Genomic DNA, 54,896 nt, shown 5'->3' with positions numbered 1-54,896 from the left:
CTTTTCGTGCTTAGCATTTTATGTCCTTTGTTTTAGTTTATTAGAATGATAGCTAAAAACAAATTTTTTATCTGTAACATTATCACTTAATTTTAATCCATAAAAAAACATAAAGCGTATAAAGATAATTTGCCTTTAAAAACAAATTTAAAGAGTGCTATCAAGCAGGTAAATTTTGCCTCTTTTTTGAGATATCGCTCCGCTTTTTTCCATCTCTTTTAATATCCTTGAAACGGCTTCACGCGCACTTCCAAGGTGATTTGCAAGCTCTTCGTGAGTGATGGTTATTTCGCCGTTTTTAGAATTTTCCATTAAAAAATTTTTAACCCTACTTACAAGAGGCGCAAAGAGAGCTTGCTCCATAACGCTTATGGCAGCGGCAAACCTGGCAGAAATCAGACTAAGAGCATGATTTAGCACGCTTGCATAGCTGCTTTTAATATCCTTAAAAATTTGAATCGGTATAAGTATCGCCTCGACGTCTTCTTGTATGCTAAGCATTATCTCGGTATCAAAAGAACTCATGGTGCAAGATGAACAAATAACGCAATTATCGCCGCTTTCAAGCTTAAATATCGTTATCTCCTTGAGATTTTGAGAGGTTATAAACGCCCTTAAAACACCGCTTTTTACTATGATGTAACCGCAGTTTTCATCTTTGCTATATATTAAAGCTCCCTTTTTAAGCCTCTTTGCAACTGCGCTTTCATAAATTTTCTTAGCGTCTGTTGGAGAAATTTCAAACCTGTTTATAAATTCATCATCTAAAATTTTTTTATCTTCTTTGCTTAGCATAACAATCCTTTGTGACAACGTCACTGAGAAATATAGCCATTATAGGTAATATTGCATAAAAATAAATTAAAAGGATTTTTATGAGCGAATTTCAAAATAAAAATGGTGCAATGAGTAAGATAAAGAACTTTCCGATTATGTTTTTTGCCGTTATTATGGGGCTTGGAGGGCTAAGTCTTGCTTACGAGAAGCTAAATTTGGTCTTTAGTCTATCAAATTTCGTATTTGAAATTTTAAGATCTATAACAAGTTTGGTTTTTATCCTTATCACCACTATTTATCTGATTAAATTTATAAAATTTAACGAGCAGGTTAGAGAGGAATTTGCCCATCCCATCAAGATAAATTTCTTTGCGGCATTTAGCATTTCGCTATTTTTGCTATCTGCGATGTGGCGTGAATTTGATCTTGTGCATCAAATTTTATTTTATTTTGCGCTTGCGATTCAAAGCTTTTTGACGCTTTACGTGGTTTCGTTCTGGATAAATAAAAACATGCTAATATCTCACTCAAATCCCGCTTGGTTCATCCCGATAGTCGGCAACCTCGTAGTAGTTATCGCAAGCAAAGAGTCTAGCTTGTTTTTGTGGTATTACTTTAGCGTGGGAATGTTTTTTTGGGTGGTTTTATTTACTATCGTTTTTTATCGCATTATCTTTCACGATCAGCTCGCGCAGAAATTTATCCCTACCCTTTTTATACTCATAGCTCCGCCTGCAGTAGGATTTTTAGGCTACTTGAAACTTACCGGCAATTTTGATACGACGGCTCAAATTTTATTAAACCTAACTCTATTTTTCGTGCTTCTTATACTTTTTATGTTTCGCAATTTTACAAAGCTAAATTTCTTCCTATCGTGGTGGGCATTTACCTTTCCTACCGCGGCTTCTAGCATGGCATTTTTAAGAGCATACGAACTAAGCGGCGAGCTGTTTTTTGCGATTTTAAGCGTGATTTTATTTATCTTGCTTGTATTTTTCATATGTTTAGTAAGCTATTTTACGATAAGAGCGATTATTAAAAATGAAATTTGCGTGATCGAACAGCCCTAGATGCTGAGCATCCAAACGCCCACCATACACATCAAAGAAGCGGTTGCTATCTCAAGTGCGCGCAAGTGGTTTATAAGTAATTTTTTAAGCATGCTTCCGCCAAGAGCGTAGATGTTTAGGCAGATAAACTCGATGAGAACCAGCAGAAACAAAAGCAAATAAGCCTCTATACCAAAAGGGTCGTTCGGGTTTAAAAAGGGCGGTAAAATCGCAGCTAAAAATATCCATGCTTTCGGGTTTGATATGCTTACTATGAGTCCTTTAATAAATAGCTCTTTGTGGTTTTTATCATTTTTCACGCTTTTAACGCTTAGTTTGCCGCGACTAAAAAAGAGCATAACGCCAAGATAGATGATATAAAGCGCACTACAAAATTTTAAAATTCTAAATGCCACTTCAAATTTAAGAAGCAAAGCTCCTGCACCAAATATACAAATAGAGGCTATAAATCCTACCGAAAAGAGCTGTCCAAGTAGCATAGCAAAAGAGCGCTTATAGCCTATGCTCATGCTAAGCCCCAAGATAAAGGTCATATTTATGCCCGGCATTAAGCTTATAGGAAAAAATGTGGCGACAAAAAGAAGATAGTTCAAGCAAAATGCCTTAATTTAAAAAATTAATTTTGAATTTTAAAAGAAAAAGGATAAATTTAAGATAAAAATTTAATAGGCGACACTGAATTTGCCGCCTATTAAAACTTAATGAGTAAGGAAAAATTCTTGAATTTTCGCTTTATCGTTAGTTGTCGCAAGACCAAGCATAAGTAGCACGCGAGCCTTTTGAACGTTTAGATTATCGCTTGTTACGAATCCGTATTTAGTGTCATCAACTTCGCCGTTCATGGTAGTCTCACCTGTACCTACACGAGAGTCTCTAACCACGACTACGCCGCCTTTTACCGCTTCACCTAGAGCCTCAAGAGCACTTGGGAATGGATTTCCGTTGCCCATACCGGCATTAATTATACCTTTTGCACCCATTTTAACTGCGGTATTTATAAAATCAGGATTGTCGTTTGAGTGGCTATAAATGATATCTACACGCGGAAGTTCTTTTATCTTAGCGATATCAAAGGCACTATTTACGGTATGCTTTCTAGCAGGGGTCATGTAGTATTTTACGTTGCCATAAAAGACGGTTCCAATTCTACCCGTATTTGGCGACTTAAAGGTATCAACGCTTGTCGTATTCATCTTAGTAACCTCTCTAGCAGCGTGAATTTCATCATTCATCACTACAACCACGCCTTTGCCTACGCTATCTTTGCTCATAGCTACATTTACGGCGTTAAACAAATTCAAAGGACCGTCTGCGCTTAGCGATGTCGAGTTTCTCATAGCGCCAACCATAACTATAGGCTTATCGCTCTTAACGACTAAATTTAAAAAGTACGCGGTCTCTTCCATGGTATCGGTTCCGTGTGTGATAACCACGCCGTCTGCTTTACCGCTTGATAGCAGCTCGTTTACTCTATTTGCAAGCTTTAGCCAAACCTCATTATTCATCTCTTGAGAGCCGATATTTGAAATTTGCTCTCCTTTGATCGTTGCGATCTTGTTGATATCAGGCACGGCGGCTATTAGTTTATCAACCGTTACGGTTCCTGAAGTATAGCTTGTATCAAGAGCTCCCGATCCGCTTCCCGCGATCGTTCCGCCTGTTGCTAAAATATAAATCGTAGGCTTTGCTAAAGCCATCGTAGCACTAAAAATCATCACGATAAACACCTTTAACGAAAAACGCATATTAAATCTCCTTTGAAGTTTAAGTTTCAAACCGACAAGATCTTGTATTTTGAAATTTCAGCTTGAATTATACACTTTAAACTATATAAAGTCAATTAATATTATTTTTTTATTATTTTTTAATTTTTCTACCAAATTCTCAAAAGAAACATATAAAGAGCCGTTGAAAAAACTATGCTTAAAAGCGCATTTTTAAATTTAAGATGAATTAATATAGCGCAAACAGCAGAAACGATCTCGCGTCCACCAAAAGGAAATTCCTTAAAATTGGTATCCTTAAGGGCGTAAAAGACCAAAATAACCATTATAAAAAGCCCCATATGTCGCTCAACGCTTAAAAGCCACTTGCTTGGCTTGTCTTTTTTAAATATCCAAAACGGCGTAACTCTGGTTAAAAACGTCGCAACCGTAGCGGTTAGCACAACCAACAACATAACAAACGAGCTTGAGTTTAAATTTATGCCTGAAGTTAAGATATCGCTCATTTTATCCTATCTGCTACGACAATAACCGTAAATCCAATAAAAAGCGATAACAAAAGCATATATGACGGCGGGAAAAACGCGGTTGCAAACACGCCCAGTCCAAGCGAAAAGAAAAGAAGCTTGTAGTTTTTATCATCCTTAAACATCTCGATAGCAAGGACGATAAAAAGCGCCGTTAGACAAAATTCAATCCCGCTATAATCAATCCTAATACCCTTGCCGACTAAAATTCCAAGCAGAGTGCCGACCGCCCAGTAAGTTTGAGTAAGCAAATTTATAAGCGTGTATGCCTTGTCTTTTTCATCTTGCGAATTTGTCTTAAGCGTCTTAAATATCGCAAAACTTTCATCGGTTAAGGCAAAGATGTTGTAGTATTTAAATTTAAGCCCCTTAAAGTCCTTTAAAAGGGCGAGCGAATAAAAAGTATGACGCAAATTTATAACATAACTTGCGATAAAAATTTCAACCAAACCCGTGCCGGCACTAAGCATCGATAGCAAGGCAAATTGCCCTGCTCCAGCATATACTATCAAGCTTAAAGCCATGGTCATAAGAGGAGCTACGCCTATATTTTCCGCAAGCAAGCCAAAGGCTATACCAAGCGGGATGAAGCCTAGCATAACGGGGATTGTGATCTTAAAAATAGTATAAAAGCTCAATATTCGCCTTGCGATTTAAAATTTAAGGCGAATATTACTCAAATTTTATTAAATTTTATAGTCCTTTTGAACTCTCGCCAAAATATATCGCATCAAACACCCAAATTCCAAGGATAAGCGCGATTATCAAGATAAGATATATCATGGCTTATCTCTTAAGATTATTTACGATTTGAAGCATATCATCGCTTGTCGTTATCGCCTTTGAATTGGCTTCATACGCACGCTGACCGGTGATAAGATCGGTCATCTCTTCAACCAACTGAACGTTACTCATCTCGACAAATCCTTGCTTGATCTGACCAAATGCGTCAAGTCCTGCCGTTCCTACTACCACATCGCCGCTTGAGCCTGTAGGAAGGTAGTTGTTATCGCCCATCGCGTGAAGCCCGCTTGGGTTTATAAAATTTGCAAGCTCTATCTGACCGATCTGTGTCATCTCGACATTGCCAGGCTGCAAGACCGAAACCGTGCCGTCCGTGCCTACCGAGATATGAGTAGCATCGGCAGGTATGCTCATCTGCGGGATCAAAGGATATCCGTCTGAATTTACTATCGTGCCTTCGCTATCAAGCTTAAAGGCTCCATTTCTGGTATAAGCCGTGGTGCCGTCAGGAAGTTGCACTTGAAAAAATCCATGCCCAGCAATAACCATATCAAGGTTATTGCTTGTTTCTTTAAAATGTCCTTGCGAGAAAATTTTAGTTATCGCCGTAGGGCGCACGCCAAGACCGACCTCTATGCCTGTAGGGCTTTTTGTCGTAGAGCTGGTCGAAGTGCCCGCATACTCCATTACCTGATACATAAGATCGGCAAATTCGGCTCTGTTTTTCTTATATCCCATCGTATTTACGTTTGAGATATTGTGTGAGGTTACGTCTATTTGGGTCTGCTGCGCTATCATGCCGGTTGCAGCTGAGTAAATCGATCTCATCATGGCTTATCCTTTTTGTTTTTGTCTTTTTTGTTTATAAATTTTAAAATTTTTAGCAAAATACGTTCCAAAAACTGATTAGAACGTAAATTTACTAGTTTAAATTTACGCCATAAATTTAGTAGCGTAAATTTATCTTAAACCTTAGTTGAAGCCAGCTTGCTGATAGCGTCTTGGTTAAGATCGTCCATATGGCTTCTCATCACTTTTTGATACATATCAACCAATCGGTTCGTCTCGATAAGCCCTACCATCTCGGTTACGGCATTTACGTTTGAAATTTGAGTATAGCCCTGAGCAACGGCATCAACATCATCGCCAAGATCTCTTAACTCCTTTAAATTCGGCAAAACATATAGATTATCACCCTCTTTTGTAAGATTTCTTATCTCTTTTGGTTGAGCCAGATAAAATCTTGCGATCTGCTCATCATTTGCGTAGATATTTCCGTTTTTATCCACACTTAACCTCTCGTCTTGCGGAATTTGTATCCCACCTGCTCCGCCTTCAAAATAGTTATTTGGAAGCACTTTAAAGCCCTCTTTTGTAACCAAAAATCCCTCATCATCAAGGCTAAAAGAGCCATTTTTAGTAAGTCTAACTTCTCCGGTTTTGGTTTCAACCAAGAAAAAAATATCCTCACGCTTTATGGCAAAGTCAAGCGTATTGCCCGTAAATTTCATCCCGCTATTACTAAAATCAACATACTGTTCTGAAATTTGAGGCACTCTATCAATAGTTCTATTTAAAAATTTAGCAGCCTGCTTTGTGTGATTTTCAAGCGGCAAAACATCTCTAAATTCCTGAAAAATTCTCTCAAAATCACCCACAACCACATCGTCACGCTTAAAGCCGATTGTGTTTATGTTTGCAAGGTTATTTGAGATGACATCAAGGCGGTTAAACTGCGTAACCATCGCGCCGGTAGCTTGATAATATCCGTTTTGCATTATAAAATTTCCTAAATTTTAATATCTCAAAAAAGATTAAGCAAGTTGTGTTCCAAACTATATTTTGGCAAAGATTAAGAAAATCTCGGTATAATACATACTTTTTACTTCAAACAACTACGGACGGCAAAGGAAGCTAATGAGCAGCGCAAAAAAAGAGACTTTATCCCTCGTTGAAGAGTTATTTAAAGAGAATTCCAAGGGCTACGTAACATACGAAAAACTTATCAAATTTTTTGAAAAGGCGCCTACAAGCGCGATCGCAAAAAAAGTAGAAGCCCTAGCTAAAACACACAAAATCAAACTAATAACAGCGGCTGAAATAGCTAAGATGAAAAACATCGAGGACGCTAAAAAGCGCAAAGAGGAGCGTGAAAAGCTTCAAGATGAAATCTTGGAAGACGAATTTGACCTTGCCAGCGAGAATGATCTGCTTGAGTGGTCACGCTCAGATAGTCCCGTGCGTATGTATCTACGCGAAATGGGGCAAATTTCGCTACTTACAAAAGACGAAGAGGTAGAAATAAGCAAAAAGATCGAGCTTGGCGAGGATATCATCATCGATGCCTTTTGCTCCGTGCCGTATCTGATTGATTTCATACTTGATTACAAAGAGCCGCTCATAAACCGTGAAAGAAGAGTCAAGGAACTATTTAAGAGCTTTGATGATGAAGATAACGGCGAAAACGAAGAAGAGGAGGAATTTGACGAAGAGGCGGAATTTGAAGAGGAAACCTCAAAAAAACCTTCTAAAAAAGAGGACAAAAGAGCCGAAAAGGTTATAGAGAGCTTCAAAGCGCTTGAAAAGGCTAAAAAAGACTGGATGAAAATGGCTAACAAACAAAGCGATGTCGAGCAAGAAGATGAACTTTTAGCAAAGCTAACATTAGCCTTTAAAAAGAAAATTCTAAAAGACAAGCTAATGGATCTAGGACCCACAAGCAAACTTATAAGCGAGATCGTAAAGTCGATGGAAACAGCCCTAAAGAGTGATGATGAGTTTGATAGGGAGCTTAAAAGACTTGAGTATAAACTTCCTATGTTTAGCGACGAACTTAAGAAAAATCACAAAAGCATCCTAAAAGATATCATAAAGCTTAGCAAGGAAGACATCATAGCTCGTGTGCCTGAAGCTACGATGGTTTCAACTTATGTAGAGATTAAAAAGCTATTTCAAACAAAAGAGGCTAGTAAGCAGGGATTTGACCTTGATCCTGTGCAGCTAAAAGAAATTTTAGAGCAGATCAAACGCGGTAAGAAAATTTCAGACGAGGCAAAAACAAGAATGGCCAAGTCAAACCTGCGTCTTGTGGTAAGTATCGCCAAGCGCTATACAAATCGCGGTTTGCCGTTTTTGGACCTCATCCAAGAAGGAAATATCGGTCTTATGAAAGCGGTTGATAAATTTGAGTATAAAAAAGGTTATAAATTTTCAACCTACGCCACATGGTGGATACGCCAAGCTATAAGCCGCGCGATAGCCGATCAAGCACGTACTATACGCATACCTATCCATATGATCGAGACTATAAACAGGATAAACAAGATAAACCGTAAATATCTTCAAGAAGAAGGCAAAGAGCCTGACGTAAGTGTGATCGCCAAAGAGGTTGGGCTAAGCGTAGATAAGGTTAAGCAGGTTATCAAGATCACAAAAGAGCCAATCAGCCTTGAAGCACCAATCGGTAACGAAGAAGACGGTAAATTTGGCGATTTTGTGGAGGATAGAAGCTCGCTAAGTCCTATGGATCATATACTTAAAAACGACCTTAAAGAGCAGATAGATGAGGTTCTTGATCAGCTTAACGAGCGCGAAAAAGCGGTTATCAGAATGAGATTTGGTTTGCTTGAAGATGAAAGCGATCGCACTCTTGAAGAGATCGGCAAAGAGCTAAACGTAACTCGCGAGCGTGTCCGTCAGATAGAAAGCTCGGCAATCAAAAAGCTAAAACATCCAAAAGTAGGACGCAAACTTAAAAACTACATTGAGGGCTAGTTGATACTAGCCTCTCACACTTTATATCTATACAAATTTCACATCAAAATTCGCCACTTTAGCTATCAATAAACTTAAACCAAATCTCATCTGTATACAAATTTCATTCTTGCGCTTTTATCTCAAACTTTCTTAAAATTTTAGCTTTTATATCAAATTTATTCATTATGATTTATAATATATAGTTTTATATTTTTAGTTTTAATTCCTTAAATTTAAAGCTTTATAAAATATATTTAAATAATTTAAAGGAGAAAATATGAGCAAATTTTTAAAGTTTGCATTAAGTCTTGCGCTTTGCGCTTCATCTTTATTTGCAGATCGCATCATCACCGATCAGCTTGGCAGAGATGTGACTCTTCCTGATGAGGTTAAGCGCATAATCGTGCTTCAGCACCAAAGTCTAAACGTGCTTAATCAAATAAACGCCATGGATAAAGTTGTAGGAGTGCTTGAAACTTGGGAAAAGACGCTTGGCAAGAACTATGCTCGCCTTGCTCCAAGCCTTAAAGATATGCCGACCCCGGGCGACTTAAAAGTCATAAACTACGAATCAGTTCTTAAACTAAAACCTGATGTCGTTATCGTAACAAACTACATCCCAAGCGAATATATCGCAAAAATGGAAGAGCTTAAGATACCAGTTGTTGGCATCAGCTTTTCAAAAAGAGAGGATAAAGAAAAAGATAAGCTAAATCCTACTCTTGAAGACGAAGCCAAAGCTTACACAGAAGGCTACTATGAAGGCGTTGAGATACTTGGCAAAGTGGCAAACCGCGAAAAAGAAGCGGCCAAGCTCATTAAATTTGTAAAAGATCAGCAAGCCTTCCTAAAAAGCAAAATGGATAGCTTAAAGATAGATAAAAAAGTTAGAATTTACATGGCAAATCCCGATCTTACCACCTACGGAAGCGGCAAATACACGGGAGTGCTGTTTGCAAGAGCGGGCGGAGAAAACGTAGCCGCAAAAGATATCAAAGGATATAAGCAAATTGCAGCTGAAAATTTAATCGCTTATAATCCCGACATGATATTTGTCCAAGAGCGCTATCCGCAAGTCCCAAACGAGCTTAAGTCAAACCCTCAGCTTGCAAACGTAGCGGCTATCAAGATGGATAAAATTTACATGATGCCTGAATTTGCCAAAGCTTGGGGCTATCCTACGGCAGAAGCTTTGGCGCTTGGCGAGGAGTGGCTGGCTATAAGGCTATATCCTGAGCATTTTAAAGGCGTGGATTTTGATAAGAAAGTTGAGGAGTTTTATCAAAAATTCTACCGCACATCATACTCTAAATGAGACTTTCCACTCTCATCGCCATTTGGATTATAACCTGCCTCGTCTCGCTTGGAATGGGGCACTATCACATCGATTTTAGAGAAGTTTTAAGCATTTTAATAAGTAGTAGCGATAATGAAACGGCTAAAAGCGTTATTTGGGGTATTAGAGTGCCTAGAATTTTGCTCTCAAGCCTTTGCGGCGGAGTTTTAGCGCTTGCCGGACTTAGCTTGCAAGCCGTTTTTAAAAACCCGCTCGTAGGCCCTCATATCGTAGGAGTTAGCACCGCAGCGGCATTTGGCGGAGCGCTTTGTATACTTATAGGTTTTGGCTCGTTTTACATCGTAGGCTTTGCCTTTTTCTTTGGAATTTTAGCTCTTTTAGCGCTATTTTTCCTAGCTAAATTTGTCTCTAAAGCAGACATCTTCTCACTCATCTTAGCAGGTATCGTCATAAACGGCGTATTTGCCGCACTTACAAGCTTAGTGCAGTATCTTGCCGATAACGAAGAGGTATTACCAAACATCATCTACTGGCTACTTGGAAGCTTCGTAAGCGCAAACTACGATAAGCTCACGCTTTTAGCCGTTATCAGCCTGCCTTGCGCGACACTTTTGATCATGCTTAGATACAGGTTTAACCTGCTTAACCTAAACGATGATGATCTTAAAGTTTTAGGCGTAAATATCACGCTTCTTCGCTCGTTTATACTGATTCTTTGCACTCTTCTTATCGCCGTGCAGGTAAGTGTAAGCGGAAATATCGGCTGGATCGGACTTGTCGTGCCTCACATCGCAAGGCTCATATGCGGAAGCGACCACACTCGCTCGATGCCCGCTTGCTTCGTTATAGGAGCTATATTTATGCTGTTTGTAGATGACTTAGCCAGAAGCATAAGCAGCGCGGAAGTGCCTCTTAGCATACTTTCAGCACTCATCGGAAGTCCCGTTTTTGCGATACTCTTAAAAAGGAGCGCGTCAAATGCAAAATCTGCTTGAGATAAAAGATGCGGGATTTTACTACGAGGAGCAAAAATTTCTCTTTCGCAGGCTAAATTTTGCCCTTGCTAAAGGCGAAACTCTAGCGATACTTGGACTAAACGGGCAAGGCAAAAGCACGCTTATGTTTTGCATGATGGGAGTTTTAAAGCTCAAAGAGGGCGAGGTAAAAACGCAGGCTAAATTTGCTTTTTTACCGCAAAATTTCAGTGTTGCGTTTGACTATAGCGTGCTTGATATAGTTTTGATGGGGCGGATTCGTGAAATTTTGCTTTTTTCAAAGCCGAGCAAAGAGGATGTTAAAATTTGCGAAGATGCGCTTCATAGCTTAGAAATTTTACATCTTAAAAATAAAAGTTTTAACTCCCTTTCAGGCGGACAAAAGCAGCTTGTCCTCTTTGCTAGAGCGATTGCCAGCAGAAGCGAAGTGATGTTTTTAGACGAGCCTGCAAGCGCACTTGATCTAAAAAACCAAGATAGGGTTTTAACGCTGATTCGTAATTTAAAAGAGCAAAGCAATGCAAGTATCGTCTTTACCACTCATCAGCCAAACCACGCTCTAGCCGTAGCTGACAGCACTCTCATCCTTAAAAACGACCTTAGCTACGTCTTTGGCAAAAGCAGTGAGGTGCTAAATAAAGAGAATTTAAGCTCGCTTTATGATGTGGATATAAGAGGTGTTAAATTTGATATAGAGAGCAAGCAAATACCAAGTATAACGCAAATTTTTAGCACACAGAAGTAAAATTTAAGTATAATTACGCCAAGTTGTATCAATTTAGGAGAGTTTAATGTATGATAATGAAATTTTAGTTGAGCAAGATGAGAGGCTAGCAAAGGCTAAAAAAGACGGGCTTATATCAAGCGCTATTATGTTTGCTAGCTTAGCAGTGCCGTTTTTAATCGGATTTTTCATCAAAATCGAATATCCAAGTTCAAGACTCGCCTTGAATGTGATACTACTTATCGTCTCTATCGCCGGTGTTGTGTATATGTGGAACGCCCTAAAAGCTATTCAAGAAATATCTCAAAACGAGGTATTTGAGATATTTAAAAAGAGTATTATGGCGACATTTATCATTGTGGGTTTAGCCGCCCTAATGCTCTTTGCCAAAAACAACGAAACGATTTTTAGCGTCTTAGGATTGATGGCGCTGCTAGTATTTATATATGTCGGGGTAGCGTGGTTTAGGATAAATTTAAGACTAGCCAAAATAACGCAAAACGGACTTTTTAAAACATACATTTTCGTATCTATTATTTGTTTTGTAGCGGTGCTGTTTTTAAGAGCTTTACCAAGTTTTGGTCTATCGCTTTCACTACAAACACTAATATTGCTTTATATGGCATCAGAGATAATAACTATAATCCCGCTACTGGTGCAAATTTTTGCGTGGCGAAAAGTAGAAAAAGTAATCAGAGATATTTAGCTATCTCTGATTATCAAAATTTAGCTTGAAGCGTTAAACTAACCTTTCATCTTGGAAAAATTATCATTTTTCAAATTCGCTTCCATCAGCCTTATCTCCTCTTCGCCGCTTCTTACAATATCAGAGTCGCATTCAAAATTCTTCGCGTCTATCTTCTTTGGATATTCGACATTTGCCAAAATATGCCTAAATATATTTATCCGCGCGTGCTTTTTGCTATCAGATGATACTATCGTCCAAGGACAAGCGGGAGTATTTGAAGCAAGCAGCATGGAGTATTTGGCGATGGTGTATTGATCCCAGAGTTCTTGGCTTTTAGCATCTACCGGAGAAATTTTAAACTGCTTAAGCGGATCGGTAAGGCGCTCTTTGAAGCGTTTTTTCTGCTCCTCTTTTGAAACCGACAGGTAAAATTTAAAGAAAATTATGCCTGAGTTTTTTATCATCTCTTCAAATTTTGGCACCTCACGCAAGAATTCTTTATGCTCTTCTTGTGTGCAAAATCCCATCACAGGCTCAACTCCGGCTCTATTGTACCACGAGCGGTCAAATATCACGATCTCTCCGGCACTTGGAAGGTGCGCCACATACCGCTGAAAGTACCACTGTGAGCGCTCTACGTCGCTTGGCTTTTCAAGTGCTACTATGCGACATCCGCGCGGGTTTAGATGCTCGGTTAGGCGCTTTATGCTTCCGCCCTTTCCTGCCGCGTCACGCCCCTCAACGATAATAAGCACTCTTAAACCCTGCTCTTTTACATGGTTTTGAAATTTCAAAAGCTCTATCTGAAGCTTTCTAAGCTCGTGTTCGTAATCAAATTTAGCCTTTTTATCGTCTTTTTTGTTTTTTGACATAAAATTTCCTTAAATAAATTTCATATCTTAAATGCTACTTTTTAGATTCTTAAATTTAAATTAAGCACGTCATATTCCTGCATATTTAACACTGGCTTTATATTATTCTTGTAAAATACGACTAGAAATTTTTAAGGACAAATATGTTTAAAAAAGCGATTTTTTCTATATTTTTACTTATCGTATCAGCATTTGGCGATCCGCTTTCGGTAGCCGAAGCTTTTGGGTTAAGTGCGAAAACCGACAGCCAAAATGTCGAATTTAGGTTTGATCTGGCAAAAGATATATACGTATATAAGGACACATTAAAAGTAATCAGCAAAGGCAAGACACTAAACGATCAGCTAAATTTGCCAAATTTTATAAACGACGGCAGTTTTGACGTATATCCTGAAAAATTTAGCTTATTTGTGCCTATAAATTTGCTTAAAGAGATAAATCAAAGCGACAGCTTTAATATCACGCTTGAGTATCAAGGTTGCGCCAAAAACGGCATTTGCTACCAACCACAAGTAAATAATTACAACGTATCAAGCGGCTTAAGCGGATACAAGATAGCGTTAATTCCAAAAGATGGCGATACGACCGTAGCCTCTAGCCTGCCTGGCGAAAGTGAGCTATCCGAGCAAGATAGTATCGCTAAAAATTTAAGCGACAAAGGGTTTGTTTTATCGCTTATTACGTTTTTTGGTTATGGAATTTTACTTTCGCTTACCCCTTGTATATTTCCTATGATACCGATACTTTCAAGCATTATCGTATCCAAATCAGGAGACAAACTAAACGCTAAACGCGGATTTTGGCTTTCGTTCATCTATGTCTTTGCCATGGCTTTAGCCTACGCGGTAGCGGGTATAGTAGCAAGTATCTTTGGTGCGGGACTTAGCGGCATGCTGCAAACTCCTGCGGTGCTTATCGGCTTTAGCTTGGTTTTTGTCGCACTTGCTCTATCGATGTTTGGACTTTACGAGCTTCAAATGCCTTTAAAAATCCAAAATTTACTCAACAAAAAAGCAGAAAACAAAGACGGAGTTATAGGAATTTTCATCATGGGATTTTTATCCGCTCTCATTGCAAGTCCATGCGTCGCAGCACCTCTTGCGGGCGTGCTTCTTTATATAGCGCAAAGCGGAAATGTGCTCTTTGGCGGATCGGCTCTATTTATCATGGGGCTTGGCATGGGTGTACCGCTTCTAATCATCGGTGCAAGCTCGGGCAAACTGCTTCCAAGACCGGGAATTTGGATGGATAACATTAAAAGACTCTTTGGCTTTATCATGATATTTATGGCGATATGGCTTAGCTCGCGAGTACTTGGCTCTAAGATAGAATTCTTGCTTTATGGTATCACGGGAGTGTTTATGAGCGTATATTTTGGAGCATTTGACAGCACAAACGAAAACAGCAGCTCCGGTAAAAAAGCTCTTAAATCGATATCTTTAATCCTATTTATTTATTCGTTCATACTTATCATAGGCTCTTTTACGGGAGCAAAGTCGCTTGCAAATCCCCTTGCAAATTTCGGCACATCGGGGGCTATAAATAACAAAGAGGCAAAATTTATCAGCGTATCAAACGTAAATGAGCTTGAAAATGCTATAAAAAGCTCAAGCAAGCCGGTTATGATTGATTTTTACGCTACTTGGTGCGTAAGCTGCAACGAGCTTGACGAGATAACATTTAAGGAGCAAGCGGTATTAAGCAGGCTTGAAAATTTAACTTTAATACGAGTAGATGTTACTAAAGGAAGCAAGGAAGACAACGAACTCATGAATAAATTCGGGCTTATAGGTCCGCCTGCGCTGATATTTTACAAAGGCGAAGAAGAACTAAAAAGTGCAAGACTTATAGGTTTTTATGAACCTCAGAAATTCATAGCTCATCTTGATAAATTTAAATTATAGCCTCTGGTCGTTGTTGCGTGTCGTAACACAAATTTTAAGCAAATTTAGCCTATACTTCTAATCCAAGCTGGTAAATTTGCTTGCTCATTTTTTAAAGTAGTAGCTCCACCATGCCCAGGGAAAAGTTCAAAGTCACCGCTCATGCCAAGGCATTTCTCAAGGCTTTTTTTCATATCGTTTTCATTTGAATATGGAAAATCATAACGCCCTATCGAGCGATAAAATAAAAAATCCCCACTAAATATCACGTCATCAACTCTTACCATCGAACATCCAGGAGTATGGCCCGGAAAATGCAGATAAGATATATTAAATTCTCCGATTTTAAAGCTCACGTCTTCAAATTTAACGCCGCCTACCGTTATGGCATCGCTCATAGTCTCGTATCCTTCACCAAAAATATCGCTTTGAAGCATGAAGTTATCGTCCTTATGAATATACACGTCAATATTAAATAATTTTTTTAAGCTAACGTTTGAAAAAATATGATCTGAGTGTCCGTGAGTATTAAGTATGGCGATAGGATTTTTTACATTTTCGGTTACAAATTTAAAGGCGTTTTCGCCCGGGTCAATGATGAGCTCAAAGCCGTTTTTAGAAACTATATAGCAATTTGTCTGGTATGAGCCGCAAGATTTAAATAATACTTTCATCTAAAATTTCTTTAATGTAAAATAAATATAATTTTTATTGTATATTTTTTAAGCTTAAAAGATTTTTTTATAAAAAAATAAGTATAATGCTAAAGAATAAATTAAATACTTGGTAATAAATATATGAAAGATTATAATCAGATCAGCTCTAAGTTACAAATTTTCTTATCTGACTACCTTGCAAAAAGCAAAGCGGAGAATTTTGTCATCGGTATTAGCGGAGGTATCGATTCAGCAGTTGTAGCAACGCTTTGTAAGATGGTTAAGCCTAAAAATACTTACGCTCTTATAATGCCTACTAAATTTTCAAACGAAGATAATTTAAAAGACGCCTTAACGCTTTGCAAAAAGCTTGACATCGGACATAAGATCATAAATATCCAGCCCATTTTAGATAGCTTTAGCGGTAGCATAGGCGAAAAACTATCGAATTTAAGAAGCGGAAATTTAGCCGCCAGGGTTAGGATGAGCTTGCTTTATGACTATTCGGCAAGCATAAACGCTTTAGTAGTAGGCACAACAAACAAAAGCGAACTAATGCTTGGATATAGCACTATCCATGGAGATTTAGCATGCGCTTTAAATCCTATCGGAGAGCTTTTTAAAACCGAAATTTTTGAATTCGCAAGATTTTTAGGAGTAAATGAGGCTATCATAACAAAACCGCCTTCGGCAGACTTTTATGAGGGTCAAACGGACGAAGGGGATATGGGATATGAATACGAAAAAATCGATAAGGTTTTAATAGATATAGAAAAAAAAGAGAGCAAAAAAAAGCTGTTAGGCAAATTTGACAACGCACTTGTAAATATGATACTTGCAAGAATATCAAGAAACAAATTTAAGCTTAGCATGCCACCGATTGCCAAGATAAACTAAATTAAGGAGTTGAAATTATGGAGGAAATTACATTTTACAAGCCATCTATCGACGAAAAAGAGATAGAGCTTATAAAAGAAGCCCTTAAGGACAACGGAGCTTCTATGATTAGCAGGTTTGAAGCGGAGCTTAAGAAGTATTTTGGCGTAAAACATGCGGTAACGACAAACAACGGAACGGCGGCACACCATCTTGCGCTTTGCTCTATAGATCTAAAACGCGGAGATAAGCTTATATGTTCGGTAAATTCAACTCCAAGCGTAGCGCAATCAATCAGGCATTTTGACGCCGAGCCGATATTTGTAGATGTAAACGAAGATGATTTTAACATGAATCCAAATTCGCTAAGAGATGTCCTTAAATTAAATAATCACAAAAAGCTAAAGGGCATATTTGTAAATCACGTAGCGGGTCAAGCTACCGATATGGATGAAATTTACGATATAGCTAACGAATACGGCATAAAGGTATTTGATGACGCAGGCAAAGGTATAGGGCTTACCTATAAAGACAAGAAAATAGGCTCTACGGATGACTCCTCTCTTGCTTGCTTTAGTATCCACTCTCAGCTTACAAATCCGATCGCAACTGCCGGATTTATGGTAACAAACGACGATAATATCGCAGAAAGAGCTAAGCTACTTAGAAATCACGCCATCATAAACGGCATTGATAAAGACGGAAATTTAAGCTATATATACGATGTGGTTGATATCGGCGTTAAATACGATCTTACGGCACTTTGCGCAGCTTATGCGATGGGTCAATTCGGTAAAAACGATAAATTTATCAAAAGACGCCAAGAGATAGCTAAAATTTACGATGAGCAGCTAAAAGACTGCCCGCACATCACGACTCCGATTAAAAAACGAGATCATACCTACGTACAATACATCATAAAAGTCGACAAAAATCGCGATAGCTTTGCCAAAGAGCTACTTGAAAACGGTATTCACACTTCGCTTCATCATATACCGATGCATCTTTTAAGCTATTACAAAAACAAATACGCACTTAAAGTAAATGCTTATCCAAATGCACTTAAAGTCTATCAGCAAGTACTTTCATTGCCGATTTATGCGGCTTTAAAAGATGAAGAGGTTTATAAAATTTGCGAAACGATAAAAGAGATAGCTAAACATCGTGTTTAAGAGGTTTGTGCATAGTTTTGCGCAGCGATATTTTTATAGTCCTGATTTAGCCTGCAAGCTTCTTGCGATACTGCTTTTGCCTCTTAGCGCTATTTATTTTATAGTTATTTGGGTCAAATTTAAGCTTGCTTCTAAAAAAAATTTTGATATCCCGATAATCAGTATCGGGAATTTAACCCTTGGCGGAAGCGGAAAAACCCCCCTTTGTATAGCTATAGCAAACGAATTTGAGGGCGGTTTTATCATCCTTAGAGGATATAAGCGCGCCTCAAAAGGGCTTAAAAAAATTTGCATAAACGGCGAAATTTTAACCGATGTCAAAACAAGCGGTGATGAGGCGATGGAGTATGCAAAAAGCGTTAAAAACGCAAATGTCATTGTAAGCGAAAACCGCGATGAAGCCATAAATTTAGCTCGCAGTCTTAAAGCCAGATACGTCTTGCTTGATGACGGCTTTTCTAAATTTCACATCAAAAAACTTAACATCCTCGTTAAGCCCTCACACGAGCCCTATTTTGATTTCGTCATACCAAGCGGTGCTTATAGATATCCTAAGAGCTTTTATAAATTTGCAGACCGTATCGTGCAAGAAGGAGTTGATTTCACTCGAGAAAGCGAGATCATTAACCCAAGCGACAGGATGGTTTTAGTTACCGCCATAGCAAATCCGGCAAGACTTAGCCCGTTTTATGAAAAGTGCGTGGGACGAGAATTTTTTGAAGATCATCATAGCTTTACCAAAGGCGAGCTTGAAGAGATTTTAAGGCGTTATAAAGCCACTTCGCTACTAGTTACCAAAAAAGATTTCGTAAAGATAGAGGAATTTGGCTTGCCGATATCTCTAATAACTCTTAAGACAACTCTTTCAAGCGATTTTAAAGAGCTTATCAAAGCTACTCTCTAGGCAAAATTTGCTATAATCGCCCAAAAAGGATCAAATTTGCAAAAACATATCAAAACAGCCGAAATTATCGTATCCGCACTCCCGTATATACAAAAATTTAGAGATAAAATTTTCGTCATCAAATACGGTGGTGCGGCGCAAATAGACGAAAAGCTAAAAAACGACTTTGCACGCGATGTGGTGCTGTTAAATTTAGTAGGCATAAAAGTGGTTATTGTCCACGGCGGAGGCAAAAAGATAAATTCCATGCTTGAAAAACTTGATATAAAAAGCGAATTTGTAGACGGACTAAGAGTGACAGATGAAGCGACGATGGAAGTCGTTGAGATGGTGCTAAGCGGGCTAATAAACAAAGAGATAACAGCCCTTTTAAACAAGCACGGCGCAAAAGCCATAGGCATAAGCGGCAAGGATGCTAATATGCTAAATGCGGTCAAGTCAGATAGCGGCAAATACGGCTTTGTGGGCGATATTACCGATGTAGATGAAAATATCGTGCTAAATTTGCTTAAAGAGGGCTTTGTGCCCGTTATCGCGCCTATCGCAACCGATAAAAACGCAAACAGCTACAACATCAACGCCGATCTTTGCGCAAGCGCGATAGCCTGCAAGCTAAAAGCCGAAAAGATAATGTTTTTAACAGATACGGCAGGGATCTTAGACGGAGAAAAAAATCTCATAAGCAAGCTTGATGAAGCAAGCATAAAAGAGTTTAAAAACTCAGGAGTAATAAGCGGAGGCATGATACCAAAAGTCGATGCCGCACTTGCTTGCGTAAAAAGCGGAGTTAAAAACTCACACATCATAGACGGCAGGCTGCCTCACTCCATACTTCTTGAGCTATTTACCGATGATGGAATAGGAACTATGATAAGATGAAATTTGTGATAACTTCCTGCGATAAAAAAGGCGCAAAAAAACTTTCAAAAAAACTCATAAAGCGTAAATTCGCAGCTTGTGTAAGCGTGATAAAGGCTAAAAGCACTTATGTGTGGGACGGCGAAATTTGCTGCGAAAAAGAGAGAATTTTACTCATAAAAACGGCTAAAAAATTTAAAAAAATAAGCAAATTTATAAAATCCAACCACAGCTACGAGCTTCCTGAAATCGCACTTATAAAAGCTGACGGTGCACTTAAAAAATACGCAAAATGGGTTAGAAAATCAACAAAAGGCAAAAAATGAAACTTCACCAAACAAGAGCCAATGAAAATGAAAATTTAAACGCGGTTGAATTTAGCCACGCGCTTCTTGCGCCTAGTTCAAACTACGGAGGGCTTTATGCTCCGCTTAACCTGCCTAAGCTGGATGATGAATTTTTCGCGCAAGCGCAGGAGTTAAATTATGAGCAAATCGCGCTTGAGATCATTAAAAAATTTGAATTTAACGTTAAAAACGATGTCTTTGAAAAAGCCTTAAAAAGATATCTGAAATTTGACAAGCCAAACGAGCCCGTTCAGATAAGAAAAATCGGCGAAAATTTATACATAAACGAGCTTTATCACGGACCTACTAGAGCTTTTAAGGATATGGCGCTTCAGCCGTTTGGAGTTATTTTAAGTGAGCTTGCTAAAAACAAGGGCGAAAACTACCTCATAATGTGCGCCACAAGCGGGGATACGGGTCCTGCTACGCTTGAAACATTTAGCGATGCGCCAAATATAAAAGTAGTCTGCCTCTACCCAAAAGACGGCACAAGCGAGGTTCAGCGCCTTCAAATGATAAACGCAAGCGCTAAAAATTTAAAAGTTATCGGCATAGAAGGTAACTTCGACGATGCCCAAAGAGCGCTTAAAACGCTTTTGGCTAGCGAAAATTTCAAAATAGCCCTAAAAGAACTTGGAGTATCTCTAAGCGCTGCAAATTCGGTAAATTTCGGGCGAATTTTATTTCAGATCATATATCACGTCTACGCTTACGTATATCTGCTAAAAACAGGTGTTTTAAACGCGCAAGATAGTTTTGACATCATCGTACCAAGCGGAAATTTCGGCAATGCGCTTGGAGCATACTACGCTAAAAAAATGGGTGCAAAAATAGACAAAATCAAAATCGTCTCAAATTCAAATAATATCTTAACCGAATTTTTTACCACCGGCGTTTATGATCTTAGAGGCAAAACCCTTGTAAAAACCATAAGTCCGGCTATGGATATATTGATCTCATCAAACGTAGAGAGATTGCTTTTTGATAAATTTGGAGCAGTTAGAACAAAAGAGCTTATGCAAAATTTAGCTCAAAACAGCTTTTATAGGCTAAATTCAGGTGAACTAGAAGAGCTTAAAAAAGATTTTGAAGCTGATTTTTGCAGCGATGAAGAGTGCGAAGAGATAATTAAAGAGCAAGCAAGCAAAGACGTCATAATCGATCCTCACACAGCTACTTGCTTTAAGATGAGTTCAAATTTAACGCGTCCAACCGTGATCACCTCTACCGCTCACTGGGTTAAATTTGCGCCAAGTATGTTTAAGGCGTGTAAAAATGAAGATCTAAAAGATGAAAGATCAGGACTTGAAGCCTTAGCAAAAGAATTTAGCGATATCGTTCCTGAGTCTATAAAGTCGCTATTTAGCTCACAAGCCGTTCATACCGACATAGCGCATGAAGATGAGATAGAGGATAAAATTCTAAACTGGATAAGGCAATGATAGTAATACCCGCTCGCCTTGCTTCAACAAGGTTTCATAATAAAATTTTACAGCCCATCAACGACTTGCCGATGTTTATCGCAACCGCAAAAAGAGTGCAAAACGTGGATGAAATTTTAATCGCGGTTGATGATGAAGAGGTGCTTAAAATAGCTAAAAAACACGGATTTAAGGCAGTCATGACAAGCAAGGATCATCAAAGCGGAACCGACCGTATAAATGAGGCGGTTACAGTTTTAAACCTCAACAAAGACGAAATTATCATAAACGTTCAAGCCGATGAGCCTTTTATAGAGCCTGAAAATATAGCTAAATTTAAAGATTTCTGCGAAAAAAACCGAGAAAAAGCGTTTATGTTTTCATGCTACAAAACGATAGACGATAAAAATGCCGACGATAAAAATCTAGTTAAAGTCGTAACTGACAAAGACGGCTTTGCACTGTATTTTTCTCGCTCAAGAATTCCTTTTAACAGAAGCGAATGCAACGCTTATAAAGCGCATCTTGGCATCTACGGATATAGCGTAAAAGCGCTTAATGAATTTTGCGCATTTAAACCCTCTTTCCTTGAAGATACTGAAAAATTAGAGCAATTAAGAGCGCTTGAAAACGGTAAAAAAATAGCCATGCTTGAAGTAAGTAGCCAAAGCATAGGTATTGACTGCGAAGAGGACCTACAAAGAGCCTTGAATAAATTTTCAAACAAATAGCCTTGCGTTGATTTAAATTAACGATTTGCGCGATGAAATTTGCTAAATTTACGCCAAAGGAAGCAAAATGACGCAAGAAAAATTTATAGAGCAAGTTAGCACAATGGCAAAGTTTTTAAGCATAAATTGCAAGGATAATCATCCAAGCGCTTTTAAAAACGATATAAATTTAAATCTTGCATACAAAGGCGAAAACCTCAACTTTAATGTTTCTACATCGCTTTGCAATGAGTGCGAGGAGTTATTTTACTACGCTCACGAACGCCTTAGCGAGTGTCCGCACGAAATAAAGCCAAGCTGTAGAAAGTGTCCGCATCCTTGCTACGAAAAAAGCAGATGGAAGCAGATGGCAAAGATAATGAGATATAGCGGCATGAAGCTTGGGCTTACTAAAATTAAAAAGATGTTTGGATTCTCAAATAACAACTAGGCTAGAGTTACATATAAAATAATTTGATCTTTTTAAGAACGCTAAAAATTCACGCTCTTTTACTGCTCTTTAGCCTTCTCCTCCGCCCTTCTTATAGCGCTTTGCTTTTGCAGATTGTCTTTGTAAATTTTAAAGATATGATCTTCTAAAACAACTATCTGAAAAGTTCCTTCAAAAACTTTTATATCTTTAGTTCTTCCAACTACTCTTACTTCACGTTTCTTGCTCTCGCCAAAGTGAGCGTGAGCATCAAATTCTATCATCTCGTTAAGTCTGGTCGGGGCATAGAAGTGAATTTTAGCTCCTATCATCACGCTGTGAGTTTCATTTACGGAAGCAAGTGCCGCATAACTAGCCGCAGAGAATACAAATCCGCCATGTATAAGCCCTTCACTGTCCGCCACCATTTCGCTACTAGCGAAAAAATTCGTCTTAGCGTGATTTGGCTCAAGCGCCGTAACTGTTCCGCTTAAATTTAGCTTGATATTTGGAGATGTTTTAAGCTCGTTGCGAAACGGATTTTCATCCTCGGGCAGTATTACGCTTTCTTGCACACTGTCATCAAATATATTTTCACTCATACTTTTCCTTAAATTCCAAGTTTTAGATAGACTCTTTTTGGCGCAGGATACCCTTCGATAGTCAAATTCGGATCGTTTTCATCTAAGAAATTTTCCAAACTCTGACCCAAAATCCAATCCGTCTTTCTCTGCTCACTAAAATCCGTATCTTTTGTAGCTAAAATTTCAATATCCTTAAATTTAGCTCTTTCGCACCAACCCGTTAGCGCATCTATAGTCGGCACAAAATATATGTTTGGTATCTTTGAATATGTCTTTTTAGGGCTCAGCGCAAATTCGCCGCGCATATCTATATACATCGTATCCAAAAACACCTCGCCGCCTTTATTTAACGAGCCTTTTAGCTCTTTTAGCATCTTTACCGGATCGCTTCTATGATAAAGCACTCCCAAGCAAAAAAGCGTGTCAAATTTATGCTCATAATACGGCAAATGCTCAACCCCAAGCAGCTCATAATCAATACTCGAGCGCACAAAACGATTGATAAATTTAAACTGCATAAACGTATTTATGCTAGGGTCAAAACCAATCAATTTTTTCGGCTTAAAAGGCAGCATCTTAAATAGATAATAGCCGTTATTGCACCCTATGTCGCCTACGATTTTACCCTCTAAATTCATATGTGGCTTTAAGATGTTAAATTTCACAAAGCTTCGCCACTCAGAGTCGATAAAGATATCATCTATCTTAAACGGACCCTTGCGCCACGAGCGCAAATTTAGCGCCATATCCAAGATATCTTCACGCTCGCTTTCATTTAAATTTGAGCGAATTTCTACACAATCGCCGAAATTTAGTTCGCTTTCACGCTCTTTCATATCACAAATTCGCTTCCAAATTTCAGCGTTTATTTTGCTATGAAGCTCTTTTAGGCGTAAATTTCTGATTTCGTTTAAGTTCATTTTGGCCAATCGACTATATTTTTCGGGCAATCCTTGCGGTAAGTGCCCGTAGCGTCATAATACTCTTTACAATCATTATAATAATTCGTAGAAACTCCACGCTCATTTACGAACAAGCACCCGCCAAGCAAAATTCCAACCGATATCAAAAGCAAAATTTGTCTCATAAGGCTCATTTATTAAAACTTATTTAAAAAATTTAACGTATTTTTTCTTCATATATTCAATTACTTCGATGACTTCATCAACACCCTCGGCTTCACTTGTTTCAAGAGCGTCTTCAATGCACTCTATATAAGTTTCAGCTGCATCTTGCAAGCACTCTTTTTTCACGCCCGCGTAATAAAGCATACCCTCAAGCATGACCGAAAGTTCGTAACTTAACTCATCTATACTTAGCTCTTCTTCTCTCATTTTTGCTCCTTTTGCATAGTTTTTTTAGTTATAAGATCAACCATCTGCGCCTTGATATTTTCATAATTAAAGCTATCTTTAAACGCAGCAAACAGCCCGCCGCTAGCGTTTACGTGTCCACCGCCATTTACCAGATGCTTAGCCATCGCGCTTACATCAACCTTGCCGTTAGCTCTGAAACTTAGCGTTTTTTTATTCGTAACATCGATGAAAAAATCAATATCATCATTTGCAACCAAAAAATCATTGCCTATCACGGAAGTATTTCCGATATTATAGGTTAAAATTCCTCTAAATTCGTTGTAGCTAATCGTAAATTTTTCTTTGTTTTCGCTTAGTAGCTTCACAACATAGCTTGATATAAGGTTACTTAGCGTGTCGTCTTTGTCTGCTCTAAAAAACTCTTTTTTAAACCCAAACACAGCCTCATCAAGTCCGATATAGTCGTTTTTGTCATTAAAAAACTCTCTCGCTCTTGAGATAAGGTAGCTTATATACTCAAAGCTCGCTTGCTCAAACATCACTTTATTTATCTCTTTTGCATTTGCAACAAGACCCAAGCAGACCTTGCCCATCTCAAAATTTTCATCATCCTTAAGCCATATATCAACGGCATTTACTACATCGCTAAATTTCTTAAGGCTCTCGTCAACTCCGTAAATTCCTGCAAAAAAATCATGCGTTATCTTAGTAGCACACCTTGAGCTATCGAGGAAATACCAGCCAAATTTGCTCGCACACTCCGCTCCGCTTTGGTGATGATCAAGCAAGATCAGCTTGGCGTTTTTACCGTCAAGCGCTTTTTCGAATTCTTCGCATTGAGTAACGGTTAAATTTAAATCCGTTATCAAAACAATCGCTTTTTCGTCATTCAAATTATCCAAAATTTCACTAAATTTCTCATCGATCTCACGCCCGTAGTTTGAGTTATAAAATTTCACATCTTTAAAATAGTGCGCCGTGATAGTCTGCGCGCCGTATCCATCAAGATCGGTGTGAGAGAGGTGGTGTATCGTCATCTTTTTCCTTTATAAATTTTCAATCTCAATCGTGCCAAGCGTTTCAAAAGGCGTATTTGGCGTAACCTCGGCGAAGCTAAGCACCACGATATCTATGCCAAAATTCGTGCAGATATCGGCTATAAATTTTCTAAGACTTGGCTCAACGCAAAGCACCATAGCTCCGTGCTCCGAAAGCGCACGTCTAGTCCTTGCGTCTCTGAGGGCTTGAACGATAGCCGAAGTTTGAGCGACATTTATCATCAAATGATAAGCTCCATCTTTATACTGCACGGCGTCTATTAACTTTTGCTGTGCAGAAGCTTCGATGATATAAAAATTTAGCCTTCCGCTCTCATCTACATACATCGAAGTTATCGCGCGAGCCAAATTTGAGCGCACATGTTCGATGATCATATCAATGTTTTTGCTAACTTCGACTATATCGCTAAGAGATTCAAGTATGCTAAGCATATCTTTTATAGGAATTGAGTCTTTTAAAAGAGCTTTTAAAACCTTTTGTATAAGCCCGATAGGCGCTATTCTAAGCGTATCTTCAACGATAACAGGATACTCTTTTTTAAGCTTGTCAAGCAGGTTTTGCACCTCTTGGCGAGTTAAAAGCTCGGCTGAATTTTGCTTGATAAGCTCGCTCATATGCGTTGATATCACGCTTGCAGGATCAACTATCGTATATCCGCTTAAGATAGCGTCTTCCTTCACGCTTGAATCAATCCACAGCGCATCAAGCCCAAATGCAGGCTCTTTAGTAGCGATTCCTTCGATAGTATCGCTAACCAGTCCGCTATCCATGGCTAGAAATTTATCCGCGTAAATTTCACCCTGGCCTATTACGATACCCTTTAGCTTAAAGCGATACTCGTTTGGCGGGAGCTGAAGATTATCTCTTATACGAATTTTTGGCATTAAAAAGCCAAGCTGGGTAGCGATATTACGCCGCATAGCACGAATTCTCTCGATCAGATCGTTATCGGCTAGTTTTAGCAATCCATAACCAAGATCAAGCTCTAAAATTTCAAGCTTTAATATATCATTTATCTTTGCTTCCTCTTCGCGCGCTATCTCCTCATCGCTCTTTTTAGGAATTTTTTGAGTAGCGGCTTGCTGAGCGTTTTGCTCTTGCGTGGCCTGTGTTTTTGAAGCAGGCAAGATAGAAATTTTACCCTCTTGCGTCTGCTTCATAACGTATCCGATACCCAAAAAAAGCAGTCCCATAAAGCCAAGCGAAAGCGTAGGAAGTCCCGGAACCAAAGCAAACATAAACAGTATAAAGCCAACAATCAGCAAGGTTTTGTATTCGCCCAAAAGTTGAGTTAGCACTCCCTCTGCGAAATTTTCTTCATCTTTACTAGCTCTGGTTATGATGATAGCGGTTGCGGTTGATGTGATGAGTCCCGGAATTTGACTTACAAGCCCGTCTCCTATGGTAAGTATAGTGTATGTTTGAGCCGCGCTTGCCATGTCCATATCATGTTGAAAAGCGCCGATTAAAAAGCCGCCGATGATATTTATAAGAGTGATGATAATGCCCGCTACGGCGTCGCCCTTTATAAATTTAGACGAACCGTCCATCGCTCCGTAGAAATTCGCTTCGGCGATTATGGATTCGCGCCTCTCGCGCGCTGTTTTTTCATCTATGAGTCCTGCGTTAAGATCGGCATCTATAGCCATCTGCTTGCCGGGCATCGCATCAAGAGTAAAACGAGCCTGCACTTCCGAAACGCGAGTAGAGCCCTTAGTAACGACCATAAAATTTATAAGCACTAAAATAGTAAAAACGATAATACCGATTACGTAGTTGCCGCCTACGACAAACTGCCCAAAGCTTGAAATGATCTCGCTAACCGCGTCAGGACCGTTGTGTCCTTCGCTTAATATCATTCTTGTCGTTGCGATATTTAAAGAAAGCCGAAAGAGCGTAACGATAAGAATTAGCGTCGGAAAGGTGCTAAGGTCGGTAGGTTTTGGTATGTAAACCGAGATTAAAATTATCAAAACCGAGATAGATAGCGAAAGCGCAAGGAAAAAATCAAGCACCGCACTTGGAAGCGGAACTATGATAATAGCTAAAATCGCCATTATCACGCCTACTATCGCTAGACCCTTAAGCCTTAATATAGGCTCGATAAACGGTGCAACCAGAGTTAGGATATTACGTTTTTTTTGAGCCAAGGCTACTTCTTAATGATGTGTGACAGTTTTATCGTGTCTAAGAAATCATCGATTTGAATTTGAAGAGTGTTAAACGTCGACCAAATTTTACACATAGCGCCTTGATTGCTAGGGCAATCCTCAAGCGACGAAGAGCATTCAAATACTGCCGTTTTGCGCTTTTCCGCGCTTTCAAATATACGCTTAATGCTTATATTTTCAGGAGCATTGGCCAGCAAAAAGCCTCCGTTTGCGCCTTTAAAAGATATCAAAATTTTCTCTCTGGCAAGCCCTTGTAAAATTTTTGCTAAAAAACTTTTTGAAATTCCAAGCTCGTTTGACATCGTATCGACATCCACGGGAGAGTCCTTTTGAGAGATGTATATAAGCGAGAGCAAAGCGTATTCGCTGGCTTTTGTAAAAAGCACAAATTCTCCTTTTTTGGTTGTATTTTATAAAAAACTATCTGCAAATTTGATTAAATAGTAATTTTTGAGATATTTTAGCAAATTTTTAAATTTTATGATATAATCGGCTTTTTTAATTTCACCAATCAGGAGGTCATTATGGCTTTGGATTCGGCTAAAAAAGCAGAAATAGTTGCGAAATTCGCTAGAAAAGAAAACGACACAGGTTCGCCTGAGGTTCAAATAGCTCTCCTAAGTGCGAGAATTGCTGAGCTTACAGAGCACTTGAAAGTATTTAAGAAGGATTTTTCTTCAAGACTTGGTCTTTTAAAACTAGTCGGTCGCAGAAAACGTCTTTTAAAATATCTTAAAAACAAAGACTATACAGCGTATTCAAAACTTATATCTGAGCTTAATTTAAGAGATAAATAATCAATAAGCCTCTTTTGAGGCTTTCTTCTTCAAAAACAAAACCTATATATTTTATTTTGATCTAAAAACAAGATTCTTTAAATTTATATTTTTATTTACCCTGCTTTTAAATTTATTAAAACTTACAACTATCTTTTTATGTGACCACTCATAGATGTTTTTAATTTTTGATCCTCTGTTTGCATAAATTGCTGCAAAAACCTCTTCAAGATGCGCTCTTTCTTTTTGTGTTAATCTATCCATCTAAATTTCCTATCAATTTTCTTATTTTTTTAACTACATACACGACATCTTCATCATCAAGCTCACAAAGAAGCTGACACACTGCAATAGCGGCTTGAGGCTTTGAAATTCCAAGCTTCCAGTCCTGATAAGTTCTCATTGATACTCCAAGGCGTTTTGCCATTTGGGCTTGTGAAATTTTCTTACCCATATTTTTTGATTCGACAGCATTGTGCAACAAATTAAAAATATCGCTTATCTCTACCATTGTGTGATTATACAGTTTATATTATTAAATATACATAAATTATTATAATATAATGAAAATAATTTATATAAAATCTATTTTATATTATATTTTATATTTTATTTATATTATTTTATACATTATTTCGTATAAATTTATTTAAATATATACAAATTTGATAAATCTAATATCCAAAAGACAATACTTTCCTTGTTAATTAAAATATGAGTATATAAGGCTAAAGTTATCTAAATAAAATCTTTTAATTTATATACTTGACAATATCTAACTCAATATTGTATAATTCTTCTAGCAATTAAAATAAAAGAGTGCTAATATGATAAAAACCGGCAAGAGAGATTTGATACTGCAATCTATCATAAAAGCTTATTTGAATGACAATTCACCAATTGGTTCAAGCGAGCTTTGCTCTCGTATGTCAGTAGCGATTCCAGCTTCGACTATCAGGGTTTATTTTAAAAAACTATCAGATGAAGGAGCCATCACACAGCTTCATATAAGTGGAGGAAGGATACCTACTGCCTCAACTATGAACGCATATTGGCAAACCCATCTTAGCTTTGACAAAGAGCTTGAAATTTCAGATGAGTATTTTTTGAAAGAACTCGCCAGAGATTTTGAGATTTATTGTATGATTTATGGTAATAAGTATCAAATTTTAGAAGAAATTTTGAACTTAAACGATAGATTTTTAGTTTTAAATTTTAGTAGTGACGAGATTGCTCTTAAATTTGATCGTAGAGTCGAGAAATTTTTAAGCAATCTTTTAGGAATTAGCTTGGATAGACTTGAGGAGATAGCGTCTCAAGTAGGATTAAACGAGCTTAAAAACAGAATCAAAGAGTTAAAGAGAACGAAAATTTATTTTCAGGAAAATGAAAAAATAGCATTTAGCATGTTTAAAGACGAGAGATTTAAAATGATATTAGATCCCGGCTTTGAGCGGTTAATGGGCTCAAATTTAGCGTTTTCTCCGCTTTTTGACGACGGGTATATCGGTATAAAGCAAGACGTGAAATATCTTGGCGATGAGGCTAAGATGATTTGTGCGGGAAGCGTTTATACGGATTATGAGAAATTTTTTAACTATATAAAGGATGCGGCATGAGTGAAGAGATAAAAGCACAAGATCTAATACCTGATGAAGGTAGCGATGAGAGCATTAGCTTTGGCGATGATAATCTAAAAAATCTTGAGCTTCAAAAGCAAATTGATGAGCTAACGGATAAGTATTACAGAGCCAATGCTGATTTTGAAAATATCAAAAAACGATTTGAAAAAGAAAAAGTTGATCTAGTAAATTATGCTAACGAAAAATTTGCAAGAGATCTTTTGCCGGTGATTGACGCTCTGGAAATGGCGGCGAATTTCAACCCTGAAGGCGATGAATTTGCAGCCAAAATCAAAGAGGGCATCAATATCACTATAGACCAGTTTAAAAAATGCTTTGAAAAGCACGGCGTAACGGCTATTAGCACGGATGGTGAATTTGATCCGAATGTGCACAATGCCATGATGAGGGTTGAAAGCGATGCTCACGAAAGCGGTGCGATCGTGCAAGTGATACAAAAAGGCTACCTTATAAACGGTAGAATTTTGCGTCCCGCAATGGTTTCTGTGGCTAAGTGATTTGGCTTAGTGTTAAAGATTAATGCTTAGTTGAAAAACGCGTTAAATTTAAGCTAAAGTTGCGCTAAATTTTAAAAATAGCGAAAATATAAAATAAAATTGAAATAAAAATCTAAAATAAAGGAAAAACAATGGGAAAAGTTATAGGAATAGACCTTGGTACGACAAACTCTTGCGTAAGTGTCTATGAAAGAGGCGAAAGCAAGGTTATACAAAACAAAGAGGGCAAAAACACAACTCCTTCTGTTGTGGCTTTTACAGATAAAGGAGAGGTTTTAGTAGGCGACAGCGCAAAACGTCAAGCGGTAACAAATCCGGAAAAGACCATCTACTCTATAAAAAGAATTATGGGTCTTATGAGTAACGAAGATGCCGCAAAAGAGGCTAAAATTCGCTTGCCATACCACGTGGTGGATAGAAACGGCGCTTGCGCTATCGAGATAGCCGGCAAGGTATATACTCCGCAAGAAATTTCGGCTAAAGTCTTAATGAAGCTAAAAGAAGATGCCGAAGCATATCTTGGAGAGAGCGTTGTAGATGCTGTTATAACAGTACCTGCTTACTTTAACGACAGTCAAAGAAAAGCAACAAAAGAAGCAGGCACGATAGCGGGACTAAACGTGCTTCGTATCATAAACGAGCCTACGGCAGCCGCTCTTGCATACGGGCTTGACAAAAAAGAGGCTGAAAAAATAGTAGTTTATGACCTTGGTGGCGGTACTTTTGACGTAACGGTTCTTGAAACAGGCGATAACGTAGTAGAGGTTCTCTCAACAGGAGGTAATGCGTTCTTGGGAGGCGATGACTTTGATAATCGCTTGATAGATTGGTTGGCTGACGAGTTCAAAAAAGAAAACGGAATTGATCTAAAAGGCGATGTAATGGCACTTCAAAGACTAAAAGAAGCTGCCGAAAATGCCAAAAAAGAGCTTAGCTCCGCTCAAGAAACAGAGATAAATTTACCATTTATCACGGCTGACGCGACAGGTCCTAAGCACCTTGTTAAAAAGCTTACAAGAGCAAAATTTGAAAGCATGATCGATGATCTTGTAGGAGAAACGATTAACAAGATTAACGAGGTTGTAAAAGAGGCGGGATTAAACAAATCCGAAGTAAAAGAGATCGTTATGGTTGGTGGTTCTACACGCGTGCCGCTAGTTCAAGAAGAGGTTAAAAAGGCTTTCGGCAAAGAGCTAAATAAATCCGTAAACCCTGATGAAGTGGTTGCCATAGGTGCGGCGATACAAGGTGCGGTTATCAAAGGCGACGTAAAAGACGTATTGCTTCTTGACGTTACTCCGCTAAGCCTTGGTATCGAAACACTTGGCGGCGTGATGACAAAGATCATAGAAAAAGGTACAACTATACCTGTCAAGAAAAACCAAGTGTTCTCAACAGCCGAAGATAATCAAAGTGCAGTTACCATACACGTGCTTCAAGGTGAGAGAGAATTTGGAAGAGATAATAAATCTCTTGGGCAATTCAACCTTGAAGGCATCCCGCCTGCTCCTCGCGGAGTGCCTCAAATAGAGGTTGAATTCGACATTGACGCAAACGGAATTTTAACTGTTTCAGCTAAAGATAAGGCGACAGGTAAAGCTCAAAACATCACGATTTCGGGTTCAAGTGGACTAAGTGATGACGAGATAAACAAGATGGTAAAAGACGCAGAGCTTCATAAGGAAGATGATAAAAAACGCAAAGAGGCGGTTGAAGCAAGAAATCAAGCCGATTCACTAGCTCACCAAACAGAAAAGAGCCTAAACGAGCTTGGAGATAAAATTTCAAGTGAAGATAGAGCAAATATCGAAAGCGCTTTGAATTCGTTAAAAGAGACTCTAAAAGATGAAAACTCAAGTAAAGAGCAGATAGACGCTAAGGTAAAGGCACTTAGCGAAGCAAGCCACAAACTAGCAGAAGCGATGTATAAGAAAGACAACGCTCAAGCCGGCGAGCAAAGCGGCGGAGCAAACAAGAAAAAGGATGACGACGTAATTGACGCTGAAGTCGAATAATATAGAAATTTAAGGGGTGGCTTCGCCCCTTAAATTTTATCTCAGCTCATACAAACCACAAATTCTTTCAAATAAGTTTTACTATATCTACTATGACCCACAGCTGCAACGGCTTGATTTCCAAGATCGCTATAAGCTTTTTCTTAAGCCTGTTGCAAATTGCGCTTACTCTCGCCATATAAAACTCATCAGAGCTTCTAACTTGCAAAAACTTGTACAAAGTGTTTTACGCGTGGCATACTATGCAAAACCGATACGCTTTTATAATCAGAATTTTATAGATGAAATGAAGCAGAAATTTAAAAAATGAAGAGCTTAAACTCTCCATTTAATTTTACCCAAGTAGCCTTGCGACTTGATTTTGCAAATTTGAAGTATTGTGAATTTGAGCAAATATAGAAGCGTTAAGCTTGATAGTGTTTGAATTCAAAGAACCGATGTTTTTTGCTAAATCATCATTTAATAAATTAGCTTCGCTTGCTCTTAGCGCGGTATTTTTAGCTAAACTTGCGTTTATGCTTGAAAAAATTCCGTTTTGAGTAGAGCCTATCTCGGAGCGAAGAGAGTTGATCGAAGATATAAAATCAACCACACTTTGCTGATCGTTTATATCCAAATTCTTTAAATTCACACTCGATAAATTCACGCTTGCGGTTTTATCTCCCATAAAAAAGCTCAAATTTTCAGAAAATATATTTTTACCGTTAAAGCTAGCTTGCGCGATACTATCTTGCATAGATTGCGTAAGAGCATTTGCCTCGCGAGTTAGCATATTTCTTTGATCTTGATTTAGTATGGGGCTATTCATTTTAACGGATAGTTCATTTATCCTATCGGCACTTTTGGTTATGTTTTCAAGCGTAGAATCCGCTATCTGAAGTATCGCGATAGCGTCGTTTGCATTAGCTATGCCCTGCTCTAAAGCCGAACTTTGACTTCTTAAATTATCCGCTATAATCAAATTCGCACTGTCCTCGCCGCTTATAGCACGATTTGCCGCTATGTTGTTTAGGGCTTTTTGAGTTGCGTTTTTTGCTTGATCCAGATACTGATTTTGAGTGCTTGCAAAATTATTTCCAAGTTTCATATAAATCTCCTATTTTTTTACTCATTATACAGATAGGCTCATAAATTTCTTATAAACCAATGCCCGTTAGCTCGTTATATCTAATTTCAACCGATCGCTTATGCGCAGTCAATCCCTCAGCCTCCGCAAGCTTCATGCAAGCTTGCCCGAGCTCCGTGATGCCTTTTGCGCTAACGGATATGATAGAGCTTTTTTTAATAAAATTTTCAACACCCAGAGGAGAGTAAAATCTAGCGCTTCCTCCGGTAGGTAAAGTATGGTTTGGTCCTGCAAGATAATCACCCATAGCCTCAGGCGTAAAGTGCCCTATAAATATAGCGCCCGCATGCCTTATATCACTCATAATCTCCATAGCGTCATTTGTGGCTATCTCAAGATGTTCAACCGCCAGTTCGTTCATCAGATCAACGCACTCTTTTATATCGCGAGCTACGATAATCGCGCTTTTATTCTCTATGCTGGCTCTTGCGATTGATTCTCGTTGCAAGCTTTTTAGCTCCTCGTTTATACACCTTTGAACCTGCGCGGCGAAAGCTTGGTTTGGAGTTATCAAAAACGCACTGGCAAGCTCGTCATGCTCCGCTTGACTTAGCATATCTATAGCTATATGGCGAGGATTTGCGCTCTCATCGGCTATCACTCCTATCTCACTAGGTCCCGCTATCATGTCGATATTTACTTCACCATAAACAAGCTTTTTAGCAGTGGCCACATAGATATTTCCGGGACCCGTTATAACATCTACTTTTTTTATCAAATTTGTTCCATACGCCATAGCGGCAATAGCGCTCGCTCCGCCTACCTTATAAGCCTCTTTGATGCCACAAATATGCATCGCCGCCAAAAGCAGCTTATTTACCTTGCCTTCAACGGCAGGAGTGCACACGACTATCTGCTTAACCCCTGCAACTATGGCAGGTATAGCGTTCATAAGAAGCGAGCTTGGATATGCCGCCTTTCCGCCAGGTATATAAAGCCCCGCTCTATCTACGGGCGTATATTTAGCTCCCAAAAGAACTCCTTGATCGTCCTTTTGTGTCCATGTTTGAGGAAGGCTTTTTTCATGATAAGCCTTAATGCGATCATAGGCTAAATTCAAAGCGTGTCTTAATGAATCATCTATTCCGTCATAGGCTCTTTGCATATCGACAGGATCTATTTTAAAATCCGCTTCATTTGGCTTCCAGCGATCGAATTTGCCAACCTGTTCAAAAAGAGCCGCGTCGCCGTTTTTTTTCACATCGTTTAAAATTTCCAAAACAACAGGAGTTACGCTTCCCATATCCATATCCGAGCGATTTACCAGCTGTTTAAAGCTATCTTTAAAATTCTCATCGCTTGTAAGTAAAAATTTCATCTTATCACCTTCTATTTATCTTTCTTTCATATCTAAGCTTTTGGCTGATATTGCCCAAGATTCCGCCCTGATGGATATATAAAATCTCGTTTTCAAATTTATCCAAATTTGAAAAAAGAGTTATAAGCCCCACAGGATCGTATATGAGATCAAATTCTATCTTTGTCTCTTTTAAAATTTCTTGCCAAATTTCATAAAGCTCAAATTTCAAATCTCCGAAGTGATACTTCTTTGGCGGATTTAAAATTTCAACCTTTGAATTCAAATCAAGAGCCGAAATTTGCTCCCTTAAATACTCCTCATCCCCCACGCAAGGACAGGTTAGCACTCTAAATTTAGTGTGCTTTGCAAGATAAGCCGAACTCGTTCCGGTTCCTGATGGCAAAAATATATCAACCGTTTTGTCGCTACCGCTAGCCCAACTTTCTATCTCTCTAGCTTGAGTTATAAAACCCGCTTCAGCCTCGGGCTGTGCTACGCCTTCATTTATAAAAAGCGCTTCTTTGTCGCTTGCAAGCTCTTTTGCTTTAGCTTCTCTATCTTCATCTATAAAAAGCTTCATGCCGTTTTGCAAAGCGAATTTGAAATTTCCGATAGGATTTTCCTTCAAACTTGAGCTTAGATGAGATACTACGTAACAAAACTCAAGCCCTTTCATCTTGGCAAACACGCTTAAGCTATACATCGCATTTGACTGACTTGAGCCGTGGCTTACTACTCTTTTGACGCCGTTTAGGTTTGAATTTAAAAAATACTCAAGCTTTCTGGCTTTATTGCCGTTAAATTCGCATCCGATAAGATCATCCCTAAGCAGATAAAAGCTAAGATTTCTAAATTTGATAGGCTCAATATTTTTTATTTTGTCGCTCCAAAAACTCTTCGATCTCTCTCATGGCTTCTTTATCCGAGATTGAAATCTTAATCTCAATCCGCCTTGAAGCCTCGGCATCTTCCTTGCCGTCTTTCATGATAAGATCGCTAAAACTACGCCCGCTAGCGATAAGATACTCTTCTAATCTCTTATCGCTATTCCAAGAGTATATAAACTCAAGCACTTCATAAGCGCGCTTTTGCGACAGATCAAGGTTGTACAGATAGCTTCCTACCGAGTCGGTGTGCCCTTCGATTACTATCTTATCGATATGTTTGCGAATTTCATCGCTATTTAAAACAGCTTCAAAGTAACTCTGCAAGATCTCTTTAAGCTTCTCTTTTGACTCTTCTTTAAGAGTGTGCGAGCCAACATCAAAAAGTATCGAATTTGGCAGAGCAACAACTCCTGAAGCAGGATCGATATGAACCTTATCGCCAAGCTTAGAGCGCAAATTTGAGATGACGTTTGAGTGCAAAAGACCTAAATTTTTAATCTGCGTTTTAGTATCGTTGTAATCTTTTTCAAGATTTTCATACCTCAATCCTTGAGCCTCAAGACTTGCCAAAAGCTCGCTTACTTGGCGTTCTTTTTCGCTAAGGCTTATTATAAGTTCTTTAACCTGCAGATCCAAATTTTCAATCGTCTTATTTGCATCATCAAGCTTATGTGCATAAGCTGAAGTAATATTTTCAAGGCGTGATTTTTCATCTCTTATCCTGCGCAAGCGCTCGTTTATAAGCTCGTTTATCTCTGCTAATTCTTGGTTTTCAAGCTTTGCGGTGTTTAAATTCGAAAAGATATTTTGTATAAGAGCCTCTTTGTTTCTAAGCTCTTTTTGAGCTATAGTAAGATTTTGCTCTTGGGATTTTAAATTTACTTGAAGGCGCGCTATATCGCTTTGCGTAAGGACGTATTTGACGACTACCGCACCGATTATCAGCATAAAGACAAACATGAGCCCGGCCATCAAATCGGCATAAGATATCCAAAATGTCTGATCGGAATTGTGTCTTTTATCTTCTATCTTCATCTAATATGCTTGTTTTTTCTATGCTTTCAAGGATTTCACTAGCCTCTTCATCAAGTTTCATAATATCTTTTCTAAGCTCGCTAATAAGCGTACTGTTATCTTCGTATGCCAAGCTAGCTTCATCGTCAAAAGCCGTTTTAAAAGCTTGCACTCCGTCTATCAAAGAGTCCTTAAAGCCGTCCATAGCTTGCTTTTGCTTTTCTAAAATTTCATTGCTAAATATATGAAGCGAATTATTAAAGCTCATAACTCCGCTTTGAATTTCGCTCACGCTTCGTTCAAGACGTGAAATTTGATCGCCGCCGACTTCATAAAGTCTATTGTATTGCTCTGAAAATTTTATCTGCATATCTTTGATGTTGCGATTAAATTGATTGATGACGTTTAAAATTTCGCTATGAATTTTAACCAAATCCCTTTGCTCTTTTGTCGTCTTTAGTAGCGTATTCATCGTTTGCTTTACGCTTTCACTGCTAAGCTTAACCGCATTTTCTTCGGCCTTTAAAATGTCGGTAAAAATTTGAAATTTCTTGTTTATAGCTCTATCAAGCTCGGTAAAAAACTCCTGATTGCTCACATGCTCAAAGATAACTCCAATCTTTTCAAAGTGCGTTAAGCTCTGCTGCAAATAGCGTTTATCGATCTCTTCCTTGCTCCAGAAAAAATCACTCGTGGCGTTTTTTTGCCGTCTAACGAGAGTTTCAAATTTGCTCATCCCATATCGCTCAAAAAATATCCACCAAAGCGCAAGAAAAATTCCGTAAATAGAAACGTAAAACGCAGTCGCAACACCGCTTAAAAGGATAGAAATTTCCTTTTCAAGACCGACTGTGTTTGATGAGTTAAACTCGGGCATTGAGATAGCTATGCTTATAAATGTTCCTAAAATTCCAAGCATAGGGAAAATTCCCGCTCCGACCGAAGCGAAATTTTCATTTCTTAAATTTCTTGTGTAGTAGGCTACAAAATCATCAAAGCTGGCATTTGATTTGGTGTCTTTGCCGATCACCAAAAGATGCTTAATGATGTATTCTTTGAGACTTCGCTTGAAGTCAGCTCCGCTTTGCTCAAAATAGCAGCAAGCAAGCTCGGCGCTATGTTTAGCAAAGATTAGCGCAACGACAAGTATCACACCCATCATAATGACGGTGTGAAGTCCGATATCGAAATTTATCTTTTTAAAATAACCAAGAAGCGCTACTACATAGATAAGAACGGGTACAAAAACTATCTTAAGATAGACAAAAGACGCTCTCCTGCCCTTGGTTTCAGGGATAGCCAAGTCGGCAAATGCGTTATTTTTGACATCCATACTTAAGCCTAGTTTTTATTTAAGCAGTTTAGATCCTCAAAGGCTACCATCAAACGATTAACCATACTCTCTTCGCCGCATCTTAACCATTTGCGCGGATCATAGTATTTTTTATTCGGCTTATCTTCGCCTTCAGGGTTTCCGATCTGTCCTTGCAGATAGGCTCTATGCTCCAGCTCATATCCTCTTACTCCATCCCAAAACGCCCACTGTGTATCGGTGTCGATATTCATCTTGACAACTCCGTAGCTAACGGCATCTTTGATATCTTTTAGCTCGCTTCCGCTTCCGCCGTGAAAGACGAAATTTACGGGATTTTTGCAAGAAGTATTAAATTTATTAGCAACATACTCTTGAGAATTCTTTAAAATTTCAGGTCTTAGCACTACGTTTCCGGGTTTATAGACCCCATGTACGTTGCCAAAACTAGCCGCTATGCTAAATCTATCGCTTATCTTGCTAAGCCTTTCGTAGGCAAGAGCCACATCTTCAGGCTGAGTATAAAGAAGCGCGTTATCAACTCCCGTGTTATCCACGCCGTCCTCTTCTCCTCCAGTTACGCCAAGCTCTATCTCAAGGCTGATACCCAGCTCGCTAAGCTCGGCTAGATACTTTTCGCAAGTGCTTATGTTATCTTCCAAGCTCTCTTCACTAAGATCAAGCATATGAGAGCTAAAAAGCGGAGTTGAATGAAATTTCTTATAATCGCGACTAAATTTGATAAGCTCATCTATCCAAGGAAGCAGCTTTCTAGCCGCATGATCGGTATGAAGGATTACAGGCACTCCGTAAGCTTTAGCCAGCATATGCACATGCGAAGCTCCAGCTACTGCACCCAGTACCGCAGCGTTTTGGCAGGCTTTGCCCGCATAAAACGCCGCTCCTCCGTTTGAAAACTGAATGATAACGGGTGAGTTAGCCTTCTTCGCCGATTCCAATACGGCATTTACCGAGTCGCTTCCTACGACATTTACGGCAGGGATCGCAAATCCCTCTTGCTTGGCATAGTTATAGAGTTTATTTACATCATCGCCTACCAAAACTCCCGGCTTTACTATATCTAAAACACCCATTTTACACCTCTTATTTATATTCTATTTTTGCTTTAGAGCGAAGAGCATCGCCTCTTTTTCTCATCTCGTCTCTAAATTTTTCCATCTTTAAGCCGGCTTCAATCTGTCCTTTTGCCTCGTTTAAAGGAACCGCTCCTGCAACTTTGCTATCTTCTTTTAAGATTACATGGTAGCCAAATTGCGATTGAACAGGTTTTGTAGTGATTTCGCCTTTTTTAAGTGCAAATGCCGCATCGGCGAATGGTTTAACCATTTGAGATTGACCAAACCAGCCAAGCTCTCCACCGTTAGCGCCCGAGCCTTGATCAATTGATTTTGATTTTGCAAGCTCCATAAATTTAGCCACAAGAGCGTCGCCTTTTAGATTTTTTAGTTGAGCTATTATCTCGTTTGCAGCCTTCTCGTCAGCTACTAGGATATGTTTAGCTTTAGCTTGAGCTGGGATTGAAAACTGCTCTTTATTCTTATCGTAAAATGCTTTTATATCAGTTTCGCTTACTTTGATATCATCATAAATTTTCTTCATCCATATATCAAGCATAATAGCGTCTTTTGCCTCTTCAAGAGCCTCTTTAAACTGCGCTTCTTTCTCTACGCCGCTTTTTTTAGCCTCTTTTGCAAGAAGTTTTCTGCTGATAGTCTCATCTATAACTTTTCTTTGAGTATCCGCAGGAAGTTGTTGCAAATGCACGCCTGGCATTGCGCCAAGAGTTATAGCCACATCCTTATCCTCGATATTCATACCGTCAACAGTTGCATAAACTGCTGCGTTTAGACTTACGGCCGCAGCCAAACTTAAAGCCCCGAATAAAACTTTATTCATCATGCTTATTCCTTTTTAAAAAATTTGTTTAAAATTATAGCAAGAAACTGATAAATGTTAGGTTATAATTTATTAAAAATTTTTACTAAAAGGACTTAAAGTAGCCCGATATGAGAACAAAAAAAGATATAAAAGCGATCAAAGAGCAGTTTTTACTCCATTTTAAAGACGCAAGAAGCGAGCTTAAATTTAACAATCTTTACGAGCTTTTGGTGTGCGTTATGTTATCTGCTCAGTGCACGGATAAGCGAGTAAATTTAATAACGCCTGAACTTTTTAAAAGCTATCCCGATATAAAAAGTATGGCAAACGCAAACTTGGCAAGCGTGAAAATACTTATACAAAGCTGTAGTTTTTTTAATAACAAAGCCCAAAATTTAATCAAAATGGCAAAAAGCGTAATGGAGAATTTTGGCGGTGAAATTCCGCTTAGCGAAAAAGAGCTGGTAAGCTTAGCGGGTGTCGGACAAAAGACGGCTCACGTAGTTCTTATCGAGCACAACGGAGCAAATTTAATGGCGGTAGATACGCACGTATTTCGCGTATCTCATAGGCTAGGTTTAAGCAAAGCCAAAACGCCTGAAGGAGTGGAGCTGGATCTAACAAAATCTTTCAAAACAGATTTAAACACGCTTCATCAAGCAATGGTGCTTTTTGGCAGATACACCTGTAAGGCGATTAGGCCAAATTGCGACGAGTGCTTTTTAAACGACCTTTGCAAGAGCAAGGATAAGAGAATTTAGCTTAAATTTAATTGTCTTGCAAATTTTAAAATAGCTACGGTATACAATGCTTAAAATACCGTAGCTAGGTTATTAAAGATTATTGAAAACGAGCGATTATATTTCTTACTACCTTATCCATCATCTGGACAGACTCTATCTCGCAGCGCTCATTTACCGAGTGAGGCGAGTGGATGTTCGGTCCGATAGAGCAAGCTTCAAGCCCAGGCTGCTTGCTTACTAAAATTCCGCATTCAAGCCCTGCGTGAACGGCTGAAAATTTAGCTTCAGGCTTAAATTTCTTAAGCTCTTCAAGCACTACTTCGCTAAATTCGCTAATAGACGGACTCCAGTTAGCCGAACGATCTCTTACACTAACGTCAAATCCAAGAGCATCGGCTAATGTCTTAGTCTCAAAACCTACGATATCAAGCCCCTCTCTAGTCATCGCTCTACCGAAGAAGTCAAATTCCACCAAGCCGTCTTTTTGCTTGACGGTTGAGAGGTTGATACTGTTATTTACCATATTTAGCTCGACATTATAGCTTCTTACGCCTTGCGGGAAGGAGTTAATAAGGGCTAAAATTTTACCGCTGTGAGCCAGCACCTCAGCACTATCTTCATTAAGAGCGACTACTTCTACAAGGCTGTCTGATTTTAGCTCTTGCGCGCAAAGCACCTTGCATCTTGCATTTGCAGGGATAGAGTTGCTTCTTTCGCCAAAGTCAAGGCTGATCAGCTCACAACCGTTTTCGGCTAAAAATTTGCCGATTATCTTTATGGAGCTCGGGATGTTTTTATGAATTTCATTACCCGAGTGACCACCGGGAAGTCCGGTAACGCTTACTTCATAAACTTTTCCGCTTTTTTTAACTTTTTCATCGCTTACCTTTGCGCTTACGTTTATACCGCCTGCGCAGCCTAAAGTCACACGATCATCCTCTTCGCTGTCTAAATTTAACAAATTTGGAGAAATAATCTTACTTTTAAATCCATTTGCGCCTACAAGCCCAACCTCTTCATCATTTGTAAACAGACACTCTAAATTCGCAAACTCTCTCATCGCACCCATCATCATGGCTACGCCTATGCCGTTATCTGCACCTAAAGTTGAGTTTTTAGCTCTTAAAATCCCGTTTTCTTCGATAAGCTCTAGCTTTGGAGCAGCACCTACGCAAACCATATCATAGTGGCTTTGAAGGCAAATTTTAGGATTTCCCTTGTGAGCGTGTATATTTCCAAGCTCGTCCACATCTACATTAAAGCCTTGAGATTTGGCAAATTCGACCAAGAATTCTCTCATCTGTTCTGTCTCATAGCTACAGTGAGGAATTTCACAAAGCTTTTTAAAGTCGCTCATAACGTCATTTTTTTGCATTTCTACTCCTTTAAGTTGTTTATTATCTTACCTTTATAGCCTGTTGTTGCTACCGCGTCTAAGAGTTGTTGCTCGCTTATATCTTTAAGCGTCTTAACAACTGCCGTCTTATCGCGCAAACTAGCCTTTACTTCTTTTACGCCATCTACTTTTAGTAGCGCTTTTCTAACCATAGCCGTACAAAGCGGACAGTGCATCTCCTCAACCAAAATAACAACTTTTTGATCGGCAAATGCAAAAGTGCAAAGCAAGACAAGAGCGATAAATTTACGCATAGATAGCTCCCAAAACTTCAGGATATGATAGCAAAATAAACACAAAAACAGCTAAAAAAACGTATATCAAAAGCCATTTTTTGCCCGTTTTTTTAAGTGAACAACTTCTATCTTTTTTAAAAAAATAAAATATAGAAAGAGTCAAGCAAACAAGAGCAAGAATACTTAAAATCCCTCTAAATTCGCTTAGCTGCTCGGTAAAACCAAAAAGAGTAAATGTAGATCCAAATATCAAAAAAACAAGTGCCGGCAAGCAACAAAGTGTAGCCGCAAAGGCACTTATTATCGAAGCGATAGCTAAAAATACACTTCTCAAGCTTTTAACTCTTGTGCGGTATAGTCGTAGCTAAATTCTTTTGGCGAATAATAATTTGCCGTATTTCCGTCAGTTTCCGCATACGGATAGCCGAAGTTGTTTAGCGGAATCTGCTCGGGCTCTGGCTTTAAGATGAAGTCGCGTCCGTAGTTAAAGCCTACCCAGCACATCTCCCAGTTACCAAAGAGATATTCGCGAATTTTGCTTAGCCTCTCATCGCTATTGCTTAGCTTTTCGCCCAGACGCACTTTAGTAACATCGGCAGGATCTACGGGTATCCAGCCGTATCCCTTAAGATAAAATTCCGCCCTGCAATGCTGTCCGCCTGAAATTTTAGCAAGTCCGTTTTCATCCGCCTTGCCCATCTCTTTTGAAAATCTGCTTTGACCGACTCTTATGCCAAAAAGCTCTCTAGCAGGTATGCCAACCGCTCTGCAAAGCCCTACGAAAACGGAGTTTATATCGGTGCATTTGCCCACGAGCTTTCCGCTTTCAAGTATCGCCTTTACATCTCCTAGACCGCATCCTATGACGCTATTATCGCGCTCCATAGTATTTGCCACCCAAGTATATATCGCTTTTGCCTTTTCAAGATCGCCGTTAATTCCCTTTACGATCTCTTCGGCTTTTTGCTTTACTATGCCTGTATTTGGAATTTGTTTGGTAGGTTTTAAGAAAAACTCAACTTCAGGGCTAAGTTTTTCGTTTTCGTTGAAATTTACCTTGCTAAAATCGGTATTTCTCTCCTGTGTCCGAACACGAAATTTAAGCTCTAAATTCGCATCTTTTTCGTTTTCGTTAAAGCCCGCATAAAGCGTAGGTATCACAAGATCTGAGATATAGTATTCTTTTGCGTTTGTCGATACATCATAGTTGCTTACCAGCTGCTGATATTCGTTACCGACAAGAAGCGGAACCCAAAGCCTGCTAAGCTTACCCTGCTCTTTTAAACTATGCTTTAAGCTAACGTCAAAAATTCTATTTTTGTTAGGCGTCTTAATCGCCTCACTATTAGCTAAAACAACATTAGGCGCAAAACTAGCCGCACCGACAACAGCACTAAATTTGAAAAAATCACGTCTTTGCATGAAAATGCCTTGTATAAATATAGTTGCACCGCAACTCTTAAGAGGTATTTTACTTGCTAATTACTAAAATTCGTTTGAAATTTTTATACTACTTAAATGCTATAAATGTGGCGAAATTTGCCCACCTAAACAAGCACTCCACACTCTTAAATCCCGCATTTAAAGCAAGTTCTCTGTTTTCGGCTTCCGTATAAGGGATAAGCACGTTTTCAAGAGCTTCTCGCTTTTGAGCGATTTCGAATTTAGAATACCCTTGATTTAGCTTGTAGTTTTCGTAAATTTCGATGATATTTTTACTTAATGTCTTATCTTCAAATATCATCTTTTCGCTAAAGACGAAAATTCCGTTTTCATTTAGGCTCTCATAAATTTTGCCTACGAATTCCTGTCTTTTTATAGGGCGGATAAACTGCAAAGTATAGTTCATCAGCACCGCATCTTGCACACCTAAATCGCACTCCAAGATATCGGCAAGCTCAAGAGTTATATTTGCGCCATAAGCTCTTATCTTGGCGTTTGCATTTTCAAGCATGGCGGCTGCGTTATCTATACCACGCAAATTTAGATCATTTCTCGCCTCATAAAGCCTTAGCAAAGTAGAAGCCGTAGAGCAGCCAAGATCAAGCACAAAAGCTTCTTTTTTTAAGGTTTTTACAAGAAATTCGACAATGAGACTTTGGGCTATATCATAGTGCGGAACCGAGCGGTTTATCATATCGTCAAACACGCTAGCGACCGCAGCGTCAAATTCAAACTGCTTTTTTATCGGCTCTTTAAAAATTTCATCTCTCATCTTTGCGCCACGCCCCCTCTTATCATCTTGTCGTCTATATACAGATCACAGGTTCCTACGAATTTAGAAGCCTCGCTTATGTCGAATTTAATCTGCGCTTTTAAACTGCTTAAATCGGCAAATTTCATATTTCCGCGAAGTCGCTTTATAAAGCATACCGCCACGTGGCTTGCGTTTGATATATTTTCGTTTATGACGTGAGTTTCTACGCTAAATTTGCCGTCCGTGCTTAAGCGATTTCCGATAAAAGTTACCGAACCGTAAGTCTTATAGCCTATTCTGGTTCTAGTTGCATAAACGCCCTCGATAGGCAAAAGATAGTTTTTCACGTCCAAATTTAGAGTCGGTACAAGCTCTTTTTGCCCTATTCCTTGACCTTTGATCACATCTCCTTCGATTGAGTATTCGCGCCCTATTAAGAGATTTGCCTCGTAAATTTGCCCCTGCCTTATAAACTCTCGAATCGCAGAGCTATGCACGCCCATACCCTCAAAGCAAACTTCCTCTACGATATCAACCTCACCGTCAAAAATTCGCCTCAAATCATACTTATCCCACGCCCTGTTTCGACCAAATCTAAAATCAAACCCCACGACTATCTTTTTTAAATTTTTAAAATCTCTTTTCAAAAGAGCTATAAATTCATCTCCGCTAAGCCCTTTTATAGCGTTAAAATCATACAAAAAACACGGATATCTCGAGTATTCGGCGCGCTTAAGCTTTGGAGTGATGTTTGCCTTGTTTTTATCTATGACGACAAGCCCGCCAAATTCGCCTAAGCGATTTAAAAGCTCCCTGTGCCCGCGATGCACCCCGTCAAAATGCCCGATAGCAACGGCGGTGATATTATCCTTTGTTAAAAGCGTAGAAAAATTCGGCATTTCCTTCCTTTCCTCTTACTTCGCACTGCCGACACTCCCGTAATACCAAGCCCAAATTTGCAGCCGCAAGCTCAAATTTCGCTCTTGCTCGCGATAAAGCCTTGGCATCGGTTACGACTCCTTTTTTATTGCGCTTAGCTTCACGCCCCACCTCAAACTGAGGCTTAAAGAGTATTATTATATCCTTTTTGGCGACCTTTAAAATATCGGGCAAAATTTGCACTACCGAGATGAAACTCACATCGCAGGTTACTACGTCAAATTTCATATTTTCATCTTCAAATTTAGCCTCACGGGCAAATTCTCTTATGTCGGTATCTTCTTTCACCTCAACCCTGATATCGTTTTTTAAGCTCTCATCAAGCTGGCTATTGCCCACGTCAAGCGCGGTTACTCTACCGGCTAGATTTTGAAGTAAAATTTGCACGAAGCCTCCCGTGCTGCTACCGATATCAAGAGCGGTTTTTCCATTTAAATCAAGCCTGTAATACTCTAAAAAGCTCTTTAACTTAAGCGCTCCTCGCCCGACGTAAATCTCTTCAAGCAAATTTATACTATCCTCGTTGTTAACTTGCGAATTCGGCTTGGTTTGAGTCTTGTTATTTAATAAAATTTTGCCCGATTTTATGAGCTCGCTAGCTTTATTTCTGCTGATATTTAGCTTTTGCGCCGCAAACAGATCAAACCTCATCACAACCCCTAAAACCGGCTAAATTTAACCTCAAAGCATCTCCATAAGCTCTTCTTCGCTTATCACTCTAACGCCAAGCTCAAGCGCCTTATCAAGCTTGCTTCCTGCCTCGCTTCCTGCTAAAACAAAATCGGTCTTTTTAGAAACCGAGCCTGAAACTTTAGCGCCGTAAGCTTCCAAAATAGCCTTAAATTCATCTCTACCCTTACTAAGCGTGCCTGTTATCACAAATATTTTACCGCTTATATCGCTTTGTTTAACTTCAAATTTCTCAAATTTCGGAGTTACAAAGCTTAAAAGTTCTGTTAAATTTGATCTATTTACCTGCATAAACTCCACATAGCTCTCAGCCATCGCGTCACCAAAACCGTCAATACTCATAAGCTCCTCATAGCTAAGCTCTAGCCACTTGTCGCCAAACTGCCTTGCTATCTTCTTAGCCGCAACCTCTCCGATATGCTCGATACCAAGACCGGTTATAAAGCTATGTAAATTCGGAGTGCGCGCGATATTAATAGCATTTAGCAAATTTGAAATTTTCTTATCCTTAAAGCCCTCAAGACTTGATAATTCATTTGCACTAAGCCTGTATATATCGGCTATTTTATTTACAAATCCCGCTTCAAAAAGCTGATTTACGATAGCTTCGCCAAGCCCGTCGATATTTAGACATCGCTTTGAAGCGTAGTGAATGAGCGAGTTTATGACGCGTGCCTTGCACTCTAAATTTTGACACTTGATAAAAACCCCTTCATCAAGCAGCATAGTACCGCAAACCGGGCAGTTATGCGGACGCTCTATCGGCGTTTCGCAGCCGCTTCTGCGCTCTTTAAAGACTCCCGTTATCTTTGGTATCACATCGCCTGAGCGGATAATGCTTATAAAATCGCCTTTCATAACGCCAAGGCGCTTAATCTCATCGAAGTTATGAAGAGTGGCTGATTTAACCTTAACGCCGTCGATATTTACCTCATCAAGCACGCCAACTGGCGTTACAACGCCGCTTCTTCCAACTTGAAGCGCCACATCAACAAGTCTTGTCGTCTTTTCAATCGCAGGAAATTTGTAAGCGACCATAAATTTTGGAAATTTTTCAGTGTATCCAAGCTCGTTTGAAAAAGCTACGCTATCAACTCTTACGACCATTCCATCCATCATAAAGGGCTTATCTTCGCGCAAATTTAAAAGCTCATTGTAAGCGGTTTTTATCTCTTCAAGATTAAAGCAAATTTTAAAAAATTCCTCACGCTCAAAGCCAAGAGAATAGATAAACTCCATGATCTCAGAGTAGTTTTTAAGCCATAAATTTTGCGCTCCATAGCCCCACGGACGAAACTGAAGCCGTCTGCTTGCCGTTATCTTACTATCAAGCTGTCTTAGGCTTCCAGAAGCTGCATTTCTAGGGTTTGCAAGCTGAGGTTCGCCTCTTTGCATGCGGGCTAAATTTATCTCGTCAAAATCGCTTTTTGAGATTACAACCTCGCCGCGAATTTCGATCTTGCCGCTATAAGCGATAGTTGTCGGGATATTTTTAATAACCTTTGCATTAGTCGTTACATCTTCGCCTGTTATGCCGTTGCCGCGAGTTATGGCGCGTTTTAGCTCGCTGTTTTCGTAAAGAAGATTAAGGCTGGCTCCGTCAAATTTAGGCTGGATAACAAATTTTTGCCCGAGCTTATCGCCACGATTTAGCCAAGCTACCAGCTCTGCTTCGTCAAATATATCCTCCATGCTCCACATACGCTCGATGTGATCAGCCTTTATAAAGCCCTCGCTTACCTCGCCGCCAACTCGCTTGGTCGGCGAAAACATCGAAATTTCAGCAGGATTTGCACGCTCAAATTCAAGCACTCTGTGATAAAGCTCATCATACTCCTCATCAGTCGCGATCGGAGCGTCATCTTCATAATACGCCTTCGCCCACAAATTTAGCATATCAACGCTTTTTAGATACTCTTTTTTATCCATTTTGGCTCCAAAGGCTTAAATTTCTCATTGCTTCATCCATCTTAAACATCTGCACATGTTCGCTCACATCGTGTGTTCTGATTATGCTTGCGCCGTTTTCAAAGGCTTTTTGATGCAGATACAAACTTCCCGGAAGTCGCTTGCTAACATCGCTTGGACTATAAAAATTTATGACGGACTTTCTGCTTGCACCGACCAAAAGAGGCAAGCCAAAGTGCAAAAAATGCTCCAAATGCTTTATCAAAAGTAAATTATCTTGCGGCGTTTTTCCAAAGCCGACACCGACATCAAGCACGATATCTTCGCATCCCAGCTCGCGCACTTTAGCGATTTTATCCGCAAAAAAGCTATCTATATCGCCAAGTAGATCATTATAATGCGGACTTTCTTGCATATTTTCAGGACTGTTTTGCATATGCATGAGGCAGTACTGTACGCCGTACTTAACGGCAAGGATAGCTAAATTTGTATCTGCCGTTATGTCGTTTATCATCTTAAAGCCGTGATTTAGGGCGTATTCAAGGCAGTATTCATCAAAGCTATCAAGGCTAAATTTCGCCTTTTCATGCAAATTTAGGCGGTAAATTTCAGCCACGATATCCTTAAGTCGTTCAAACTCGACTTTAGCGCCTACGTATTTACTGCCCGGACGCGAGCTAACCGCGCCCACATCGATATACTCAGCACCTTCTGTTATCATCGCTTCTATCTTTTTTATACCGCTTTTTGTATCTACTCTGCTTTGAGCGTTAAAGCTATCTTCATTTACATTTACAACGCCCATAATTTCAGCCCTGGCTGGCTTTTTAAAGCTTGATTTTAAAAATTTAGCCAAATTTTTAAGTCCAAAATCCTGCACAGCTTCTTTTTTTGCAAGCTCTTTTATCTGTGCATCGGTTGCGATTAAAAGCGCAGTTGAGTTCTCGCCGTTTAAAATCGTATCTTTATGCGTTACAAGCTCGGCTCCTATGCTAAGCGCGTCTTGTTTTAGTATGTTTGCAGCAGGCGATCGGATATCTTTTAAAAGGAAAAAATTTAGATTCGCCTTTTTTTTCATTATCACCTGACCTTCTTTGCTTGGGCTTATAAATTTGCAAATTTCATCAAAATTTGTGTCTTGATTTATCTTAAAAATTTTCACTTTCGGCCCTTTTCATATATCATCAGCAAAATCGGCGTTAAAAGCGAGTGTGATTTTGTATTTAACTCCGCAAGCTTAACCGCCTTGTAAAAATAGCTTAGCTCGTCTTGGCTAAACTTAACTCCCGCTTCGCTAGCCTCTAGAGCAATTGAGGAAATCAGCTCCTTTAGCTCGTTTTTACCGAGCTTGTCGGCTCTTTCAAGTTCGATTTGTTCGTCTATGAAGCGATAAATTTCTTTTAACTCAAGGCGAGCGAAATTTAACCCGCTTTTTATACGTTCTTTTTTTATAAGCCTATTTTCAGTGATTAGACGTGAGCGAATCGTTTGAAGTAACATGTTTTTAGATTCGCAAGCGATTATAAATTTAATATTTCTAGGAGGCTCTTCTATGATTTTAAGGAGTGAATTTTGCGCCTCTATGCGAAAATTTTTAGCCATCACGACAAGCAATTTCTCGCTATTTTCTGCGATATAAGCCTCGGCTATGACCTCTTTTGCATTTTCAAGCAAGAAATCTTCGGTTATAAAAAATCTTAAAAAATTTGGATCATAAAGCCTTAAAAGCTCCTCCTTTAAAGCTTCAAAATCACTCGTGATAACGATCTTGCTATGCATGAAATCTAAAGCATCACTTTAGCAAAGAGCGCCGCATCAATGCTTTTATCAAAAAGTTTATAAAGCGATAAAAGCTTGATATCCAAAAGCTCGTCGCTTGAGCTTAGATAAAAGCTGTTTTGCGCCTGCTCGTCAAACAGCCACATGTAGCTGTCATCCTTGCCTTTGGCTATCTGCGCGCTTTTGTCGTTGCTTTTTCCGACATAAAAGAGAACATATCCATTTGGAAAAGCAAGGCTTAGCATGTCTAAAAGCAGTGAAATTTCCTCTTTTGAGCTAATAACATCAAAGGAAGGATAGATAGCTCTAAGCGACATAAACGGCAATATCGGGCGAGAATTTGTAGGCTTGTTTATATTTTTAAGAAAATATCTCTCAAACCAGCTTCTGTCATGATCGGTTATCATGATAAAGGTTCGCCCTTCAAGCAAAAATTTAAGCTTGGATGCAAGCAGAGGCGTCCATTCCGTGCGCCTTTCTTCCATCCAGCTCATTAGCGATCCTTGTTCTCTGATCGCTTCCAACGTCCACTTTATAAAATCGCTCATTTATCCAGCTTATATGCTTGATGTAGTGCGCGAACTGCCAGTTCTCCGTATTTTTGATCGACAATAACGGAAATTTTTATCTCACTTGTCGAGATCATTTGTATATTTATGCCCTCATCCGCAAGCGTTCTAAAAGCAAGCGAAGCTACGCCGCTGTGGCTTTTCATACCTACTCCGACTACGGAAACCTTGACTATATTTTCGCTGTATTCTACGTGTTTTGCCGCGGCTAATTTATCCACGCACTCTTTGGCTACCTCAAGCTCGTTTTGAGGCACCGTAAAGCCTAAATTCGTAGTTCCGTCTTGCCCTACGTTTTGGATTATCATATCGACATTTATATTTTTTTCAGCAAGAGCCGAGAAAATTTCAGCAGCTATGCCCGGCTTATCCACGACACCTCTTAGAGTAACTCTTGCTTGGTTTTTATCAAGTGCTATACCGCTTACTAAAACTGCTTCCATATTCTCTTCCTTTGTTATTAATGTTCCTTCGTTGTTATTAAAGCTACTTCTTGTAACTAAATTTACGTTTAATTTTTTAGCCAGCTCAACCGAGCGATTTTGAAGCACCTTAGCTCCAAGACTTGCAAGTTCAAGCATCTCGTCATAGCTTATCTTATCAAGCTTTTTGGCTCTACTTTCTATCCTAGGATCGGTAGTATAAACTCCATCCACATCAGTGTAAATTTCACACAGATCGGCATCCAAAGCTCCTGCTATGGCAACTGCGCTTAGATCGCTTCCGCCACGTCCTAGCGTGGTTACATTTCCATTTTTATCTATACCTTGAAAGCCCGCTACTACTATTATCTTGCCCTCTTTTATCTCCTCTTTCATCCGACTTGTGTCTATCATTTCGATTCGCGCTTTAGTATGCACTTCATCGGTAATGATGCCAGCTTGCCTGCCCGTTAAGCCGACCGCCTTATAGCCCATATTATTGATAGCTATCGTAAGAAGTGCGCAGGTAACGCGCTCGCCTGAGCTTAAAAGCATATCCATAGCTATATCATCAGGATGCTTGGTGAAGTGCTCTGCGTATTCGATTAGTTGATTTGTTACGCCACTCATTGCCGAAACTACGACTATGACATCAGCACCGCTTTTTTTAGTCTCTATCACTCTTTTGGCGACCGATTCTATCCTTTCAAGCGTTCCTACACTCGTGCCTCCGTATTTTTGAACGATTAGCATTAGATAAATCCTTTCTCTTTAAAATATCCCATTACCTTGCTATAAATCGGCTTTTTAAAATGGTTTATATCGTTTAAAGCCTCTTTGGCATGGACGAATTTATATTGATTAAATTCCGGAATTTTGGTTTTGATATCTATTTTAGCACCTGCTTTTAGCTTTACTAAAAAGTATTTTTGAGTTTGTCCGTCATAAGGGTATCTCTTGGCTTTTAAGACGTTTGGCGGGAAGTCGTAACTAAGCCACTCCGGATACTCGCACAAAATTTCAACCTCATTTGTGCCTATCTCTTCTTTAAGCTCTCTTAAAAGCGCCTCTTTAGGGTTTTCCCCCTCGTCGATTCCTCCTTGAGGAAACTGCCAAACACCTTGCAAATCACATCTTTGAGCTATAAAAACCCTACAATCAAAAGGATATGTAGCAGCCAAAACAACGGCGGCGACATTTGATCTGTAGCTTTTTTGCATAAACTAAACCTAAAATAAAAATTTTGTTAGATTTTAACTTAAAAGAGTTTATATGAAGCTTTAAAATCGCCATTTTCAGCTATCGCAAGGAATTTAAAACGAGATTTGTTACAATTGCGAAAATTTTAGATTAAAGAGGATCATGCTTTTATACATACACATTCCATTTTGTGAAAGTAAATGCCCTTACTGCGCATTTGGTTCCGTTACGGGCAAGCAAAACCTAGTAAGCGATTATTTTCATTCGATGATAGTTGATTTGCGCACGCAAATTAAGAAATTTAATGTTGCTCAAGGCGAGATCGAAAGCGTTTTTATAGGCGGCGGTACTCCAAGTGCTGTTAGTGCGGAATTTTACGAGCCGTTATTTAAAGAATTAGCTCCATTTTTAACTTCAAACTGCGAGATAACCAGCGAAGCCAATCCAAATTCCGCAGATTTAACATGGCTTAAATTTATGCGCTCACTTGGCGTAAATCGCATGAGCTTCGGAGCTCAAAGCTTCTTTGAAGACAAGCTTAAATTTCTTGGTCGCAGCCACGATTCCAGGCAGGTTTACGAAGCCGTCCAAAATGCCAAAATCGCAGGCTTTAAAAATATCAATGTAGATCTTATTTATGGCACAAAATTTGACACTAAAAAACGCCTATTAACGGAAGCTCAAAATATCAAAAATTTAGACATTTCACATGTTAGCGCGTATTCTTTAACGCTTGAAAAAAATACTCCGTTTTATAAAAAGACAAGCTATCAAAAAGACAGCCCAAGACTTGCTAAATTTTTAATAAACGAGCTTGAAAACATAGGTTTAAAACAATACGAAATATCAAATTTCGGTCAAATTTGCAGACACAATCTTGGCTATTGGCAAGGCAAAAACTATCTTGCCGTAGGAGCTTATGCGGTTGGTTTTATGAAGAATGTTAGATTTTACGGAAGTGCAAATTTAAGCCAATATATCAAAAATCCCATTAGTAAACAGACCGAATTTTTAAGCAAAGACGAGTTGCAAACGGAACGAATTTTTCTTGGAGCAAGAAGCGTAGTCGGTATAGACGCCCTTGATCTAGCACCGCTTCAACTACAAAAAGCTGAAATTTTACGCAAGACAAGAAAGCTTAACTTCAAAAACGGGCGATATAAAGTTAAAAATTTCTTGTTGGCCGATGAAATTTCTTTGTTTATAATCGGTTAATTTATGCAAATTTGAGATAAAACCTGATAAAATGCCTGACTTAAACTAAAAAATCAGGATAAAAAATGTTTGGTATGAGCCTACCTGAAATCATCATGATAGCCGTTATTGCAGTGCTTTTCTTGGGGCCTGAAAAGCTTCCTCAAACCATGGTCGAGATAGCGAAATTTTTTAAAACATTCAAAAAAACCATAAACGACGCTAAGGCGAATTTCGATCAAGAGATAAAAATTCAAGAGCTAAAAGAGGATGCCAGAAAATACAAAGAGAGTTTTACCCAAACAACCCAAAGTGTACGCAAAAAACTTACCTTTGAAGAGCTTGACGAGATCAAAAAAGGAGTTAGCGACGTTACGGGCGGGCTTAGCGAAAATTTAAATTCAATCAAAAAAGATATCGAAAGTATAAAAAATCCAAAAGAGATGATAAAAGATAAAATTTTAAACTCAAGCACAGAACAAAAATCCGAAGCAAAAGGCGATGATAGCGTAACTGCAATAAAATCCGAAGAGAAAAAAGAGGTGTAATGTTTGAAGAGTTAAAACCACATTTAGTAGAGCTTAGAAAGAGGCTTTTTATAAGCGTTATGAGTGTAATCGTGATGTTTGTAGTATGTTTTAGCTTTTGGAATCCAATCCTTGCTCTTATGACCGCTCCGCTTAAAAACGCACTTCCCGCAGGAAGCAACATCATCTTCACTCAGGTGCAAGAGCCGTTTTTTACTGCGATGAAAGTCGGGTTTTTCTCGGGATTTATGCTCTCTTTGCCGGTTATTTTTTGGCAGTTTTGGTTATTTGTAGCACCGGGACTTTACGAAAACGAGAAAAAATACGTAATTCCGTTTGTCCTATCGGCTACTTTTATGTTTCTCATGGGGGCTGCGTTTTGCTATTACGTAGTGATTCCTATCGGATTTAACTTTCTTATAAATTTTGGCGGACAGTTATTTACCGCACTTCCTAGTATCGGTGAGTATGTGGGGTTTTTTACTAAGCTTTTAATAGCTTTTGGCATAGCTTTTGAGCTTCCCGTCATTACCTTTTTCTTGGCAAAACTTGGGCTTGTAGATGATGCGATGCTTAAAAATTCATTCAGATACGCGATAGTTATTATATTTATCTTCTCAGCCATCATGACTCCTCCTGATATCATCAGCCAGTTTCTAATGGCGATTCCGCTCATCGGACTTTACGGACTATCGATATTTATAGCCAAAAAAATAAATCCTGCCAAAATCGAAGAAGAAGAGAAGCAAGAGCCAAAGAAGAAGCATGTCGTAGAAGAAGACGATGATGAAATATACTACAATGGCGACTGATATCAACGCACTTTGCAGCTATGATTATCACTTGCCCGCCGAACTCATAGCAGATCGCCCCACTCTGCCCAAAGAGGATGCGAAACTGCTTGTTTATGAGAGGGAAAAAGATAAAATTCATCATCTTAAATTTAAAAACCTTCATGAAATTTTACCCCAATGCGATATCGTCTTTAACGATACTAAAGTGATAAAAGCTAGAATTTTAGGACACAAGGATAGCGGCGGGGCAAGCGAAGTGCTACTTAACGCTG

At 39.0% G+C, this 54,896-nt stretch carries 63 protein-coding genes (2 of these 63 running past the window's edge); 24 read left to right on the top strand and 39 right to left on the bottom strand.

Features of this window, described 5'->3' with window-relative positions; genetic code table 11:
• On the bottom strand, positions 1-17 hold the start of the coding sequence (locus tag ACHJH3_RS05715) for a YgaP family membrane protein (protein WP_407063955.1). Its footprint begins 160 nt before the window's first position; the window shows 17 of its 177 coding nt (coding positions 1-17); it begins with the start codon at positions 15-17; the stop codon falls past the left edge of the window.
• Between the two features lie 130 nt (positions 18-147).
• The gene (locus ACHJH3_RS05710) at positions 148-795 is read right to left on the bottom strand and encodes a Crp/Fnr family transcriptional regulator (RefSeq protein WP_407063954.1); all 648 of its coding nucleotides are present in this window, start codon (positions 793-795) and stop codon (positions 148-150) included.
• A gap of 80 nt (positions 796-875) precedes the next feature.
• On the opposite strand from ACHJH3_RS05710, the gene ACHJH3_RS05705 reads away from it, so the two are divergent.
• Positions 876-1,847 carry an SLAC1 anion channel family protein gene (locus ACHJH3_RS05705; protein ID WP_407063953.1) on the top strand — a complete coding sequence of 324 codons (972 nt, stop codon included), beginning with the start codon at positions 876-878 and terminating at the stop codon, positions 1,845-1,847.
• Here the strand turns inward: ACHJH3_RS05705 and ACHJH3_RS05700 are convergent.
• The 6 genes from ACHJH3_RS05700 to ACHJH3_RS05675 form a co-directional block, all read right to left on the bottom strand.
• A complete protein-coding gene (locus ACHJH3_RS05700) occupies positions 1,844-2,440 on the bottom strand; it encodes a LysE family translocator (protein WP_407063952.1) in 597 nt (198 codons plus the stop codon). The genes ACHJH3_RS05705 and ACHJH3_RS05700 overlap by 4 nt on opposite strands.
• A 105-nt stretch (positions 2,441-2,545) precedes the next feature.
• On the bottom strand, positions 2,546-3,592 hold the full coding sequence (locus ACHJH3_RS05695; protein ID WP_407063951.1) for a type II asparaginase: 1,047 nt from the start codon (positions 3,590-3,592) through the stop codon (positions 2,546-2,548).
• Between the two features lie 128 nt (positions 3,593-3,720).
• Positions 3,721-4,077 (bottom strand): branched-chain amino acid transporter permease, encoded by a 357-nt coding sequence (locus ACHJH3_RS05690; RefSeq protein WP_407063950.1) that lies wholly within the window; start codon positions 4,075-4,077, stop codon positions 3,721-3,723.
• Positions 4,074-4,736, bottom strand: coding sequence for an AzlC family ABC transporter permease (locus tag ACHJH3_RS05685; protein WP_407063949.1), 663 nt, complete (start codon positions 4,734-4,736; stop codon positions 4,074-4,076). Before ACHJH3_RS05685 ends, ACHJH3_RS05690 begins: the two co-directional genes overlap by 4 nt.
• Positions 4,737-4,884: 148 nt before the next feature.
• Positions 4,885-5,673, bottom strand: a complete 789-nt coding sequence (gene flgG, locus ACHJH3_RS05680; RefSeq protein WP_407063948.1) for a flagellar basal-body rod protein FlgG — start codon at positions 5,671-5,673, stop codon at positions 4,885-4,887.
• A gap of 134 nt (positions 5,674-5,807) precedes the next feature.
• Complete coding sequence (locus ACHJH3_RS05675) at positions 5,808-6,620, bottom strand: flagellar hook-basal body protein (protein ID WP_407063947.1); 813 nt, start codon at positions 6,618-6,620, stop codon at positions 5,808-5,810.
• A 139-nt stretch (positions 6,621-6,759) separates the two neighbouring features.
• Here ACHJH3_RS05675 and rpoD point away from each other — a divergent pair, with 139 nt between their 5' ends.
• From rpoD to ACHJH3_RS05650, 5 genes are all read left to right on the top strand, one after another.
• Positions 6,760-8,616 (top strand): RNA polymerase sigma factor RpoD, encoded by a 1,857-nt coding sequence (gene rpoD / locus ACHJH3_RS05670; protein WP_407063946.1) that lies wholly within the window; start codon positions 6,760-6,762, stop codon positions 8,614-8,616.
• Positions 8,617-8,875: 259 nt separating this feature from the next.
• Entirely contained in the window at positions 8,876-9,913 is a 1,038-nt protein-coding gene (locus ACHJH3_RS05665; RefSeq protein WP_407063945.1) for an ABC transporter substrate-binding protein, read from the top strand.
• Complete coding sequence (locus ACHJH3_RS05660; RefSeq protein WP_407063944.1) at positions 9,910-10,890, top strand: FecCD family ABC transporter permease; 981 nt, start codon at positions 9,910-9,912, stop codon at positions 10,888-10,890. The genes ACHJH3_RS05665 and ACHJH3_RS05660 overlap by 4 nt, the downstream gene beginning before the upstream one ends.
• Positions 10,874-11,635: an ABC transporter ATP-binding protein gene (locus ACHJH3_RS05655; protein ID WP_407063943.1), complete on the top strand. Its 762-nt coding sequence runs from the start codon at positions 10,874-10,876 to the stop codon at positions 11,633-11,635. Before ACHJH3_RS05660 ends, ACHJH3_RS05655 begins: the two co-directional genes overlap by 17 nt.
• Positions 11,636-11,681: 46 nt before the next feature.
• Positions 11,682-12,320: a hypothetical protein gene (locus ACHJH3_RS05650; protein ID WP_407063942.1), complete on the top strand. Its 639-nt coding sequence runs from the start codon at positions 11,682-11,684 to the stop codon at positions 12,318-12,320.
• 38 nt (positions 12,321-12,358) lie between these two features.
• Here the strand turns inward: ACHJH3_RS05650 and ppk2 are convergent, their stop codons facing one another.
• Positions 12,359-13,174, bottom strand: a complete 816-nt coding sequence (gene ppk2, locus ACHJH3_RS05645; RefSeq protein WP_407063941.1) for a polyphosphate kinase 2 — start codon at positions 13,172-13,174, stop codon at positions 12,359-12,361.
• A gap of 143 nt (positions 13,175-13,317) precedes the next feature.
• Between ppk2 and dsbD the strand changes: the two genes are divergently transcribed.
• On the top strand, positions 13,318-15,078 hold the full coding sequence (dsbD, locus tag ACHJH3_RS05640) for a protein-disulfide reductase DsbD (protein ID WP_407063940.1): 1,761 nt from the start codon (positions 13,318-13,320) through the stop codon (positions 15,076-15,078).
• Positions 15,079-15,122: 44 nt separating this feature from the next.
• Here the strand turns inward: dsbD and ACHJH3_RS05635 are convergent, their stop codons facing one another.
• On the bottom strand, positions 15,123-15,731 hold the full coding sequence (locus tag ACHJH3_RS05635) for an MBL fold metallo-hydrolase (protein WP_407063939.1): 609 nt from the start codon (positions 15,729-15,731) through the stop codon (positions 15,123-15,125).
• A gap of 123 nt (positions 15,732-15,854) precedes the next feature.
• Here ACHJH3_RS05635 and ACHJH3_RS05630 point away from each other — a divergent pair, with 123 nt between their 5' ends.
• From ACHJH3_RS05630 to ACHJH3_RS05595, 8 genes are all read left to right on the top strand, one after another.
• A complete protein-coding gene (locus ACHJH3_RS05630; RefSeq protein WP_407063938.1) occupies positions 15,855-16,610 on the top strand; it encodes an NAD+ synthase in 756 nt (251 codons plus the stop codon).
• A 17-nt stretch (positions 16,611-16,627) separates the two neighbouring features.
• On the top strand, positions 16,628-17,761 hold the full coding sequence (locus ACHJH3_RS05625) for a DegT/DnrJ/EryC1/StrS family aminotransferase (protein WP_407063937.1): 1,134 nt from the start codon (positions 16,628-16,630) through the stop codon (positions 17,759-17,761).
• Entirely contained in the window at positions 17,754-18,665 is a 912-nt protein-coding gene (locus tag ACHJH3_RS05620; protein WP_407063936.1) for a tetraacyldisaccharide 4'-kinase, read from the top strand. Before ACHJH3_RS05625 ends, ACHJH3_RS05620 begins: the two co-directional genes overlap by 8 nt.
• Before the next feature lie 36 nt (positions 18,666-18,701).
• Positions 18,702-19,544 (top strand): acetylglutamate kinase, encoded by an 843-nt coding sequence (argB, locus tag ACHJH3_RS05615; protein ID WP_169942390.1) that lies wholly within the window; start codon positions 18,702-18,704, stop codon positions 19,542-19,544.
• Positions 19,541-19,849, top strand: a complete 309-nt coding sequence (gene cutA / locus ACHJH3_RS05610; RefSeq protein ID WP_407063935.1) for a divalent-cation tolerance protein CutA — start codon at positions 19,541-19,543, stop codon at positions 19,847-19,849. The genes argB and cutA overlap by 4 nt, the downstream gene beginning before the upstream one ends.
• The gene (thrC, locus tag ACHJH3_RS05605) at positions 19,846-21,312 is read left to right on the top strand and encodes a threonine synthase (protein ID WP_407063934.1); all 1,467 of its coding nucleotides are present in this window, start codon (positions 19,846-19,848) and stop codon (positions 21,310-21,312) included. The genes cutA and thrC overlap by 4 nt, the downstream gene beginning before the upstream one ends.
• The gene (gene kdsB / locus ACHJH3_RS05600) at positions 21,309-22,022 is read left to right on the top strand and encodes a 3-deoxy-manno-octulosonate cytidylyltransferase (protein ID WP_407063933.1); all 714 of its coding nucleotides are present in this window, start codon (positions 21,309-21,311) and stop codon (positions 22,020-22,022) included. The genes thrC and kdsB overlap by 4 nt, the downstream gene beginning before the upstream one ends.
• Before the next feature lie 67 nt (positions 22,023-22,089).
• Positions 22,090-22,452 (top strand): nitrous oxide-stimulated promoter family protein, encoded by a 363-nt coding sequence (locus tag ACHJH3_RS05595; RefSeq protein ID WP_407063932.1) that lies wholly within the window; start codon positions 22,090-22,092, stop codon positions 22,450-22,452.
• A 59-nt stretch (positions 22,453-22,511) separates the two neighbouring features.
• Here ACHJH3_RS05595 and ACHJH3_RS05590 read toward each other — a convergent pair whose 3' ends face one another.
• The 7 genes from ACHJH3_RS05590 to ACHJH3_RS05560 are packed head-to-tail and all read right to left on the bottom strand — an operon-like array spanning position 22,512 to position 27,947.
• A complete protein-coding gene (locus ACHJH3_RS05590) occupies positions 22,512-23,033 on the bottom strand; it encodes a PaaI family thioesterase (RefSeq protein ID WP_407063931.1) in 522 nt (173 codons plus the stop codon).
• An 8-nt stretch (positions 23,034-23,041) separates the two neighbouring features.
• On the bottom strand, positions 23,042-23,935 hold the full coding sequence (gene cmoB / locus ACHJH3_RS05585; RefSeq protein ID WP_407063930.1) for a tRNA 5-methoxyuridine(34)/uridine 5-oxyacetic acid(34) synthase CmoB: 894 nt from the start codon (positions 23,933-23,935) through the stop codon (positions 23,042-23,044).
• Positions 23,932-24,102, bottom strand: coding sequence for a hypothetical protein (locus ACHJH3_RS05580; protein WP_254064895.1), 171 nt, complete (start codon positions 24,100-24,102; stop codon positions 23,932-23,934). Before ACHJH3_RS05580 ends, cmoB begins: the two co-directional genes overlap by 4 nt.
• 19 nt (positions 24,103-24,121) lie before the next feature.
• Positions 24,122-24,349: a hypothetical protein gene (locus ACHJH3_RS05575; RefSeq protein ID WP_407063929.1), complete on the bottom strand. Its 228-nt coding sequence runs from the start codon at positions 24,347-24,349 to the stop codon at positions 24,122-24,124.
• Entirely contained in the window at positions 24,346-25,368 is a 1,023-nt protein-coding gene (locus ACHJH3_RS05570; RefSeq protein WP_407063928.1) for a DHH family phosphoesterase, read from the bottom strand. The genes ACHJH3_RS05575 and ACHJH3_RS05570 overlap by 4 nt, the downstream gene beginning before the upstream one ends.
• Before the next feature lie 9 nt (positions 25,369-25,377).
• Positions 25,378-27,540, bottom strand: coding sequence for a flagellar biosynthesis protein FlhA (gene flhA / locus ACHJH3_RS05565; RefSeq protein ID WP_407063927.1), 2,163 nt, complete (start codon positions 27,538-27,540; stop codon positions 25,378-25,380).
• Positions 27,541-27,542: 2 nt separating this feature from the next.
• Positions 27,543-27,947, bottom strand: coding sequence for an RrF2 family transcriptional regulator (locus ACHJH3_RS05560; RefSeq protein WP_407063926.1), 405 nt, complete (start codon positions 27,945-27,947; stop codon positions 27,543-27,545).
• Between the two features lie 138 nt (positions 27,948-28,085).
• Between ACHJH3_RS05560 and rpsO the strand changes: the two genes are divergently transcribed.
• Complete coding sequence (gene rpsO, locus ACHJH3_RS05555; protein WP_407063925.1) at positions 28,086-28,358, top strand: 30S ribosomal protein S15; 273 nt, start codon at positions 28,086-28,088, stop codon at positions 28,356-28,358.
• 51 nt (positions 28,359-28,409) lie between these two features.
• Here rpsO and ACHJH3_RS05550 read toward each other — a convergent pair whose 3' ends face one another.
• Both ACHJH3_RS05550 and ACHJH3_RS05545 read right to left on the bottom strand, forming a co-directional pair.
• Positions 28,410-28,601 carry a hypothetical protein gene (locus tag ACHJH3_RS05550; protein WP_407063924.1) on the bottom strand — a complete coding sequence of 64 codons (192 nt, stop codon included), beginning with the start codon at positions 28,599-28,601 and terminating at the stop codon, positions 28,410-28,412.
• Positions 28,594-28,848, bottom strand: coding sequence for a helix-turn-helix domain-containing protein (locus ACHJH3_RS05545; RefSeq protein ID WP_169942380.1), 255 nt, complete (start codon positions 28,846-28,848; stop codon positions 28,594-28,596). The genes ACHJH3_RS05550 and ACHJH3_RS05545 overlap by 8 nt, the downstream gene beginning before the upstream one ends.
• A gap of 316 nt (positions 28,849-29,164) precedes the next feature.
• Between ACHJH3_RS05545 and ACHJH3_RS05540 the strand changes: the two genes are divergently transcribed.
• From ACHJH3_RS05540 to dnaK, 3 genes are all read left to right on the top strand, one after another.
• Positions 29,165-29,956 carry an HrcA family transcriptional regulator gene (locus tag ACHJH3_RS05540; RefSeq protein WP_407063923.1) on the top strand — a complete coding sequence of 264 codons (792 nt, stop codon included), beginning with the start codon at positions 29,165-29,167 and terminating at the stop codon, positions 29,954-29,956.
• A complete protein-coding gene (gene grpE, locus ACHJH3_RS05535; protein ID WP_169942376.1) occupies positions 29,953-30,477 on the top strand; it encodes a nucleotide exchange factor GrpE in 525 nt (174 codons plus the stop codon). The genes ACHJH3_RS05540 and grpE overlap by 4 nt, the downstream gene beginning before the upstream one ends.
• 131 nt (positions 30,478-30,608) lie before the next feature.
• Complete coding sequence (dnaK, locus tag ACHJH3_RS05530) at positions 30,609-32,492, top strand: molecular chaperone DnaK (RefSeq protein ID WP_407063922.1); 1,884 nt, start codon at positions 30,609-30,611, stop codon at positions 32,490-32,492.
• A gap of 334 nt (positions 32,493-32,826) precedes the next feature.
• Here dnaK and ACHJH3_RS05525 read toward each other — a convergent pair whose 3' ends face one another.
• From ACHJH3_RS05525 to ACHJH3_RS05495, 7 genes are read right to left on the bottom strand one after another with little or no spacing between them, the layout of a single operon-like run.
• On the bottom strand, positions 32,827-33,579 hold the full coding sequence (locus ACHJH3_RS05525) for a flagellin (RefSeq protein WP_407063921.1): 753 nt from the start codon (positions 33,577-33,579) through the stop codon (positions 32,827-32,829).
• 49 nt (positions 33,580-33,628) lie between these two features.
• A complete protein-coding gene (gene hisD / locus ACHJH3_RS05520) occupies positions 33,629-34,936 on the bottom strand; it encodes a histidinol dehydrogenase (protein WP_407063920.1) in 1,308 nt (435 codons plus the stop codon).
• A gap of 4 nt (positions 34,937-34,940) precedes the next feature.
• Positions 34,941-35,786 carry a 1-aminocyclopropane-1-carboxylate deaminase gene (locus ACHJH3_RS05515; protein ID WP_407063996.1) on the bottom strand — a complete coding sequence of 282 codons (846 nt, stop codon included), beginning with the start codon at positions 35,784-35,786 and terminating at the stop codon, positions 34,941-34,943.
• Positions 35,782-36,840: an OmpA family protein gene (locus ACHJH3_RS05510; protein WP_407063919.1), complete on the bottom strand. Its 1,059-nt coding sequence runs from the start codon at positions 36,838-36,840 to the stop codon at positions 35,782-35,784. Before ACHJH3_RS05510 ends, ACHJH3_RS05515 begins: the two co-directional genes overlap by 5 nt.
• On the bottom strand, positions 36,824-38,152 hold the full coding sequence (locus ACHJH3_RS05505; protein WP_173031254.1) for a MotA/TolQ/ExbB proton channel family protein: 1,329 nt from the start codon (positions 38,150-38,152) through the stop codon (positions 36,824-36,826). The genes ACHJH3_RS05510 and ACHJH3_RS05505 overlap by 17 nt, the downstream gene beginning before the upstream one ends.
• Positions 38,153-38,160: 8 nt before the next feature.
• Entirely contained in the window at positions 38,161-39,225 is a 1,065-nt protein-coding gene (fbaA, locus tag ACHJH3_RS05500) for a class II fructose-bisphosphate aldolase (protein WP_407063918.1), read from the bottom strand.
• A gap of 10 nt (positions 39,226-39,235) precedes the next feature.
• The gene (locus ACHJH3_RS05495) at positions 39,236-40,048 is read right to left on the bottom strand and encodes a peptidylprolyl isomerase (protein ID WP_407063995.1); all 813 of its coding nucleotides are present in this window, start codon (positions 40,046-40,048) and stop codon (positions 39,236-39,238) included.
• A 110-nt stretch (positions 40,049-40,158) separates the two neighbouring features.
• Between ACHJH3_RS05495 and nth the strand changes: the two genes are divergently transcribed.
• Positions 40,159-40,791, top strand: coding sequence for an endonuclease III (nth, locus tag ACHJH3_RS05490; RefSeq protein WP_407063917.1), 633 nt, complete (start codon positions 40,159-40,161; stop codon positions 40,789-40,791).
• Between the two features lie 79 nt (positions 40,792-40,870).
• On the opposite strand, the gene ACHJH3_RS05485 is transcribed toward nth, so the two are convergent.
• The 13 genes from ACHJH3_RS05485 to ACHJH3_RS05425 all read right to left on the bottom strand — a co-directional run bounded on the left by ACHJH3_RS05485 (position 40,871) and on the right by ACHJH3_RS05425 (position 52,129).
• On the bottom strand, positions 40,871-42,148 hold the full coding sequence (locus ACHJH3_RS05485) for a M20/M25/M40 family metallo-hydrolase (RefSeq protein WP_407063916.1): 1,278 nt from the start codon (positions 42,146-42,148) through the stop codon (positions 40,871-40,873).
• A gap of 2 nt (positions 42,149-42,150) precedes the next feature.
• Positions 42,151-42,423 (bottom strand): heavy-metal-associated domain-containing protein, encoded by a 273-nt coding sequence (locus ACHJH3_RS05480; protein ID WP_407063915.1) that lies wholly within the window; start codon positions 42,421-42,423, stop codon positions 42,151-42,153.
• Positions 42,416-42,739, bottom strand: coding sequence for an aryl sulfotransferase (locus ACHJH3_RS05475; protein WP_407063914.1), 324 nt, complete (start codon positions 42,737-42,739; stop codon positions 42,416-42,418). The genes ACHJH3_RS05480 and ACHJH3_RS05475 overlap by 8 nt, the downstream gene beginning before the upstream one ends.
• Positions 42,736-43,827, bottom strand: coding sequence for a transglutaminase domain-containing protein (locus ACHJH3_RS05470; RefSeq protein WP_407063913.1), 1,092 nt, complete (start codon positions 43,825-43,827; stop codon positions 42,736-42,738). The genes ACHJH3_RS05475 and ACHJH3_RS05470 overlap by 4 nt, the downstream gene beginning before the upstream one ends.
• A gap of 88 nt (positions 43,828-43,915) precedes the next feature.
• On the bottom strand, positions 43,916-44,620 hold the full coding sequence (cmoA, locus tag ACHJH3_RS05465) for a carboxy-S-adenosyl-L-methionine synthase CmoA (RefSeq protein WP_170018441.1): 705 nt from the start codon (positions 44,618-44,620) through the stop codon (positions 43,916-43,918).
• The gene (locus ACHJH3_RS05460; protein ID WP_407063912.1) at positions 44,617-45,501 is read right to left on the bottom strand and encodes a bifunctional riboflavin kinase/FAD synthetase; all 885 of its coding nucleotides are present in this window, start codon (positions 45,499-45,501) and stop codon (positions 44,617-44,619) included. The genes cmoA and ACHJH3_RS05460 overlap by 4 nt, the downstream gene beginning before the upstream one ends.
• Positions 45,467-46,192: a 23S rRNA (cytidine-2'-O)-methyltransferase TlyA gene (gene tlyA / locus ACHJH3_RS05455; RefSeq protein WP_407063911.1), complete on the bottom strand. Its 726-nt coding sequence runs from the start codon at positions 46,190-46,192 to the stop codon at positions 45,467-45,469. Before tlyA ends, ACHJH3_RS05460 begins: the two co-directional genes overlap by 35 nt.
• 30 nt (positions 46,193-46,222) lie before the next feature.
• Positions 46,223-48,160 (bottom strand): NAD-dependent DNA ligase LigA, encoded by a 1,938-nt coding sequence (gene ligA / locus ACHJH3_RS05450; protein WP_407063910.1) that lies wholly within the window; start codon positions 48,158-48,160, stop codon positions 46,223-46,225.
• Positions 48,153-49,301, bottom strand: a complete 1,149-nt coding sequence (folP, locus tag ACHJH3_RS05445) for a dihydropteroate synthase (RefSeq protein ID WP_407063909.1) — start codon at positions 49,299-49,301, stop codon at positions 48,153-48,155. Before folP ends, ligA begins: the two co-directional genes overlap by 8 nt.
• On the bottom strand, positions 49,298-49,918 hold the full coding sequence (locus tag ACHJH3_RS05440; protein ID WP_407063908.1) for a DNA polymerase III subunit delta': 621 nt from the start codon (positions 49,916-49,918) through the stop codon (positions 49,298-49,300). Before ACHJH3_RS05440 ends, folP begins: the two co-directional genes overlap by 4 nt.
• Before the next feature lie 5 nt (positions 49,919-49,923).
• Entirely contained in the window at positions 49,924-50,466 is a 543-nt protein-coding gene (locus ACHJH3_RS05435) for a HobA family DNA replication regulator (protein ID WP_407063907.1), read from the bottom strand.
• Positions 50,463-51,662: an aspartate kinase gene (locus tag ACHJH3_RS05430; RefSeq protein WP_172197646.1), complete on the bottom strand. Its 1,200-nt coding sequence runs from the start codon at positions 51,660-51,662 to the stop codon at positions 50,463-50,465. Before ACHJH3_RS05430 ends, ACHJH3_RS05435 begins: the two co-directional genes overlap by 4 nt.
• Positions 51,662-52,129 (bottom strand): RNA pyrophosphohydrolase, encoded by a 468-nt coding sequence (locus ACHJH3_RS05425; RefSeq protein WP_169942334.1) that lies wholly within the window; start codon positions 52,127-52,129, stop codon positions 51,662-51,664. The genes ACHJH3_RS05430 and ACHJH3_RS05425 overlap by 1 nt, the downstream gene beginning before the upstream one ends.
• A gap of 142 nt (positions 52,130-52,271) precedes the next feature.
• On the opposite strand from ACHJH3_RS05425, the gene hemW reads away from it, so the two are divergent.
• The 4 genes from hemW to queA all read left to right on the top strand — a co-directional run.
• Positions 52,272-53,324 carry a radical SAM family heme chaperone HemW gene (gene hemW / locus ACHJH3_RS05420; RefSeq protein ID WP_407063906.1) on the top strand — a complete coding sequence of 351 codons (1,053 nt, stop codon included), beginning with the start codon at positions 52,272-52,274 and terminating at the stop codon, positions 53,322-53,324.
• 65 nt (positions 53,325-53,389) lie between these two features.
• The gene (gene tatB, locus ACHJH3_RS05415; protein WP_407063905.1) at positions 53,390-53,851 is read left to right on the top strand and encodes a Sec-independent protein translocase protein TatB; all 462 of its coding nucleotides are present in this window, start codon (positions 53,390-53,392) and stop codon (positions 53,849-53,851) included.
• Positions 53,851-54,642, top strand: coding sequence for a twin-arginine translocase subunit TatC (gene tatC / locus ACHJH3_RS05410; protein WP_407063904.1), 792 nt, complete (start codon positions 53,851-53,853; stop codon positions 54,640-54,642). The genes tatB and tatC overlap by 1 nt, the downstream gene beginning before the upstream one ends.
• A protein-coding gene (gene queA / locus ACHJH3_RS05405) for a tRNA preQ1(34) S-adenosylmethionine ribosyltransferase-isomerase QueA (protein ID WP_407063903.1) crosses the window boundary here: on the top strand, positions 54,617-54,896 show its start. Its footprint extends 758 nt past the window's final position; only the first 280 of its 1,038 coding nucleotides appear in the window; it begins with the start codon at positions 54,617-54,619; the stop codon falls past the right edge of the window. The genes tatC and queA overlap by 26 nt, the downstream gene beginning before the upstream one ends.

This window comes from Campylobacter canis (assembly GCF_045504005.1).
GTDB classification, from domain to species: Bacteria; Campylobacterota; Campylobacteria; order Campylobacterales; family Campylobacteraceae; genus Campylobacter_A; species Campylobacter_A canis.
This window is presented reverse-complemented; position numbering and strand designations above follow the sequence as displayed.

Excerpts from the sequence above, each read along its gene's own strand:
- ACHJH3_RS05425 (WP_169942334.1), bottom strand. The coding sequence starts at position 52,129 with ATGCAAAAAAGCTACAGATCAAATGTCGCCGCCGTTGTTTTGGCTGCT.
- ACHJH3_RS05580 (WP_254064895.1), bottom strand. The coding sequence starts at position 24,102 with ATGAGACAAATTTTGCTTTTGATATCGGTTGGAATTTTGCTTGGCGGG.
- ACHJH3_RS05710 (WP_407063954.1), bottom strand. The coding sequence starts at position 795 with ATGCTAAGCAAAGAAGATAAAAAAATTTTAGATGATGAATTTATAAAC.
- ACHJH3_RS05675 (WP_407063947.1), bottom strand. The coding sequence starts at position 6,620 with ATGCAAAACGGATATTATCAAGCTACCGGCGCGATGGTTACGCAGTTT.
- hemW (WP_407063906.1), top strand. The coding sequence starts at position 52,272 with ATGCTTTTATACATACACATTCCATTTTGTGAAAGTAAATGCCCTTAC.
- ligA (WP_407063910.1), bottom strand. The coding sequence starts at position 48,160 with ATGGATAAAAAAGAGTATCTAAAAAGCGTTGATATGCTAAATTTGTGG.
- ACHJH3_RS05485 (WP_407063916.1), bottom strand. The coding sequence starts at position 42,148 with ATGCAAAAAAATGACGTTATGAGCGACTTTAAAAAGCTTTGTGAAATT.
- ACHJH3_RS05660 (WP_407063944.1), top strand. The coding sequence starts at position 9,910 with ATGAGACTTTCCACTCTCATCGCCATTTGGATTATAACCTGCCTCGTC.
- ACHJH3_RS05590 (WP_407063931.1), bottom strand. The coding sequence starts at position 23,033 with ATGAGTGAAAATATATTTGATGACAGTGTGCAAGAAAGCGTAATACTG.
- cmoB (WP_407063930.1), bottom strand. The coding sequence starts at position 23,935 with ATGAACTTAAACGAAATCAGAAATTTACGCCTAAAAGAGCTTCATAGC.
- ACHJH3_RS05430 (WP_172197646.1), bottom strand. The coding sequence starts at position 51,662 with ATGCTAATCGTTCAAAAATACGGAGGCACGAGTGTAGGAACGCTTGAA.
- thrC (WP_407063934.1), top strand. The coding sequence starts at position 19,846 with ATGAAACTTCACCAAACAAGAGCCAATGAAAATGAAAATTTAAACGCG.
- ACHJH3_RS05540 (WP_407063923.1), top strand. The coding sequence starts at position 29,165 with ATGATAAAAACCGGCAAGAGAGATTTGATACTGCAATCTATCATAAAA.
- hisD (WP_407063920.1), bottom strand. The coding sequence starts at position 34,936 with ATGAAATTTTTACTTACAAGCGATGAGAATTTTAAAGATAGCTTTAAA.
- dsbD (WP_407063940.1), top strand. The coding sequence starts at position 13,318 with ATGTTTAAAAAAGCGATTTTTTCTATATTTTTACTTATCGTATCAGCA.
- rpsO (WP_407063925.1), top strand. The coding sequence starts at position 28,086 with ATGGCTTTGGATTCGGCTAAAAAAGCAGAAATAGTTGCGAAATTCGCT.
- ACHJH3_RS05505 (WP_173031254.1), bottom strand. The coding sequence starts at position 38,152 with ATGGATGTCAAAAATAACGCATTTGCCGACTTGGCTATCCCTGAAACC.
- tatC (WP_407063904.1), top strand. The coding sequence starts at position 53,851 with ATGTTTGAAGAGTTAAAACCACATTTAGTAGAGCTTAGAAAGAGGCTT.
- ACHJH3_RS05655 (WP_407063943.1), top strand. The coding sequence starts at position 10,874 with ATGCAAAATCTGCTTGAGATAAAAGATGCGGGATTTTACTACGAGGAG.
- ACHJH3_RS05440 (WP_407063908.1), bottom strand. The coding sequence starts at position 49,918 with ATGCATAGCAAGATCGTTATCACGAGTGATTTTGAAGCTTTAAAGGAG.
- ACHJH3_RS05650 (WP_407063942.1), top strand. The coding sequence starts at position 11,682 with ATGTATGATAATGAAATTTTAGTTGAGCAAGATGAGAGGCTAGCAAAG.
- ACHJH3_RS05460 (WP_407063912.1), bottom strand. The coding sequence starts at position 45,501 with ATGCCGAATTTTTCTACGCTTTTAACAAAGGATAATATCACCGCCGTT.
- nth (WP_407063917.1), top strand. The coding sequence starts at position 40,159 with ATGAGAACAAAAAAAGATATAAAAGCGATCAAAGAGCAGTTTTTACTC.
- ACHJH3_RS05570 (WP_407063928.1), bottom strand. The coding sequence starts at position 25,368 with ATGACGATACACCACCTCTCTCACACCGATCTTGATGGATACGGCGCG.
- kdsB (WP_407063933.1), top strand. The coding sequence starts at position 21,309 with ATGATAGTAATACCCGCTCGCCTTGCTTCAACAAGGTTTCATAATAAA.
- ACHJH3_RS05510 (WP_407063919.1), bottom strand. The coding sequence starts at position 36,840 with ATGAAGATAGAAGATAAAAGACACAATTCCGATCAGACATTTTGGATA.
- ACHJH3_RS05635 (WP_407063939.1), bottom strand. The coding sequence starts at position 15,731 with ATGAAAGTATTATTTAAATCTTGCGGCTCATACCAGACAAATTGCTAT.
- ACHJH3_RS05435 (WP_407063907.1), bottom strand. The coding sequence starts at position 50,466 with ATGAGCGATTTTATAAAGTGGACGTTGGAAGCGATCAGAGAACAAGGA.
- ACHJH3_RS05705 (WP_407063953.1), top strand. The coding sequence starts at position 876 with ATGAGCGAATTTCAAAATAAAAATGGTGCAATGAGTAAGATAAAGAAC.
- ACHJH3_RS05495 (WP_407063995.1), bottom strand. The coding sequence starts at position 40,048 with ATGAATAAAGTTTTATTCGGGGCTTTAAGTTTGGCTGCGGCCGTAAGT.
- ACHJH3_RS05630 (WP_407063938.1), top strand. The coding sequence starts at position 15,855 with ATGAAAGATTATAATCAGATCAGCTCTAAGTTACAAATTTTCTTATCT.
- cmoA (WP_170018441.1), bottom strand. The coding sequence starts at position 44,620 with ATGAGAGATGAAATTTTTAAAGAGCCGATAAAAAAGCAGTTTGAATTT.
- grpE (WP_169942376.1), top strand. The coding sequence starts at position 29,953 with ATGAGTGAAGAGATAAAAGCACAAGATCTAATACCTGATGAAGGTAGC.
- tlyA (WP_407063911.1), bottom strand. The coding sequence starts at position 46,192 with ATGAGGTTTGATCTGTTTGCGGCGCAAAAGCTAAATATCAGCAGAAAT.
- ppk2 (WP_407063941.1), bottom strand. The coding sequence starts at position 13,174 with ATGTCAAAAAACAAAAAAGACGATAAAAAGGCTAAATTTGATTACGAA.
- ACHJH3_RS05665 (WP_407063945.1), top strand. The coding sequence starts at position 8,876 with ATGAGCAAATTTTTAAAGTTTGCATTAAGTCTTGCGCTTTGCGCTTCA.
- ACHJH3_RS05575 (WP_407063929.1), bottom strand. The coding sequence starts at position 24,349 with ATGAGAGAAGAAGAGCTAAGTATAGATGAGTTAAGTTACGAACTTTCG.
- fbaA (WP_407063918.1), bottom strand. The coding sequence starts at position 39,225 with ATGGGTGTTTTAGATATAGTAAAGCCGGGAGTTTTGGTAGGCGATGAT.
- rpoD (WP_407063946.1), top strand. The coding sequence starts at position 6,760 with ATGAGCAGCGCAAAAAAAGAGACTTTATCCCTCGTTGAAGAGTTATTT.
- ACHJH3_RS05470 (WP_407063913.1), bottom strand. The coding sequence starts at position 43,827 with ATGCAAAGACGTGATTTTTTCAAATTTAGTGCTGTTGTCGGTGCGGCT.
- ACHJH3_RS05545 (WP_169942380.1), bottom strand. The coding sequence starts at position 28,848 with ATGGTAGAGATAAGCGATATTTTTAATTTGTTGCACAATGCTGTCGAA.
- flgG (WP_407063948.1), bottom strand. The coding sequence starts at position 5,673 with ATGATGAGATCGATTTACTCAGCTGCAACCGGCATGATAGCGCAGCAG.
- cutA (WP_407063935.1), top strand. The coding sequence starts at position 19,541 with ATGAAATTTGTGATAACTTCCTGCGATAAAAAAGGCGCAAAAAAACTT.
- ACHJH3_RS05625 (WP_407063937.1), top strand. The coding sequence starts at position 16,628 with ATGGAGGAAATTACATTTTACAAGCCATCTATCGACGAAAAAGAGATA.
- ACHJH3_RS05695 (WP_407063951.1), bottom strand. The coding sequence starts at position 3,592 with ATGCGTTTTTCGTTAAAGGTGTTTATCGTGATGATTTTTAGTGCTACG.
- ACHJH3_RS05480 (WP_407063915.1), bottom strand. The coding sequence starts at position 42,423 with ATGCGTAAATTTATCGCTCTTGTCTTGCTTTGCACTTTTGCATTTGCC.
- ACHJH3_RS05550 (WP_407063924.1), bottom strand. The coding sequence starts at position 28,601 with ATGGATAGATTAACACAAAAAGAAAGAGCGCATCTTGAAGAGGTTTTT.
- ACHJH3_RS05595 (WP_407063932.1), top strand. The coding sequence starts at position 22,090 with ATGACGCAAGAAAAATTTATAGAGCAAGTTAGCACAATGGCAAAGTTT.
- ACHJH3_RS05690 (WP_407063950.1), bottom strand. The coding sequence starts at position 4,077 with ATGAGCGATATCTTAACTTCAGGCATAAATTTAAACTCAAGCTCGTTT.
- dnaK (WP_407063922.1), top strand. The coding sequence starts at position 30,609 with ATGGGAAAAGTTATAGGAATAGACCTTGGTACGACAAACTCTTGCGTA.
- tatB (WP_407063905.1), top strand. The coding sequence starts at position 53,390 with ATGTTTGGTATGAGCCTACCTGAAATCATCATGATAGCCGTTATTGCA.
- ACHJH3_RS05525 (WP_407063921.1), bottom strand. The coding sequence starts at position 33,579 with ATGAAACTTGGAAATAATTTTGCAAGCACTCAAAATCAGTATCTGGAT.